General features: G+C 53.9%; 47 protein-coding genes and 2 pseudogenes (1 of these 49 cut by a window edge). 35 read left to right on the plus strand and 14 right to left on the minus strand.

Features of this window, described 5'->3' with window-relative positions; genetic code table 11:
• From HQN87_RS26055 to HQN87_RS26065, 3 genes are all read right to left on the minus strand, one after another.
• On the minus strand, window positions 1-395 hold the 5' portion of the coding sequence (locus HQN87_RS26055) for an FAD-dependent oxidoreductase (protein ID WP_173139257.1). Its footprint begins 172 nt before the window's first position; the window shows 395 of its 567 coding nt (coding positions 1-395); its start codon is at window positions 393-395; its stop codon lies beyond the left edge, outside the window.
• 61 nt (window positions 396-456) lie between these two features.
• Window positions 457-1,944 (minus strand): sensor histidine kinase, encoded by a 1,488-nt coding sequence (locus HQN87_RS26060; RefSeq protein WP_173139259.1) that lies wholly within the window; start codon window positions 1,942-1,944, stop codon window positions 457-459.
• The gene (locus tag HQN87_RS26065; protein WP_173139261.1) at window positions 1,941-2,627 is read right to left on the minus strand and encodes a response regulator transcription factor; all 687 of its coding nucleotides are present in this window, start codon (window positions 2,625-2,627) and stop codon (window positions 1,941-1,943) included. The genes HQN87_RS26060 and HQN87_RS26065 overlap by 4 nt, the downstream gene beginning before the upstream one ends.
• Before the next feature lie 469 nt (window positions 2,628-3,096).
• Between HQN87_RS26065 and HQN87_RS26070 the strand changes: the two genes are divergently transcribed.
• The 3 genes from HQN87_RS26070 (at window position 3,097) to HQN87_RS26080 (ending at window position 7,927) form a co-directional block, all read left to right on the plus strand.
• Entirely contained in the window at window positions 3,097-4,260 is a 1,164-nt protein-coding gene (locus HQN87_RS26070) for a glucose-1-phosphate adenylyltransferase (RefSeq protein WP_173139263.1), read from the plus strand.
• 23 nt (window positions 4,261-4,283) lie between these two features.
• On the plus strand, window positions 4,284-5,387 hold the full coding sequence (gene glgD / locus HQN87_RS26075; RefSeq protein WP_173139265.1) for a glucose-1-phosphate adenylyltransferase subunit GlgD: 1,104 nt from the start codon (window positions 4,284-4,286) through the stop codon (window positions 5,385-5,387).
• Between the two features lie 107 nt (window positions 5,388-5,494).
• The gene (locus HQN87_RS26080) at window positions 5,495-7,927 is read left to right on the plus strand and encodes a glycogen/starch/alpha-glucan phosphorylase (protein ID WP_173139267.1); all 2,433 of its coding nucleotides are present in this window, start codon (window positions 5,495-5,497) and stop codon (window positions 7,925-7,927) included.
• Window positions 7,928-8,078: 151 nt separating this feature from the next.
• On the opposite strand, the gene HQN87_RS26085 is transcribed toward HQN87_RS26080, so the two are convergent.
• Entirely contained in the window at window positions 8,079-8,558 is a 480-nt protein-coding gene (locus tag HQN87_RS26085) for a GAF domain-containing protein (protein WP_246553257.1), read from the minus strand.
• 232 nt (window positions 8,559-8,790) lie between these two features.
• On the opposite strand from HQN87_RS26085, the gene HQN87_RS26090 reads away from it, so the two are divergent.
• The 3 genes from HQN87_RS26090 to HQN87_RS26100 all read left to right on the plus strand — a co-directional run bounded on the left by HQN87_RS26090 (window position 8,791) and on the right by HQN87_RS26100 (window position 11,321).
• Window positions 8,791-9,090, plus strand: coding sequence for a hypothetical protein (locus HQN87_RS26090; protein ID WP_036700151.1), 300 nt, complete (start codon window positions 8,791-8,793; stop codon window positions 9,088-9,090).
• A gap of 137 nt (window positions 9,091-9,227) precedes the next feature.
• On the plus strand, window positions 9,228-9,797 hold the full coding sequence (locus HQN87_RS26095; RefSeq protein WP_173139269.1) for a GNAT family N-acetyltransferase: 570 nt from the start codon (window positions 9,228-9,230) through the stop codon (window positions 9,795-9,797).
• A 36-nt stretch (window positions 9,798-9,833) separates the two neighbouring features.
• Complete coding sequence (locus HQN87_RS26100) at window positions 9,834-11,321, plus strand: MDR family MFS transporter (protein WP_173139271.1); 1,488 nt, start codon at window positions 9,834-9,836, stop codon at window positions 11,319-11,321.
• Window positions 11,322-11,445: 124 nt separating this feature from the next.
• Here HQN87_RS26100 and HQN87_RS26105 read toward each other — a convergent pair whose 3' ends face one another.
• Window positions 11,446-11,913 carry a MarR family winged helix-turn-helix transcriptional regulator gene (locus HQN87_RS26105; protein WP_173139273.1) on the minus strand — a complete coding sequence of 156 codons (468 nt, stop codon included), beginning with the start codon at window positions 11,911-11,913 and terminating at the stop codon, window positions 11,446-11,448.
• Window positions 11,914-12,166: 253 nt separating this feature from the next.
• Here HQN87_RS26105 and HQN87_RS26110 point away from each other — a divergent pair, with 253 nt between their 5' ends.
• Window positions 12,167-12,958: an ABC transporter ATP-binding protein gene (locus tag HQN87_RS26110; protein WP_173139275.1), complete on the plus strand. Its 792-nt coding sequence runs from the start codon at window positions 12,167-12,169 to the stop codon at window positions 12,956-12,958.
• On the plus strand, window positions 12,955-14,205 hold the full coding sequence (locus HQN87_RS26115) for an ABC transporter permease (RefSeq protein WP_173139277.1): 1,251 nt from the start codon (window positions 12,955-12,957) through the stop codon (window positions 14,203-14,205). Before HQN87_RS26110 ends, HQN87_RS26115 begins: the two co-directional genes overlap by 4 nt.
• 448 nt (window positions 14,206-14,653) lie before the next feature.
• Here the strand turns inward: HQN87_RS26115 and HQN87_RS26120 are convergent, their stop codons facing one another.
• Window positions 14,654-15,922 (minus strand): BaiN/RdsA family NAD(P)/FAD-dependent oxidoreductase, encoded by a 1,269-nt coding sequence (locus HQN87_RS26120; protein WP_173139279.1) that lies wholly within the window; start codon window positions 15,920-15,922, stop codon window positions 14,654-14,656.
• Window positions 15,923-16,085: 163 nt separating this feature from the next.
• Between HQN87_RS26120 and HQN87_RS26125 the strand changes: the two genes are divergently transcribed.
• The 3 genes from HQN87_RS26125 to nadE all read left to right on the plus strand — a co-directional run bounded on the left by HQN87_RS26125 (window position 16,086) and on the right by nadE (window position 19,350).
• A complete protein-coding gene (locus tag HQN87_RS26125; protein WP_367272807.1) occupies window positions 16,086-17,807 on the plus strand; it encodes an ATP-binding protein in 1,722 nt (573 codons plus the stop codon).
• A 181-nt stretch (window positions 17,808-17,988) separates the two neighbouring features.
• A complete protein-coding gene (locus HQN87_RS26130) occupies window positions 17,989-18,423 on the plus strand; it encodes a BrxA/BrxB family bacilliredoxin (protein WP_173139281.1) in 435 nt (144 codons plus the stop codon).
• 117 nt (window positions 18,424-18,540) lie between these two features.
• Entirely contained in the window at window positions 18,541-19,350 is an 810-nt protein-coding gene (nadE, locus tag HQN87_RS26135) for an NAD(+) synthase (RefSeq protein ID WP_173139290.1), read from the plus strand.
• A gap of 97 nt (window positions 19,351-19,447) precedes the next feature.
• On the opposite strand, the gene HQN87_RS26140 is transcribed toward nadE, so the two are convergent.
• Window positions 19,448-20,266 (minus strand): alpha/beta hydrolase family protein, encoded by an 819-nt coding sequence (locus tag HQN87_RS26140; protein ID WP_173139292.1) that lies wholly within the window; start codon window positions 20,264-20,266, stop codon window positions 19,448-19,450.
• Between the two features lie 239 nt (window positions 20,267-20,505).
• Between HQN87_RS26140 and acpS the strand changes: the two genes are divergently transcribed.
• Window positions 20,506-20,898, plus strand: a complete 393-nt coding sequence (acpS, locus tag HQN87_RS26145; protein ID WP_173139294.1) for a holo-ACP synthase — start codon at window positions 20,506-20,508, stop codon at window positions 20,896-20,898.
• A 280-nt stretch (window positions 20,899-21,178) separates the two neighbouring features.
• Complete coding sequence (gene mutY, locus HQN87_RS26150; RefSeq protein WP_173139296.1) at window positions 21,179-22,489, plus strand: A/G-specific adenine glycosylase; 1,311 nt, start codon at window positions 21,179-21,181, stop codon at window positions 22,487-22,489.
• A 119-nt stretch (window positions 22,490-22,608) separates the two neighbouring features.
• Here mutY and HQN87_RS26155 read toward each other — a convergent pair whose 3' ends face one another.
• Window positions 22,609-23,217, minus strand: a complete 609-nt coding sequence (locus tag HQN87_RS26155; protein WP_173139298.1) for a superoxide dismutase — start codon at window positions 23,215-23,217, stop codon at window positions 22,609-22,611.
• A 418-nt stretch (window positions 23,218-23,635) separates the two neighbouring features.
• Here HQN87_RS26155 and HQN87_RS26160 point away from each other — a divergent pair, with 418 nt between their 5' ends.
• The 5 genes and pseudogenes from HQN87_RS26160 to folE all read left to right on the plus strand — a co-directional run bounded on the left by HQN87_RS26160 (window position 23,636) and on the right by folE (window position 27,122).
• Window positions 23,636-24,055: a GNAT family N-acetyltransferase gene (locus tag HQN87_RS26160; RefSeq protein ID WP_173139300.1), complete on the plus strand. Its 420-nt coding sequence runs from the start codon at window positions 23,636-23,638 to the stop codon at window positions 24,053-24,055.
• A gap of 209 nt (window positions 24,056-24,264) precedes the next feature.
• Window positions 24,265-24,879 carry a signal peptidase I gene (lepB, locus tag HQN87_RS26165; protein ID WP_173139302.1) on the plus strand — a complete coding sequence of 205 codons (615 nt, stop codon included), beginning with the start codon at window positions 24,265-24,267 and terminating at the stop codon, window positions 24,877-24,879.
• 36 nt (window positions 24,880-24,915) lie between these two features.
• Window positions 24,916-26,097 (plus strand): annotated as a pseudogene (gene queG, locus HQN87_RS26170) (tRNA epoxyqueuosine(34) reductase QueG); the annotation flags it as partial.
• 124 nt (window positions 26,098-26,221) lie between these two features.
• Entirely contained in the window at window positions 26,222-26,470 is a 249-nt protein-coding gene (locus HQN87_RS26175; protein ID WP_173139306.1) for a YneF family protein, read from the plus strand.
• Window positions 26,471-26,528: 58 nt separating this feature from the next.
• Complete coding sequence (gene folE / locus HQN87_RS26180; protein ID WP_173139308.1) at window positions 26,529-27,122, plus strand: GTP cyclohydrolase I FolE; 594 nt, start codon at window positions 26,529-26,531, stop codon at window positions 27,120-27,122.
• 100 nt (window positions 27,123-27,222) lie between these two features.
• Here the strand turns inward: folE and HQN87_RS26185 are convergent, their stop codons facing one another.
• Window positions 27,223-28,410, minus strand: coding sequence for a Fe-Mn family superoxide dismutase (locus tag HQN87_RS26185; RefSeq protein WP_173139310.1), 1,188 nt, complete (start codon window positions 28,408-28,410; stop codon window positions 27,223-27,225).
• 186 nt (window positions 28,411-28,596) lie between these two features.
• Window positions 28,597-29,640 (minus strand): alpha/beta hydrolase, encoded by a 1,044-nt coding sequence (locus tag HQN87_RS26190; RefSeq protein ID WP_173139312.1) that lies wholly within the window; start codon window positions 29,638-29,640, stop codon window positions 28,597-28,599.
• 244 nt (window positions 29,641-29,884) lie between these two features.
• Between HQN87_RS26190 and HQN87_RS26195 the strand changes: the two genes are divergently transcribed.
• The 3 genes from HQN87_RS26195 to HQN87_RS26205 all read left to right on the plus strand — a co-directional run bounded on the left by HQN87_RS26195 (window position 29,885) and on the right by HQN87_RS26205 (window position 34,665).
• Window positions 29,885-30,634 (plus strand): IclR family transcriptional regulator, encoded by a 750-nt coding sequence (locus tag HQN87_RS26195; RefSeq protein ID WP_173139314.1) that lies wholly within the window; start codon window positions 29,885-29,887, stop codon window positions 30,632-30,634.
• Window positions 30,635-30,810: 176 nt separating this feature from the next.
• Entirely contained in the window at window positions 30,811-33,030 is a 2,220-nt protein-coding gene (locus HQN87_RS32855) for a helix-turn-helix transcriptional regulator (RefSeq protein WP_301953229.1), read from the plus strand.
• Window positions 33,031-33,648: 618 nt separating this feature from the next.
• Window positions 33,649-34,665, plus strand: a complete 1,017-nt coding sequence (locus HQN87_RS26205; protein WP_254075679.1) for an ABC transporter substrate-binding protein — start codon at window positions 33,649-33,651, stop codon at window positions 34,663-34,665.
• A 259-nt stretch (window positions 34,666-34,924) separates the two neighbouring features.
• Here HQN87_RS26205 and acnA read toward each other — a convergent pair whose 3' ends face one another.
• Window positions 34,925-37,669 carry an aconitate hydratase AcnA gene (gene acnA, locus HQN87_RS26210; RefSeq protein ID WP_173139316.1) on the minus strand — a complete coding sequence of 915 codons (2,745 nt, stop codon included), beginning with the start codon at window positions 37,667-37,669 and terminating at the stop codon, window positions 34,925-34,927.
• A 689-nt stretch (window positions 37,670-38,358) separates the two neighbouring features.
• Here acnA and HQN87_RS26215 point away from each other — a divergent pair.
• The 10 genes and pseudogenes from HQN87_RS26215 to HQN87_RS26260 all read left to right on the plus strand — a co-directional run bounded on the left by HQN87_RS26215 (window position 38,359) and on the right by HQN87_RS26260 (window position 46,557).
• Window positions 38,359-39,387, plus strand: a complete 1,029-nt coding sequence (locus tag HQN87_RS26215; protein ID WP_173139318.1) for an amidase domain-containing protein — start codon at window positions 38,359-38,361, stop codon at window positions 39,385-39,387.
• Between the two features lie 19 nt (window positions 39,388-39,406).
• Window positions 39,407-40,498, plus strand: coding sequence for a D-alanine--D-alanine ligase (locus HQN87_RS26220; protein WP_173139320.1), 1,092 nt, complete (start codon window positions 39,407-39,409; stop codon window positions 40,496-40,498).
• Window positions 40,499-40,545: 47 nt separating this feature from the next.
• Window positions 40,546-40,863 carry a hypothetical protein gene (locus tag HQN87_RS26225; protein WP_036700056.1) on the plus strand — a complete coding sequence of 106 codons (318 nt, stop codon included), beginning with the start codon at window positions 40,546-40,548 and terminating at the stop codon, window positions 40,861-40,863.
• The gene (gene uvsE, locus HQN87_RS26230) at window positions 40,860-41,867 is read left to right on the plus strand and encodes a UV DNA damage repair endonuclease UvsE (protein ID WP_173139322.1); all 1,008 of its coding nucleotides are present in this window, start codon (window positions 40,860-40,862) and stop codon (window positions 41,865-41,867) included. Before HQN87_RS26225 ends, uvsE begins: the two co-directional genes overlap by 4 nt.
• Before the next feature lie 183 nt (window positions 41,868-42,050).
• Entirely contained in the window at window positions 42,051-42,938 is an 888-nt protein-coding gene (locus HQN87_RS26235; protein WP_173139324.1) for an inositol monophosphatase family protein, read from the plus strand.
• A 16-nt stretch (window positions 42,939-42,954) separates the two neighbouring features.
• Window positions 42,955-43,245, plus strand: coding sequence for a hypothetical protein (locus tag HQN87_RS26240; protein ID WP_173139326.1), 291 nt, complete (start codon window positions 42,955-42,957; stop codon window positions 43,243-43,245).
• Window positions 43,246-43,406: 161 nt separating this feature from the next.
• On the plus strand, window positions 43,407-44,699 hold the full coding sequence (locus HQN87_RS26245) for a stalk domain-containing protein (RefSeq protein WP_173139328.1): 1,293 nt from the start codon (window positions 43,407-43,409) through the stop codon (window positions 44,697-44,699).
• 105 nt (window positions 44,700-44,804) lie between these two features.
• Window positions 44,805-45,368: a peptide deformylase gene (gene def / locus HQN87_RS26250; RefSeq protein WP_173139414.1), complete on the plus strand. Its 564-nt coding sequence runs from the start codon at window positions 44,805-44,807 to the stop codon at window positions 45,366-45,368.
• A 328-nt stretch (window positions 45,369-45,696) separates the two neighbouring features.
• A pseudogene (locus HQN87_RS33260) lies at window positions 45,697-45,969 on the plus strand (transposase); the annotation flags it as partial.
• Between the two features lie 114 nt (window positions 45,970-46,083).
• Window positions 46,084-46,557 (plus strand): hypothetical protein, encoded by a 474-nt coding sequence (locus tag HQN87_RS26260; protein WP_173139330.1) that lies wholly within the window; start codon window positions 46,084-46,086, stop codon window positions 46,555-46,557.
• A gap of 74 nt (window positions 46,558-46,631) precedes the next feature.
• On the opposite strand, the gene HQN87_RS26265 is transcribed toward HQN87_RS26260, so the two are convergent.
• Window positions 46,632-47,951, minus strand: coding sequence for a glutamate-1-semialdehyde 2,1-aminomutase (locus HQN87_RS26265; RefSeq protein WP_173139332.1), 1,320 nt, complete (start codon window positions 47,949-47,951; stop codon window positions 46,632-46,634).
• A 104-nt stretch (window positions 47,952-48,055) separates the two neighbouring features.
• Window positions 48,056-49,120: an LCP family protein gene (locus HQN87_RS26270; RefSeq protein WP_173139334.1), complete on the minus strand. Its 1,065-nt coding sequence runs from the start codon at window positions 49,118-49,120 to the stop codon at window positions 48,056-48,058.
• Window positions 49,121-49,222: 102 nt separating this feature from the next.
• On the opposite strand from HQN87_RS26270, the gene bcp reads away from it, so the two are divergent.
• From bcp to HQN87_RS26290, 4 genes are all read left to right on the plus strand, one after another.
• Window positions 49,223-49,684 (plus strand): thioredoxin-dependent thiol peroxidase, encoded by a 462-nt coding sequence (bcp, locus tag HQN87_RS26275; protein ID WP_173139336.1) that lies wholly within the window; start codon window positions 49,223-49,225, stop codon window positions 49,682-49,684.
• Between the two features lie 125 nt (window positions 49,685-49,809).
• On the plus strand, window positions 49,810-54,090 hold the full coding sequence (locus HQN87_RS26280; RefSeq protein WP_367272812.1) for an acyl-CoA dehydratase activase-related protein: 4,281 nt from the start codon (window positions 49,810-49,812) through the stop codon (window positions 54,088-54,090).
• Between the two features lie 462 nt (window positions 54,091-54,552).
• Window positions 54,553-55,005, plus strand: coding sequence for a MarR family winged helix-turn-helix transcriptional regulator (locus tag HQN87_RS26285; protein ID WP_173139340.1), 453 nt, complete (start codon window positions 54,553-54,555; stop codon window positions 55,003-55,005).
• Window positions 55,002-56,528: a DHA2 family efflux MFS transporter permease subunit gene (locus HQN87_RS26290; RefSeq protein ID WP_173139342.1), complete on the plus strand. Its 1,527-nt coding sequence runs from the start codon at window positions 55,002-55,004 to the stop codon at window positions 56,526-56,528. The genes HQN87_RS26285 and HQN87_RS26290 overlap by 4 nt, the downstream gene beginning before the upstream one ends.
• 68 nt (window positions 56,529-56,596) lie before the next feature.
• Here HQN87_RS26290 and HQN87_RS26295 read toward each other — a convergent pair whose 3' ends face one another.
• Window positions 56,597-57,559: a helix-turn-helix transcriptional regulator gene (locus HQN87_RS26295; protein WP_173139344.1), complete on the minus strand. Its 963-nt coding sequence runs from the start codon at window positions 57,557-57,559 to the stop codon at window positions 56,597-56,599.
• Window positions 57,560-57,671: the final 112 nt, after the last annotated feature.

The following is a 57,671-nucleotide window of genomic DNA, read 5'->3' on the forward strand; positions in this document are numbered from 1 at the left end:
GCGATTACCGTCTTGATTCTTGGCTCCGTGCCATCCTTGGTCGTTACTCCGGCTGCGGCAGCCAGATCCGTCAGGACACCTGTAGCCAGCACGACATGCTTGGCCTCATAGGAAGCACCGCTCTCTGTCCCAATGACGAAGCCATCACCGCTTGCTACAAGTGATGTTGCCTGTTCGGCAACCAGCTCCGCCCCGAATTTCACGGCCTGCTTATGTCCGGTCTCGACGAGGTCCGGTCCGCCGATCTCGCTGATTCCATAATAGTTCTCATACCAGCCTCGGCGGGTCATGCCTTTGTCGTTGTCGATCAGCAGAGTTTTTTTGCCGGCCTTGGCAGCGAACAGGGCAGCGCTTGCACCGGCAGGACCGGCACCGATAATGGCGATTTCGTACATAATAATTACCTCCTAAATATTAGTCGGGCTAAGTCTTAATTATATCGTTAACTGCGGCTCATTAGCTAATCCGGCAGACGGGGAGCGAGACCTTGAAGCAGGCCCCCTCACCCGGGGGACTGGATACAGTAATTTCCCCCTGATGCGCTTCGGCAATCGCTTGGGTAATAGATAATCCGAGTCCTGAACCTCCGTATTTGCGTGTGCGGGATGAATCGCTGCGGTAGAACCGGTCGAAGACATGGGGGAGATGCTCCGCAGAGATGCCGGAGCCGTTATCCTTCACCGTCAATTCTGCTGCTTCACCATGGACATGAAGTGAAATGTGGATACTCCCGTGCTCTGCATCCGTATGTTGCACCGCATTGTGGAATAGATTAAGAAGGACCTGCTTAATCTGGTCAGGATCAACAAGGCAGCGGATGCCGCCGGAAAGGTCGAAGAGGACGTTACGCTCTCCGGCCAATACCAGCAGCTGTGGCCGCATCTCTTCAATTAGCTCATCCAGCAGTACATGCTTGACCCTGAGCTGCGGAGCACCGTCCATCCGGGCGAGCAGCAGCAGGTCCTCTACCAGCTTGTTGATCCGCCTGGCTTCCCCATGCATACTGTTCAGCGCGCTGTACAATTGTTCCCGGTTATCGGCAGCTCCGCGGAGCAGCACTTCCAGGAAGCCGTAGATTGAGGTCAGCGGCGTCCTCAGTTCATGAGAGGCATCGGCTGCGAACCGGCGCATCTGCTCTTTCGCCTCACGCTCATTCTGGAAGGAAATCTCCAGCCGCTCCAGCATTCCGTTGAAGGACTGGGAGAGCTGGTCGATCTCAAGCTGGCCCTGCTCGACAGGGAACCGCACATTAAGGTTGCCGGCATCTATGATCTGGGCGGACTTCCCCATATTGGACAGGGGAATCAGTGTCTTGCGCAGCGCCGGCAGATACAGGAGCAAGCCGGCCAGCAGAGCCGCTACTGACAATGCGCCGTAGATAAGCAGCTGCCGAAGAATGACATCCTTAAGCGGCCCGGTCTCGACACTCATCTGCAGAAGCATTCTGGCCGCTCCAGGCCTGCCCAGCTTCATGAAGACTGCCAGATGCTCGCGGCCATCCCCGGCGGTGATCAGCCGGTAGTCACCTGTAGACTTGTCCGGGGTGAGCTTCAGCAGGCGGATATATTCCGCGCTGCTCATTCTTGGTGCCGGTGAAGCCGACAGGGTCTCTTCCTGCAAGTCCCTGAAGCTGCCGTCCGGGCTGTAGATTGCTATCGTGGTATGGGCGTCCAGCAATAGGGGGCGGCGGTCGCCCGGGTGTCTGTTGCCTGTTCCGTTTACTTCACCTGGCAGATTGAAGAAGTCATAGGGAACCGAGCGGATCTGGGTTTCCATGGCCTCTGCCCGGTTGCTGTATATGAAATTCCGCATGAGCACATATTGGAGTACGCCGATCAGTATAAGCAACCCGGAGAGAATCAGCAGAGAGACGGCAAGCAGCTGTTTGCGCAGGGAGCGCGGTGCCCGGAAGTTGCCCGGGAGTCCCCGGGTCCGGGCAATCATACCAGATCCACCCGGTACCCCGCGCCGCGCAGGGTGCGGATAATCCGGTGCTCCTTGTCACCGAGCTTCTCCCGGAGGGAGCGGATATAGACCTCCACAATATTCTCCTCTCCGCCAAAATCATATCCCCAGACCCTGTCGAGGATCATCGGCTTGCTTAGCACCAGACCATGATTGATCACCAGGTATTGCAGCAGCTCATATTCCGTCGGAGACAGCTCCAGCACCTCGTCCCTATGGCGGATTTCCTTGCGGCGGCCGTCAATCCGGAAGGGGCCGCAGCGAACCTCGCCAAGCAGGCCCGGGAACTGGTTGCGCAGCCGCGCCTGAATGCGGGCCAGCAGCTCCTCGAAGCTGAACGGCTTGACCATATAGTCATCCGCGCCGGTAGACAGGCCTTTGACCCGGTCATCCACTTCATCCTTGGCGGTCAGCATAATCACAGCCACCTCCGCCTCCTCTGAACGGAGACAGCGGACGACCTCGAAGCCGTCCATGCCGGGCATCATGACGTCGAGAATGACCACATGCGGCTTGAACGCTGCGGCCGCAGCGATGGCACCCGCCCCATCCGGGGCAGTCTGTACTTCAAAGCCTTCATGGGTCAGGCCCAGCTCCAGGAACTGAAGGATATGCGGCTCATCATCCACCAACAGCAGACGGACACCTTGTGCTGCTCTCATTTTGGAAATTCCTCCATATTCAGTATTCTGTGATTACAGTATGTCCATAGTATGACAATGCCGGTTGAACGTTTGCTGAAAATAGGACTTTGGAGCCAAGGATTGGATTCAGAAATGTCGTTCAGGGTTAATCATAATGGTTAATCTAATTATACGGAAATAGGAAGCTGTGAAATAAGAAATATAGCTGGAATTTAAAAGTTATCAGGCAGGCAATAAAGGGTTTTGACGGTGGAGATCGAACACTTTACAATAAGGATACCAACCGGGTTTTGCGTGCTCCAATGGAAATCCGGCAGCTTGTCCCGTTAGTCTCTCTCCTCCCCGTTTCAATCCCGTATTCATTCCTGTCATGGGCATTTCTTATGGTCTGCTTCTTGTTACTGCACAACACTAATTACTGCACAGCATTAATCATTCATCCTATTTATTACATGCTTCATCACCCATAAGTCAAGGAGGCTCTTCCATGAAGAAAAAAGAGATGGTAGCCATGCTATTGGCGGGAGGCCAAGGGAAAAGATTAAAAAGTTTGACTAAGTCGATTGCCAAACCCGCTGTTTATTTCGGAGGAACCTACCGCATCATCGACTTCCCTTTGAGTAATTGCTCGAATTCGGGGATTGACACAGTGGGTGTACTGACACAGTATGAACCGCTGGTGCTGCATTCGTATATCGGAGTTGGCAGTGACTGGGATCTGAACCGCAAGGATGGCGGCGTATTTGTATTGCCTCCGCATGAACGGGAGAATGGAAGCAGCTGGTACCGGGGAACGGCGGATGCGATTTACCGTAATCTCAAGTTTGTGGATCAGTTCGATCCGGAGCATGTGTTAATTCTGTCGGGAGACCATATTTACAAGATGGATTATCATGCCATGCTGCAATATCACAAATCCAAGAACGCCGACTGCACCATCTCGGTCATTGACGTTCCACTGGAGGAAGCGAGCCGGTTCGGCATACTGAATACGGAAGATGATCTCAAAATTTACGAGTTCGATGAGAAACCAGCCCATCCTAAGAGCACACTTGCTTCTATGGGGGTATATATTTTCAAATGGGATGTGCTCCGCAAGCATCTGCTTGAGGACGGGGAGAACGCCGGCTCGTCCCATGACTTCGGCAAGGACATTATTCCAATGATGCTGGATGAGGGACAGTCCCTCTATGCTTATCCTTTTGAAGGCTACTGGAGAGATGTGGGTACGGTAGACAGCCTGTGGGAAGCGAATATGGATCTCCTAAGCGACACGCCTCCACTGAATCTGAATGATACCGGCTGGAGAATCTTCACCCGCAATCCGAATCAGCCCGCACAATATGTTGCCCCGGGAGCGAAGGTCTCCAGCTGCATCATTAATGAAGGCTGCATCGTGCACGGCGAGGTGAAGCATTCGGTACTCTTCTACGGAGTGGAAGTGGGCGAAGGCAGTGTAATCACCGATTCTGTTATTATGCCCAAGGTGAAGATCGGCAAGAACGTGAGAATTCACAAAGCGATCATCAGTGAGAACACGGTCATTGAGGATAATATGGAAATCGGCATCGACCGGGAGAATGAGGACGAAATTCTGCTGATCGACAAACGAAGTAAGAAGCTCAAAGCTGTAGCAGCCAAAACCATATAACCACAAGAGGGCGGGGGATTCCGATGAAAGAGCTTATGGGCGTAATTAATCTTGATCATGAACTGGATAATCTAAATGAATTGACCTATTTCCGCTGCGGGGCAGCGGTCCCCTTCGCCAGCCGTTACCGGCTGATTGATTTCGTCTTGTCCAACATGATGCGCGCGGAGCTGGAGAGCGTAGGGCTATTCGTCCGCCGCAAATACCGTTCGCTGATGGATCATCTCGGCGACGGCAAATCGTGGGATATGAACCGGAAGCATGGCGGGCTGTTCATTCTGCCGCCGGACTGGAATGATCCTACAGACACCTCCCTGGGAGACCTGCAGCATTATCATAACAATCTGGATTTCTTCAAGCGGGCTGCGGCCAAATATATTGTCTTCTCCGGCAGCCAGCATATTAATACGGTGGATCTGCAGGATCTGTATCAGTACCATCTGGAGCAGGGCGCAGATGTAACTATGGTCTATAAGCAGATCGACGAGCTTCAGCCGGAGCATGATCCGTGCCTGCGCGTGGAACTGAATGATGATAACGAGGTAACCAATATCCACCATGAGAAGCATCATCCCAATGTGTATCTGGATATTTTTATCATGGAGAAGAAGCTGTTCCTGGAGCAGGTAGAGCATTGCATCGCCCATGGCGAGAGTTATTTCTTCCGCGATGCCATTCAGAAGAACCGCCACAAGTTCAAAATCTCCGCCTATGAATATACGGGTTATCATTCTGTAATCAACTCGCTGGAGAGTTACTACAAGAATAGCCTGGAGCTGCTGAAGCAGGAGAATTATTTCGGCCTGTTCAAGGAGAGTCCGGTGCAGACCAAGATTAAATATGAAGCTCCTACCCGTTATCTGGACAGCGCGTCGGTCAGTAATTCGCTGGTTGCCAACGGCTGTGTGATCGCCGGAACGGTGGAGAATAGTGTAATCTTCCGCGGTGTGCAGGTCCGTAAGGGTGCCAAGATTATCAACTCTGTCATTATGCAGAAATGCGTCATTGAAGAGAATGCCGTCATTGAGAATGTCATCATGGACAAAGATGTGCATCTTAGTAAAGACCGGATACTCGTGGGTGACAGCAGGCGTCCATTTGTCATAGCCAAGAGCAGCAAGATATAATATCTGGATCAGGGGAAATGTTCCGCTTCGGGGCATTTCTTCTGATCCAGTGTTGTAATAGGCCCTATTTTCTACAAATACAAGTATCTGTTAGGAGGAACCTGCCGTTGTTCAACGATAAAGAGACTTTCAAGCAAGTGTTCCGTGAGAAACTCATCGGGAAATTAGGCAAGCCGCTTGAGGAAGCTTCCAATGCTGATATTTATAATATTCTCGGCAACATGATCCGTGAGAGTGCGGGGAAGGACTGGGCAGCCACCAATCAGAAGTTCAAGATCGACAAGGATAAGCAGGTGTATTATTTCTCCATGGAGTTCCTGATCGGCAGGCTGCTCGGAAATAACCTGCTGAATATGGGTGTGCTGGAAGTAGTTCGGGAGGGCCTCTCGGAGCTGGGCTTCTGTCTGCAGGACATCGAAGAGGTAGAAGCGGATGCCGGACTTGGCAACGGGGGGCTGGGCCGCCTGGCCGCCTGCTTCCTGGACTCGCTTGCTTCTCTGCAATATGCAGGTCACGGCTGCGGCATCCGTTATAAATACGGCTTGTTCGAGCAGAAGATTGTAGACGGCTATCAGGTCGAGCTGCCGGATTACTGGCTGCAGAATGATAATGTGTGGGAAGTGCGCCGCGAAGACAAGCAGGTAGAAGTGCGGTTCTGGGGACAGGTGGATACCCGCTGGGAGAACGATGAGCTTGTGTTTGAACACAAGGACTATGAAGCCGTACGGGCGGTCCCTTATGATATTCCGGTCATTGGTGCGGACCGCAGACATGTGAATACGCTGCGGAACTGGAGTGCGGAGTCGATCACCCAGCCTTCGAGAGTCTTCGGTTCTCTGGGCGGAACGGATTATCACAAGTTCCTGGAATACAAGCGGTCCGTGGAATCCATCTCGGAATTCTTGTATCCCGATGATTCCCAGTACGAGGGCAAGCTGCTTCGGCTGAAGCAGCAATATTTCCTGTGCAGTGCCGGTCTGCAGAGTATTATACGGACCTTTGCCAAGACGGGCGTGCCGATTGAGAGCCTGGCGGACAAGGTGGCCCTGCATATCAATGATACTCACCCTACCCTCGTCATCCCAGAGCTGATGCGCATTCTGATGGATGTCTATCAGCTGGGCTGGGATCAGGCCTGGAGCATGACCACCCGGATGGTATCGTATACCAACCATACCATTCTGAGCGAGGCACTGGAGAAGTGGCCTATCGGCATGGTCAGAGAGCTGCTTCCGCGCATCTTCCTGATTATTGAGGAGATCAATGCCCGCTTCTGCGGCGAACTGATGAGCAAATATCCCGGCGATCAGGACCGGATCAATCAGATGGCGATCATCCATGATGATCAGGTGCGGATGGCGCATCTGGCGATTGTCGCCAGCCATAGTGTGAACGGCGTAGCGGCGCTGCATACGGAAATCCTGCAGAAGCGTGAAATGCGCCTGTTCAATGAGATGTATCCGCACCGCTTCAATAACAAGACCAACGGCATCACGCACCGCCGCTGGCTGCAGCATGCCAATCCTGAGCTGGCCGGACTGATCAGCGAATCCATTGGCACCCGCTGGATGCATCAGCCCCAGGAGATGATCGGGCTGATCAAGTACAGCGAGGATGCCTCCTTCCAGGAGCAGGTAGCCGCCATCAAACGCCGCAACAAGCTGCATCTGGCGGAGTATATCACCAGTAAGCACGGCATCCAGGTAGACCCGGATTCGATCTTCGACGTTCAGGTGAAGCGCCTGCATGCCTACAAGCGCCAGCTGCTGAACGTGCTTCATATTATGCATCTGTATAATCAGATCAAAGATAATCCTTCGATTAATATAGTCCCGCGTACCTTCATCTTCGGTGCCAAGGCAGCGCCGAGCTATCATCTGGCCAAACGGGTCATTAAGCTGATTAACACAGTGGCCGATGTGGTAAACAAAGACCCTGATATTAACGGGAAGATCCGCATCTTCTTCCTGGAGAATTATTCGGTATCTCTGGCGGAGAAGATTATTCCGGCAGCCGATGTAAGTGAGCAGATCTCTACAGCGAGCAAGGAAGCCTCCGGTACCGGGAATATGAAGTTTATGATGAACGGTGCGCTGACCATCGGAACCATGGACGGGGCTAACGTGGAGATGCATGAAATGGTGGGGGATAATAATATGTTCCTGTTCGGCCTCCGGGCAGAGCAGGTGCTCGATTACTACCAATACGGCGGCTACCACGCCCGCGATATTTATAATGGCGATGGCCGTGTTAAGGAAGTCCTGGATCAGTTAATCACACCCGGGCCGTTCTGCTCTCATGCCCAGGAGTTCGATACGCTCTTCCAGTCGCTGATTGACAACAATGATGAATTCTTCGTGCTGAAGGATTTCGCCAGCTATGTGGAGACCCATGTCAAGATTGATCTGGCTTACCGGAATCAGAAGGAATGGCTCAAGAAGTCCGTGATCAATATCGGCCATTCCGGCAAATTCTCCAGCGATAATACGATTAGCCGTTACGCCTCCGAGATCTGGCATATCAATCCGGTACGGCTGTAACGCAGGCGCAGCCAGAGGCTGCAGCTTCACAGCTGCAGCTCCGGCCTGAGTAATTACACGTGAAGAAGCCGCTCCAGCCCGCAGGAATGATTCCTGCGGCGGGGCGGCTTTTTTTCAGCTTCAGCGCTTCCTTCTGATTATAGAGCAAGAATTACAGTACCTCAGAGACCATGGCTGCGAACCGTTCAAGGAACCGGCGCTCCTCGTCGTCGAAGCGGTGCTTAAGCGGACTGTCGATATCCAGTACGCCATAGAGGGTGTCTCCTTTGACCAGCGGAACGACAATTTCGCTATTCGAGGCCGCATCACAGGCAATATGTCCGGGGAAGGCATGAACATCGCCTACGACAAGCGTGCGCCGCTCTGAGGCTGCGGTTCCGCATACGCCGCGGCCAAGCGGAATGCGGATACAGGCCGGAAGTCCCTGGAAGGGGCCAAGCACCAGCTCTTTGCCGTCATACAAGTAGAAACCGGTCCAATTGGTGTCCGGTAGAGATAGCTTTAAGAGCGCCGAAGCGTTGGCCAAGTTGGCAATGGCGTTCGGCTCGCCTTCCATAAGTGCCCCGAGCTGGCTTAGAACGGCCTCGAACCGTTCACTGCGAGTGCCGTCATAAGGCATAGCTTGAAACATGAAGCATCACCTTCCTGTACCTTGAGTCAGTATGAATCCCATAACTGTTAACTATCAAGATAGTACAGGGAAGCGTTATACGTCAAGCATTTAACGAAGGATTAACAGCTTTTACCGCATAGTGGAATAACAGGAAGAGGTGTGAATTCCTGCAGCGCTTATGTTTCCGGGAACGCAGGGCAGGGTAATGTTTTTATAAATACAGCAGGCTAGTAGCCAGAAGGAGTGGAACATGCGCGCCGACGTACAGAACTTGTTTATTGGAATCCATATGCTTTATTGTGCACATGAGAAGGATCTGACACTGACAGAAATGTTGCCGGAGCTGGAGAATCTGGGATACCGGGTGGCGGAGCGCGAAGTGAAACAGGAGCTGGAACGGCTGACTCAGGAGAATTTCCTCACGGCCCATGGCGACGCCTATAGTGTTACGGGAACGGGCATTGAAGAATTCAAGGCGATTCAGGCCAAGCTTGGAGTGCTGTGTACTGAAGTGCTTAAGCCGGTTAAGGCAGCGGGTGCTTCGGGCTAAGTCTGTACCTGGTATCGGGTGAAAACTTGTATTTCGCATAAAGCGGAGCGTCTGACCCTGTGGCAGTAAGCCATACGGTGCAGACGCTATTTTTGCGGAGTTCGTGTATACTTATAAAGGTGAAAGGGGTCGGAAACATGTATGTATGCGGCGGTGTGATCCCGGAATTAAGCGGACGAAATGTACGGCTGCGGGCAATGGCTGCCGCAGATGCGCCGGCCCTGCTGGGGATCTGGAGTCATTCTGAGGTGGCTCCCTGGCTGGATGGGCCGCCTCTGTCTTCAGTTGAGGATGCGGAAGCGCTGATTGCTCTGCTGACAGAGTGGGCCGCGGAGGAAGAAAGCCTGCGCTGGAGCATCCTCGGACCGGATGGCGTTGTCATCGGGAGCTGCGGGTATAACCACTGGCAGCTGGAGGGCGCCTACCGGGGGGAGATCGGATTTGAGCTGTCACCGGCGGTCATGCGGCGGGGATATATGCGGGAAGCGCTGGAGCTGATGCTGGAATTCGGCTTCCGGAGCATGGGGCTGAACCGGATTGAAGCCATCTGCATCCCGGATAATCTCCGGGCGCAGAGACTGCTCGCGGGGCTTGGCTTCCGGCAGGAGGGGCTGCTGCGGCAGTACCGGCATACGGCTTCCGGCTACCAGGATGTACAGATGTATTCCCTGCTGCAGGGAGAGGCTGGCGCAGGACGGAGAACATAGAGAGAGGGTATGGGTTCATTGAAGTCACCGGGGGAAATGGAACGGAAGTTAATATTGACGGGCGTATTGCTGGCTACTTTTCTGGCAGCGATTGAAGGGACAGTGACCGGGCCTGCGGGGCCGGCTATTGTAGGGGATTTCCAGGGGATGCAGTGGTTAAGCTGGATCTTCACAGCCTATCTGCTGGCGATGGCGGTTACCACGCCTATTTTTGGCAAGCTTAGTGATTTGATCGGGCGTAAGCCCGTGTTCATTGGCGGGGCAGTGGTGTTTTTGGCCGGCTCGCTGTTATGCGGTGTGTCGCAGAGTATGGAGCAGCTGATTATTTTCCGGGGGATACAGGGGATCGGTGCCGGGGCGCTGATTCCGATGACCTTTACCATTATTGGGGACATCTACAGCATCAAGGAACGGGCGAAGACCCAGGGGCTGCTTAGCTCGGTATGGGGGATTTCTTCCCTGGTCGGGCCGCTGCTTGGCGGTTATGTAGTCGATTATTTAAGCTGGCGCTGGGTGTTCGTATTCAATTTGCCGTTTGGCCTGCTGTCGATTATATTCATCTCGCGGTATCTGAAGGAAGAGAAGGTCCGCCGCAAGACGAAGATTGATGTTGCCGGAGTGCTGCTGTTCGCTGCGGGGATGGGTGCGCTGCTCTTCGGTCTTACGACTGGAGGACAGAGTCTCGCCTGGACGTCTCCGCTGCTGCTGGCGATTCTCCTGGCAGCGGTCCTGCTGCTGGTGGTGTTCCTGTTCGTGGAGCGCCGGGCTCCTGAGCCGATGCTGCCGCTGGAGTTGTTCTCTATCCGTAATATTGCAGTCTCTACGGGAGCGAATCTGCTGGTCAGCACCTTGATTATCGGCCTGTCTACTTATGTTCCGCTGTGGGTGCAGGGCGTATTCGGCAAAAGCGCGGCCCTCTCCGGCCTGCTCCTGGCACCGATGTCGGTCGGCTGGATGCTGGGCTCCATCGCTGGCGGACGGATGATTCTGCGGGCGGGCTCCCGCCGGACGGGAATGCTGGGGCTGTCACTGATCGTTGTCGCAGCAGTGGGGCTTACGCTGATGAATGCAGAGTCCTCCCAGCTGCTGCTGCTGATCCTGATGCTGTTCTGCGGGGTGGGCTTCGGCTATGCTTCAACCGTCTTCACGATTATCGCCCAGTCCTCCGTGCAGCACGAGCAGCGCGGGGCCTCCACGGCACTGAATACCTTCACCCGCTCACTCGGGCAGACGGTGGGGGTGGCTATCTTCGGTTCCTGGCTGAACTTCAATATTGACCGGAGGCTGGCCGAAGAGCCTGGAGCTGCTGCCTCCGGGGCGGATATTAATCAGCTGCTTAACCCGCATAGCGGGAGCGCCTTGTCCGGGGAAGCCTGGAGTAGTCTGCAAGGTGCTCTGGAAGGCGGTCTGCATTCCCTCTTCATTGTCATGGCGGCGTTTGCTGTGATATCTCTGGTCATCTCGGCGGGCCTGGATAAAGGGGTGCCCTCGATTCAAGAGGTACGCACCCCCTCCAAGCAATAGCCCTTAACATTCTGTTGTATGCCAAAAACGGCTGCGCGATCCCGGGGGATGCGCAGCCGTTTCTACTTGATGTCTATCGGGCACTATAGTGAATAGATTCACAACCGCTCATGCCTTAATTAGCTTATTTGCGTGGAAGCGGGGAGAGCTTCTCGGCCTGTAGGCCCATCTTCTTCAGGAGAACAATCATCTGTTCCTTCTCTTCATCGCTCAGTCCGCTGAAGGCAAGGTGCAGACGTTCCGAATATTTCGGATACATCTGATTCATCAGACGTTCGCCCTCTGTAGTCAGCTCGGCAAAAATAACACGGCGGTCACTCGGGCAAGGCTTACGCTGCAGGTAGCCGCGTTCTTCCAGCTTGTCGATGACATAAGTGACGTTGCCGCTCTGCAGCAGCAGCTTGGCACCGATCTGCTGGATCGGCTGTGGTCCCTTGTAATAGAGAACCTCCATTACGGCGAAGGCCGTAGGGTTGAAGCCCTCAATCTTGCTTCCGGTGACGGCATGCTCGTTAATGCTCTTGAAAGACTTGGCAAAAACCCGGTACAAATGCAGTGTCAACTGAGTATCGCGTTCATAGGATTGTATCATGCTTCTCCACCTCTATTGTTAATCGTACGGGCTTAACCGCACGGTTTGGAATACTTTCCTTCCATATCTAGCTTTACAATACGTCAAACAAAGAATGAAGAACATGTCATTTGTCACAATAAGCACACTTTTAATTATAAAAAATTGAACAATCTTTTGAAGGTGCGGGTGAAGGTGAATTTTTTTGCAGCAAAGGCCGGTGTGGTGTTATGATCGCATTACTATGAAGGTTATTTAGGAGATGGAGATTGATATGGAACAGACAGAGGGCTCAGAGGGACTGCGGACCGGGAAGCGGAAAGAGGACCTGATCAGCAAGTATTACGAAGAGGATGAGGACGACGAGGGTATCGTGCTTGATGTGGTGATTGAGGAAGCGGGCTATGAGGCAGGCGATATCCGGATATCGGGAATTTCCTTCCAGGTGCGGAAGGGCGAGCTGCTTGGACTGATCGGACCGAACGGAGCCGGCAAAAGCACAACAATCAAGACGCTGCTCGGTCTCCTGAAGCATGCCAAGGCCCGGGTGAAGCTTGGCGGCGAGAACCAGTCCTATGCCTACGTGCCGGAGCAGCCGGTATTCTACGAGGACCTTACGCTGTGGGAGCATCTGGATCTGGCTGCCGCTGCCTATGGCCTCAGCTATGAAACCTTCGAGTCCACAGCGGAGAAGCTGCTGGTACAGTTCGGTATGACTAATGTGCGTAATGATCTGCCGGCGGGCTTCTCCAAAGGGATGAAGCAGAAGATGATGCTGATGTTAGGCTTCCTGGTGCAGCCTGATGTATATATCGTGGATGAGCCGTTCATCGGGCTTGATCCCAGAGCGACCAAGGACTTCCTGCGTTTGCTTGAAGCGGAACGGGAACGCGGAGCCGGTGTGCTGATGTCCACGCATGTTCTGGATACAGCAGAGCGGATCTGCGATAACTTTGTACTGATCTCCGGAGGCCGGATTGCTGCCGAAGGCACACTGGAGGCTATACGCGTGGAGGCAGGGCTGCCGGAGGGGTCGTTGTTTGATTGCTTCGACGAATTAACATGAGCCGGAATTCATTTGCGTTCCCTACGGCAGGCAGCCTCTTCCGGCGCAGGCTGGCCTCCCATTTCCGCGAGCAGACCAATATTATCCGTACGGCGGTAGACTGGACCGTGCTGCTGTATATCATCATCCCGGGGGGCTTGCTTGGCGGACGCTTCTACTATGGCTTCTGGAAGGGGGAGCTTCCCGCCTGGTTCAGCCATATACCGTATATTCTTGTGCCTTCACTGCTGGCTGTTCTGCTGGCTACCGGAGGGATTGTGCTGCTGCTGCAGGAGGGGGATCTGCTGTTCCTGCGGCAGCGGCAGAGCTGGATACGCACGATCATCAGGCGGGGCATGCTCTATAGCCTGACCGTAACGGCGCTGAAGGTAGTGGTAATCTTCGGTGTTCTGCTTCCGTTCCTGATTCGCGGCTATGGTCTAAGCGCGGCAGGGGTCTACGGTCTGCTGGCGCTGACCATAACCTGCGGCTCTGCCGTTAAGTTGCTGGGCCATCTCGTCAAGGTGCAGCGGCAGGGCTTCCGGCGGCGGCTGTGGCTGATACCGGCAGTAGCCCTGCCGTGCGGGATCTACCTGCGCCTGGCCCTCTTCTGGAAGGACAGCCCGGCGCTGCTGTTCATTGCTGCCGCCGTATACGCGGCAGTGACAGTCTGGGCATTCAGCGTCCGTCTGCGTCTGCGCGGCACCTTCATGAATGATGTGCGCGAAGACTACCGGCAGCGGATGAAGATTGCAGCGATTCTGCTGCGCAGGGTGCTGGACAAGCCGCGGCCAACGCGGTATAAGCCGTGGATCTTCCGCAAATCGCAGCCGCTGCTGGCCTCGAAGGAATCGGAGGGCCGCTTCGCGGCGGCAGCGATTAAGGCAATGCTGCGTAATCCGGCGCACTTCAAGCTCTATCTGTCGTTCACCGGGGTGGCGCTAGTGGCCATCTTTATTGTACCGGTCGTGCTGAAGTGGCTGTTATACGTTGTACTGACGAGCCTGATGGCCTATTGGCTGTCTTCCTTCTGGCTGCTTTTCTCCGGCGATGAGTATATCGGCATTCTGCCATTCACCAAAGTGCAGAAGGCGGATGCGGGCACCAAGGTGATGCCGATTCTGTTAATGCCCTTTGCGGTCCTGTGTTCTGCGCTTGTCTGCATTCCGGCTTATGGCTGGTGGGGAGTGCTGATCTTCATCCCCGTAGGTGCTGCGGCAGGAATCTGGATCGGCCGCATCTTCAGTGCGTTTAAATTTGCAAGATAACGGAAACAAGGGGCTGTCCCATAAGCCATGAAGTGGCTACTTGGGACAGCCCTCTATTTTGGAGTAAGGTCGACGGGGGCGCTTGGGTGGACGCTGCGTGAACGGACCGATGTTCCAATCGCTGTGGTCTCCAGATTTTTTGGATTCACCTTTGAGGTGAAAATCCGGAGACCAAGGCGACCGCTGCCGCTTTTCCACATTCGTTCCGTCCTCTCCGCTGTGTGAGCGGGATACGAAACCCCTTTTTCAAACACAAAAGAAATCGCCTTTTTGGTTAAATGGAGGTACTACCCAACCATTTCAAAAGGAGCGATTTCTTTGTGCATTATATAGTTCATGGACCCACTTTGCTTGCCAAAGGACCTCGAAGAAGGGATTTCTTCCACTTCCTCGTTCGAGTCGTGAATGCCGCGGTCAACTGTAATCCTTTCAGCTAAATCGCTATAGCTTACCCGCCCTGCTGCCCAGCAGCATGCTTACCTGCTGTATAGCCGGTGGAGAAGGCCGCCGTAATATTATAGCCGCCGGTGTAGCCGTGAATATCCAGAATTTCACCGCAGAAATACAGCCCCGAGGTCAGCTTGGATTCCATCGTCTTAGGATCAACCTCTTTGAGTGTTACTCCCCCGCCAGTCACGAAGGCCTCCGCCAGGGAACGTGTCCCATGGACCTGAACCGGCATCCGCTTCAGCAGGGCAGCCAGCGCCCCAAGGCCTGCCTTTGGCAGATGATGGCCGGTAATCTCCCCGTCCAGCCCGCTTTTCGCCAGCAGCAACGGAATCATGCGCTCGGGCAGCAGCCCCTTAAGCGAGTTGCGGATAGCCTTCTTCGGCTCCTGGTCAAGCTTGTTCTGCAGCAGGGCCTCGGCCTCCTGCGGATGCAGATCCGGGAACAGATCGATGGACATTTCCACCGTATCGCTTCCCGACTTCTGCTGAACCTGGCGCAGGAACTGGCTGCAGCGCAGCGCGATGGGACCGGATAAGCCGAAATGGGTGAAGATCATATCTCCCCGGTGGGAGATGACCTTCTTGCCCTTGGGGTTCCAGACGGTAAGGCTTACATCACGGAGCGATAAGCCCTGCAGCTCCCCGGACTTGATCCATTCCTCCCGCGAGAGGATGGGAACCTCTGTCGGGAACAGCTCCGTGATCGTATGTCCGGCAGCGGCAGCCCAAGGGTAGCCGTCGCCGGTAGAGCCGGTCTGCGGTACGGACTTGCCCCCGGTGGCGATGATTACAGCCTTCGCACTGAAGGCCTGGCCGGACTCCAGGCGGACACCCCGGACCGCCCCTTCCTCATACAGCACCTCCCGCACCGGGCTGTCTGTCAGGATCTGGACGCCAAGACTCCGCACTTTGCCAACCAGGGCGGAGACTACGCTGGCGGCTTTGTCCGTTACAGGGAACATCCGCCCGTTATCCTCTTCCTTCAGGGCGATCCCGAGACCCTCGAAGAACTCGATAATATCCCGGTTGTTGAAGTGGTCAAATGAGCTGTATAAAAAACGGCCGTTGCCCGGAATATGGGCGATCAGCTCCTGGGTCTCCTTAATGTTGGTGACATTGCAGCGTCCGCCGCCCGATATCCCCAGCTTGCGGCCAAGCTTGGCTCCCTTGTCTACCAGAAGTACGGAAGCGCCGTGTTCGGCTGCGGCGACGCTGGCCATCAGGCCGGAAGATCCGCCTCCGATGACGATTACATCATAGCTATTCATCTATCTGCTCCTTTGCTTATTGCGGCACTCTGTTAACGGAATCATACCACTTCCGGACAGAATGTATCCAGGCCCGGATCAAGTATAAAGTGATTATCGTTGTCAGGACTGCGCGGTTATGCTTTAATCTAAGTGGGAAAAGGCATCTTGTCCAATTTGAGGAGTGATTGCAATTATTTATGCGGTTAAGGATATTTTATTGCAAATATCGGCTGCTTGCATCTTCCTGCTTCTTTTTCAATGGAGGCTGGACCGGGGCCATCCTACACGCAGGAACAATAAGTTTCCGGACGACCAGACCTTTCTGATGTTCTGCTGTGCGCTGGGCATTACACTATGCATGGCATTATCCACTACCATGTTCGGAGTGGTCTATCTCAATCTGGCCATTCTTCCTGCATATATTGGAATCTTATATGGTAATCTGCGTTCCAGTGTGTACCTGGCGCTGTACTTCTTCTTCTGTACCGCACTGTTCTCGGTGCCCTCAGGCTTGGATCATCTCCTGCTGAATTCGGGAGTGCTGCTGTATCCGCTATTGTTCGGCATGGCGGGGCCGTTCAAGCAATCTGCACTATCCGTCAAAATTGGTATCCTGTGGGGCGCCTTGTTTCCCAGTATACTATTCATTGTCATTGTACCGAATATGCATGGCCGGAGCATCTTGAATACACCCCCCGCAGATGCCATTATGTTTGGGTTATATTTAATAACGGCCTTAATTCTCGGCGCTCTGTTTATTCTCTATATTGACAGGGCGTGGGACAGGCTGCAGGTGAAGATCCGAATGCAGGGAATCTCCGACAAATTCCAGTGGGAATCCGAGAAGCTGCAGCAGATTACGAACGTGGTTCCGCTGAATATTATAGAGTTTGATGATAACGGATATGTGACGGCGCTGAATGAATATATGCTGAATCTGATTCAGCGGCACTTCCCCCAGTTGACCCGGGAGATCCTCTTGTCTCAGCCGGCGCTTCCTATCTTTCGTGAGTGTATGGACCAGACGACCTTAGACCAATTAGAGGGAATTCGAGGGAACAGGCAGCGTTCCAATGCCAAGATCAGGGTTAATTCGATGACCTATCATATTTTCACTGCACCGCTTGAGCATGAATCGGGGGTGCCGGGCGGAGTAATCATGATTATTCAGGATTTGACGGAAGAGGAGAAAATGCGCAGTGAGCTTGATAACGTCGAGCGTCTGTCGCTGGTCGGACAAATGGCTGCCGGAATTACGCATGAGATCCGTAACCCGATGGCGGTGGTACGCGGATTCCTGCAGCTGATGCGGGAGAAGAGCCCGGAGGATCTGCATTCCTATTATCATATAGTCCTGGTGGAGCTGGACCGGGCCAACAGCATTATCAATGACTTTCTGTCGCTGGCCCAGACCCGCGTGTCGGAGAAGGAGCTGGCCCTGCTGCAAGGCATTATGGAAGAGCTTACACCGCTAATCTGGGCGGATGCCAATCTGCGCGGCCAGAGCGTTGAGCTGAAGCTTAGCCCCTCCATGCCGCCGCTGCAGCTGAACGTCAGAGAGATCAAGCAGCTGATTCTGAATCTCGCCCGCAACGGAATGGAAGCGATGGATGCCAAGGGAGTGCTGACGCTTGCGGCCTGCGAACATGAGGATACCGTGCTGCTGATTGTCACAGATACCGGAAGCGGTATCCCAGAGAGCCAGCTCAGCCAGCTGTTCACCCCGTTCTTCACCACCAAAAGCCAGGGGACAGGTCTTGGCCTGCCGCTCTGCCTAAGTATTGCCGAACGGCATAACGGATCGATCCGCGTTGAATCGGAAGAGGGGGCCGGGACGTCGATCATCGTCACTTTTCCGGTTGAATCGAGAGCAGGGGCCGTTCGGAAGCCTGTTTACATGTAGAGGATTCCGGCGGGGCGGGGTATAATTTAGGGCGGCGTAGTACCTTGCCGGAACAGGCCGCTTCTCTTGCTTTCGCAGAGTATGTATGTATAATAAAGTTAGCAAGTAGTGCAGTAACGCGGCAGTGTTATCCGGGTTCTGACGATTATCCAATCCAAGTGGTGAAGGAGAGTGCAGAGAAATGTCCATGTCTTTTAATCAATATATGAGAGATTCTATTCAACCTATGCGCGACGATCTGACAAGCATCGGATTCCAGGAGCTGTTGACTCCGGAGGAAGTTGAAGCGGCTCTTCCGGCCGCCAAGGGAACTTCACTTGTGGTCGTTAACTCCGTATGCGGCTGTGCCGCCGGACAGTGCCGTCCAGGGGTGGCCCAGGCGCTGCAGAATGAGATTCTGCCCGATCACCTGTTCACCGTATTTGCCGGCCAGGAGAAGGAAGCTACCGCCAAAGCGCGTGAATTTTTCGCTCCATATCCGCCATCTTCCCCTTCCATCGCACTGATGAAGGACGGCGAGCTGGTTCATTTCATCGAACGTCACGGCGTAGAAGACCGTTCGGCCGCTGAGATTGCTGCGGAGCTGAAGGAAGTCTTCAATCGTGTGTGCCAGTAATAACATGCTCAACCAGTAACAGCATCTTCAATAAGTAATGATCCCGCATCAGCCATCCTTCAGCCGGAGGCTTGCTCATGCGGGATTTTTTCTAATATAAGAAACGGGGTGTGACCTGTGAGTCTACAAAAAGAGATTATTGCAGCATTGGGGGTCAAGCCGGTAATTGATACCGGTGCGGAGGTACGCAAGCGCGTGGATTTCCTGAAAGCATATGCGCTGCAGGCGGGTGCCAGAGGTCTGCTGATTGCGATTAGCGGGGGCATAGACAGCGCAGTGGCTGCGGGTCTGTGCAAGCAGGCAACGGACGAGCTGACTGCTGAGGAAGGCAAGGAGTATATTACACTCGGTGTATTCCAGCCTTACGGCGAGCAGGAGGATATCGAGCACAGTTATGCGGTAGCCAAGGCGTTCGGGCTGACCCATACGGTGGAGACGAATATCGAGGAAGCGGTGAACGAGATCGCCCTTGAGGTCGAGCATAGCCTGAAGGCTCTGGACCAGCACAAGCATATTACCCATCAGAACAAAGGGAATGTGAAAGCGAGAACGCGGATGGTTATGCAGTATGCGCTCGCCTTTGAGAACAATCTGCTGGTCGTCGGTACAGATCATGCCTCTGAAGCCATCACGGGATTCTATACCAAGTGGGGCGATGGGGCGGTCGATATTACCCCGCTGTCTTCCCTGAACAAACGTCAGGTGCGGCAGCTGGCTGCGGCGCTTGGTGTTCCGGCGGACATCGTGACCAAAGCGCCAACGGCCGGCCTCTGGCCGGGCCAGACGGATGAGACGGAGCTTGGAATCACCTATGAGGAGAACAGCGATTATCTTGAGGGGAAGACGGTCCGCCCTGAAGCGGCTGCGAAGCTGGAGAGCTATTATCGCAGAACGGCGCATAAGCGGGGGAGTATTCCAGGGATCTAAGAGGGTTATGCCCAGCCGCCGGGGAGCTGCTTCTTATGCAGACGCTCCGGCGGTTTTTTGAGAATATAATGTATATGGCTCAAAATACAAGGCTACGCTACTCCGCCAGCACCCGGGTGATGAACTGCGCACTGGCGGCAATCGCCTGTTCCAATTGCGGAGTCGTTCCGGCAAAAGGATGGACGGTGCCGAAGGTGTGATTGCCGCCCGGGATTTGTATCCATTCGATGTCCGGCCGCAGCCGGGTTAATTGGTCGGAGCCGCGCCGCAGATGCTCGCCGTCCGCACTGCCTTGAATCAGGACTACAGGGAAGCTGGCTTGTTTCATCCGTTCGATAATATTGTAACGTTCCGCCTGCTGCTCCAGATCTTCAATAATGATGGCATTCAGCGGCATTTGCTGGCCGGTCCGTCCATTGAGCACGTGGGTCTGGCCCTTGTCTCTCATCTCACGCTTCTGTTCCTCGGTGAACAGATCCAGATTGGTGGTCCCGTTCCAGGAGATGACACCGGTGATCTCTGCAGGATGATCCAATGCATAGAGCAGAGAGACCCCGCCGCCGCGGCTATGGCCTAACAGGAAGACAGGCAGGCTTCCGAACCTGTGATGCTGGCTCAGATAAGAGAGCAGGATCTCCATATCCTTGATCTCACGCTGGTAGGTATTGCGGGCGAACTTATCAAGCTCGGTGAAATTCTGCAGATCCTCGCCGATTCCGGCGTGGGAGAAGTTGAAGCTGATCACTTCATGCTCATGGCTGAGCGCTTCTGCTGCATAGGGGAACATACCCCAATCCTTGAAGCCTTTGTAGCCGTGAGCGATGATCACAAGACTCTTGGCTTCGCCTTGAGCGGGGAAATGCGAGCAGCGAAGGACCGCATCCTCTCCTGCGGGTAATTCAAAATTACGGGGCATAAAGTATTCTTCCTTTCTTTATGGGGAGTTACCCATAATAGACTTTAGCTTGTTTTTCTTTTAAGATAGCAGAAAGCTGGCGCTAAGACTATTATTAATATTTGGTCAAGAGCAGACAGGCTTCACTGTTACAGGAGATCTGTTGCTGATATAGGAAGATCATATCATTAGACGCAGGGTATGGATAGAAGGTAATGTGAGAGGGTCAATGAATGCAGAGCCAGGGAAGGTGTGGGAGCTTGATTTATGGAATCGGGCATGATGTGCTGGAAATTGAAAGGATTACCGAGATTGCTGATGGCAGCTTAGGCAGCCGGTTCACGCGGAGAATTCTGACCGGGCAGGAGCTGGTACTGGCCGCAGGCAAGGGCGCTAAGACAGCGGAATTCATAGCCGGACGCTTCTCGGCCAAGGAAGCGGTCGTCAAGGCGCTCGGATGCGGAATCGGCCATCTCGTGGGCTTTCAGGATATTGAGATTCTGCCGGATGCCTTGGGTAAGCCCGTAGCCACACTGTCGGCAGAGGCCTGGTCCCGGTTGCGGCTGCCGGAGCAGGAATATACGATTCATCTCACGATTACCCACACCCGCGCACTGGCCTCGGCATTCGCGGTGGTGGAGAGAACAGTGTAGATAAGAAGTACTAAAGAAATAAACAAAAAGCAAAAGAAGCGGAGGGGAAATTTGGAACTGTAGGAGCGGTAGCGTCCGCCTGAAAGCTTTCCGTAGGAAAGCTAGCTTCGGAAGCATCAGCAGTCACCGGAGTTCTACCGCTTAATGCGGTTCAAATCAAGAAATCTGGTGATGGGCAGCGGCCGGAAGTCCAAATGTTCACCGCAGTGACGATGAAGATTCAAGTTCAAAACTTAGGTGCTTTTATATAGATTATTATAGGAACGGCAAGGAGATAACGATGACAACAGATGAGAAGCATGTAGAGACCCGGCAGGAAGCCAAGTTATTCTTCAGCCGGTTCCTGCTGGAATGGTATCACATCCAGAAGCGGGATTTGCCGTGGCGTCGCCACCGTAACCCGTATTACATCTGGATCTCGGAGATTATGCTGCAGCAGACCCGTGTAGATACGGTGATTCCTTATTTCAACCGGTTCATTGAGCGGTTCCCAACGGTGGAGGCACTCGCGGATGCACCGGAGGAAGAGGTGCTGAAATGCTGGGAGGGGCTTGGCTACTACTCGCGTGCCCGGAACCTTCAGCATGCGGCGAAGCAGGTGAAGGAGAACTACGGAGGTCAGGTGCCGGATGACCGCGATGCTGTATTTGGCCTCAAAGGCGTAGGCCCGTATACGGCGGGGGCGATCCTGAGCATCGCGTTCAACCGGCCGGAGCCAGCGGTGGATGGCAATGTGATGCGGGTATTATCCCGGTATTTCCTGATCGAGGATGACATTGCCAAGGGACCGACACGGGTGAAGATGGAGAAGCTTGCCGCCGAGCTGATTCCCGAGGGGGAGGCGGGCAGCTTCAATCAGGCGCTGATGGAGCTTGGCGCGCTGATCTGCACGCCGAAATCACCGCGCTGCCTTCCGTGCCCGGTGATGGAGCACTGCGCCGCGCGGCTGGCGGGCTGCGAGGCTTCGCTGCCCGTCAAGACCAAGGCGAAGCCGCCGCGCCCGGAGGAGCGGCTGGCTGCCCTGGTGGAGGGCCGCGGCGAGCACGCGGGCCGGGTGCTCATCCGGCAGCGACCGGCCAGCGGGCTTCTGGCCCGCATGTGGGAGCTGCCGCATTGGCCTGCGCCGCCTGCTGAGCCAGGCGGCGGGAGCGGTGCGCTGCTGCCGGAAGCGGCAGCGCTGGACCGGCTGCGCCGGTCCATGAGCCAGGCCGGGATTCACGCCCGGCCTGAAGAACACTGGATGGCTGCGGAGCATACATTCAGCCATATTGTGTGGACCCTGCAGGTGTACCGCTGCAGGGAAGAGGCGGTGCTGCCGCTCGCAGCAGAGAGCCGCGCGGTGTACCTGGCGGCTCCTGCCGGGCGCGGCGACAGCGCAATGGCGGTGGACGCCGACGCTGCGCAAGCAGCGGCACAGCCGCAGGCAGCCGCCCTGCAGGCGGACGAGCAGCCGGCGCTGTTCGACAGCGGGGATGCCGCAGCCGATGCGGCAGACAGCGGAGCGCTGCGCTGGATCAACCGTGAGGACATGGCGAATTACGCCTTTCCGAACGTTTTTCTCAAGCTGCTGAACAGCTATTTTGAACAATAAGGAGACAGGGGGGGCCCTCCCCCGGTTACCAGATGCGGAAACCAAAAACAGGTTCACCCCATGCCCTTACGGCAGAGGTGAACCTGTTTGCTTAGATCATCCCTTATGGATGAACTGGCTTATTTCGCGCTTTCGTAACGTTTGCCGACTTCTTCCCAGTTCACTACGTTCCAGAACGCCTTGATGTAGTCAGGACGTTTGTTCTGGTAGTTCAGGTAGTAGGCATGCTCCCATACATCGAGGCCGAGGATTGGAGTTGCGCCTTCACTGACCGGGTTATCCTGGTTAGGTGTGCTGGTAACGGCAAGCTTGCCGTCCTTCACCACTAGCCAAGCCCAGCCGCTGCCGAAGCGTGTAGTAGCTGCAGTAGCGAAGTCTTCCTTGAATTTGTCGAAGCCGCCCAGCTCGCTGTCAATAGCAGCAGCCAGTGCGCCGGTTGGTGCGCCGCCGCCGTTCGGTCCGATAACTTCCCAGAACAAGGTGTGGTTGGCATGTCCGCCGCCATTGTTGCGGACAGCAGTGCGGATAGCTTCCGGTACAGCGTTCAGGTCAGTCAGAAGCTCGTCGATGCTTTTGTTTTGCAATTCAGGTGCCTTTTCCAGTGCGGCGTTCAGGTTCGTCACATAAGTGTTATGGTGCCTGTCGTGGTGAATCTCCATCGTCAGAGCGTCGATGTGTGGTTCAAGAGCGTTGTTCGGATACGGAAGTGCCGGTAATTGAAATGCCATGGAAAAATCCCTCCTGATTATATGTTGGTTTTGGTTATATATCCTTGAGATACTCCTATTAAAACGTATCTGGAACAATAATGCAACACTAAATAAACATTATTGTTTAAAAAGTATTTTCTCAAACCCAAACTCACGGAAAGTGTTAAGCCTGTGTTAAAATGATAGGGTCCCCTAATTAGGGACGTTTATCCTATTGAAATCTCCTAATACATGTTAAAAATGAAACTATATTGAATGAAAACGCTTCATATCAAGCGCTTTCAAAAGAAAAATGGTGAAAACACGAGAAAAGTGTGCTTTAATAGATTTAAAAGCAGGTATTCCTCGGTTTTTGATGCTTTTTCCACTTTATACTGTTATGGAAACTCCTTCTTTTTGTAAAATCATAAGCCATAGAAAAGGGAGACTTGAAAGTATGCACGTTCGTTCCTTTCAATTAAGCGACGTTACTCCAGTGACTGAATTGCTGCAGACCGCATTATCGGAAGAATGTTTCGAGAGCACGATCGAGCCTTTCTCCAGGCAGCTTTCATGGGATTCGGATCTCATTGTAGTTGCAGAGGAAGAAGGAGAAATCATCGGTGCGCTGATTGGTACGATTGAGAAGAATCACGGCTGTTATTTCCGCATTGCCGTCCATCCTGATTATCGCCGCAGAGGAGTCGGCAAGAGTCTTGTAACGGCTATGGAGAACAGATTTCAGGCGCGGAAGGTCAGCGGTATCTATGTTGCCGTGGATGAACACAATTCTTTTGCAATGCCGCTCTATGAAGCCATGGGTTATGATGAGAACCAGATCTTCAAATCCGTACGCAAGCTGAGCATTGTCGGGTAACTTGTCCTTTGAGCCGGTGCTGTAAGCGGAAACAAATGTCAGAGTAGAGAACTATTGCAGGGCGGATACCTCCGGTTATATGGTTAATCCTGCATAGTCTGTTTCATTATACTAAAGCATATCTTCCCTATGTCCATTGCAAATGGGCGGGAGATATGCTTTTCTATTGTTAAGGACCTGATAACCCAATCGAAGCAAGTAGGTGGACTATGAACCGGGAGCTTGAAGAAGAACTCATGCGAAGCCGCAGACAAAGATACAGATCGGTTACGCATAACAAGTCCAGACAATCCAAAAGAACGTGGATCAGGGATATCCGGGAGTGGATCATCACTGCGGGAATTGTATTCGCGGTCATGTCACTGCTTAATATTTATGTGTTCAATGTGTCTACGGTGATAGGCCAGTCCATGCAGCCTACCCTGTATCAGGGAGAGAAGCTGATTATCAACAAAATCGCCCTGAGCTTCGGGAACCCGGGCCGCGGGGAGATCGTTGTTCTGCATGATCCCAGTACCGGACCGGACCGCAAGGAATATCTGGTCAAGCGGGTGATTGGCATTCCCGGCGATATTGTCGAGGTGCGGGACCAACAGCTCTACGTCAACGGCAAGCGGGTGGAGGAGCCTTATATAGATACCTCTATTGAAGATCCCGATTTCAGCGGGCTGACCGTACAGGAGGGAACCTACTTCGTGATGGGGGATAACCGTCATGCCGGAGCCAGTAAGGACAGCCGTTATTTCGGCCCTGTTGCCAAGGACAGTATCGTGGGCAAGGTCTCCCTGATCTGGTGGCCTATCTCTAAGATGAAAGCCCTGTAGACTGAATCAGATTCCAACTATAAAGGAGAGGCGGACATGAATTTCAACATCCAGACATCCTACGCTCCGCCTCCTTCCAGGTGGGAGGAGCTTAAGGCTGAGATTAAGGCGGCTGCGCCGGCGCTCGGTATTGATGATATCGGGTTCACTACGGCGGAGCCGTTCCTATATTTGAAAAACATTCTTCAAGAGCACAGAGACAAAGGGTACGAATCCGGCTTCGAGGAGCCTGATCTGGATAAACGGACCGTTCCTGCCCTCCATTCGGGAGAGCAGCCCCTCTCCATCATTGCCATTGCGGTGGCCTATCCGTCCAAAATGGAGAACCCGCCCAAATCCGAACCGGGTGCGCGCAGAGGCATATTGGCCCGGGCCTCCTGGGGCCAGGATTATCATCATGTCCTCCGTGAAGCGCTGGCGAAGCTGGAGAGCTTCATCCGGGAGCGTGTCCCGGATGCCGTGCTTGAGAGTATGGTAGATACGGGAGCGCTTGTAGACCGGGCTGTAGCGGAGCGGGCAGGCATCGGCTTCAGCGCCAAGAACTGTGCCATTATCTCGCCCAAGTGGGGATCGTGGATCTATCTGGGGGAGATGGTGACGAATATCCCGCTTCCTCCGGATCAGCCTGTGCAGGAGGGCTGCGGAGACTGCACCAAATGCATCGACGCTTGTCCTACAGGCGCATTGGTCGGTCCGGGACAGCTCAACGCCCAGGCTTGTATCTCCTTCCTGACCCAGACCAAGGGCTTCCTGAGCGATCACTATATGACCAAGATCGGTAACCGGCTGTACGGCTGTGACACCTGCCAGATTGTCTGTCCGCATAACCGGGGCAAGAATTGGGACCACCGTCCGCAGCTCCTGCCTGATCCGGAGGTGGTCAAGCCGCTGCTGATGCCGATTCTGGATCTCAGCAACCGCGAATTCAAGGAGAAGTTCGGCAGCAGTTCGGCTGCATGGCGCGGCAAAAAGCCGATCCAGCGCAACGCAATCATCGCGCTCGGCAACTTCAAGGAGGCTTCTGCCGTGCCGAAGCTGACCGAAATTCTGCTCCGGGAGCCGCGGCCGGAGATGCGCGGGACGTCTGCCTGGGCGCTCAGCCGTATCGGCGGCAGCGAAGCGCTTGCGGCTGTGGAGCAGGCGCTCCAGAGTGAAGAGGATGCTACCGTGCGCGGGATGCTGGAGCAGGCCCGGGACAAGCTTCTGGAGCAGGAGGCGGCAGGCGGGAGATGACCCGGATCACGGGATTTGCCAATTGCTGTCCAGTTGTTGAAATGCTATGATAGATTCGCGTGCCTGAACAGGGTATTGCCAGACAATCGAGTACAAAGGTGGATTACAGATGAATATTGCATTGCCTATTATTACACTTGTTGTAGGTCTGATCGGCGGATTCTTTATCGGCGTGTATTATCTGCGCAGACAGATGACAACGATGCAGAATGATCCTGAAATGCTGCAGAAGGTTGCCAAGCAAATGGGGTATAACTTGAACGGGAAGCAAATGCAGCGTGCCCAGCAGATGATGAAGAACGGCAATCAGCCGGGGCGTGCTCCTGCAGCGGGCAGAGGACAGTCCCGCAAGAAGTAATAATTGTGATGGTATGAAATAGATAAGAGTCAACTGCGGGTGCGGAAGGGGGAGCTTCATGGGGGGCATCAAGGAGTACAAGAACGGGAAGGTTTCTGTAAACCGGGAGCAGATTGAGTATCATGTGGAGAAAATTCTGGAATTAATCGGTGAAGATACCAGCCGCGAAGGCCTGCTGGAAACACCGGCCAGAGTGACCCGGATGTATGAAGAGATATTTGGCGGGTATTCCATTGATCCGCGCGAAGCGCTGGGTGTAACCTTTGACGAGTCTCATGAAGAGCTGGTCATAGTGAAGGATATTGTCTATTACAGCCAATGCGAGCATCACATGGCTCCGTTCTTCGGCAAAGTGCATATCGGCTATGTCCCCAGCGGACGTATTGCCGGACTCAGCAAGCTGGCCCGGCTCGTAGAAGCGGTCAGCCGCCGGCTGCAGGTGCAGGAGCGTATCACGGCCCAGATTGCCGACATTATGACGGAGGTGCTGAATCCGCACGGTGTCATGGTCGTAGTTGAAGGGGAGCATCTGTGCATGTGTGCCCGTGGCGTGAAGAAACCGGGCAGCAAGACCGTCACGATGGCAACCCGGGGCAGCTTCCGGGAGGATGCCGCTGCCCGGGCCGAGTTCCTGGCCCTGATCAAAGAATAAGGCCAGGCAACCCTGCCTGACCCAGAACTGTAATGATCTAAGCCCGCTTGCCACTTCGACAGTGGCGGCGGGCTTTTTTTCGATGTCGGCTCAGGCTGAATCAAAAGGGCTGCCAGACCAGCTTGCGGGCGGCGCCATACCGCTCGGCAACATAAGGCCAGTTCACGACCTTCCACCAGTCCTGGATATAATCGGCGCGGTTGTTCTGATGCTTGAGGTAATAGGCATGCTCCCACACATCCAGCGCCAGCAGCGGAACCACATCCCACTGGGACAGGTTCTGATGTTTCTCGGCTGTCAGAATTTCCAGCCTGCGGCTGCGCGGGCTCCAGACCAGAATGGCCCATCCGCCGCCCTCTACTTTATTGACAGCTTCAGTGAACTGAGCCTTGAAGGCATCATAGCTGCCGAAGCTGCGTTCTATGGCATCCAGCAGTGCTCCAGTAGGGCGGCCGCCGCCCTGCGGGGACATCACGTTCCAGAAGATAGTGTGCAGATAATGGCCGGCCCCGTTGAAGGCAAGCTCCCGCTCCCAATGCTTAACCAGATCGTAATCGCTCTTCATCCGCGCTTCCGCCAGCTTATTCTCCGCCTTATTCAAGCCGTCTACATAACTCTGATGATGCTTGTCGTGATGAATGATCATCGTCTTCTCATCAATATACGGTTCCAGCGCGTTATAAGCATAAGGCAGCGGAGGAAGAGTATGCCCGCCGATAGGAACGGGACCTGCTTCACGGGATTCCCATAACGGAACCGCAAAGCTGCCTGTCCCCTGAAGATTCTCCCCGCCAACAGCCGAGTCAGCTGAAGGAACGGGTTCATTCTGCCCGGGCGGATTCATCCGCATCATCCCGGCCCCGTAGTCCGAAGGCGTCAGAGCCGCAAGCACGGCCAGGAAATATTCAGATTCCCGGATGAAGTGCAGCAGTGTCGTTCCTGCCAGGGGAAAGGCATTGACTGCGGCGCTGGCTTCCTTCATGGCTTTCAGGTGCCTGATGAATTCAGCAGACTGGTCGCAGGCCGTCTGCAGCAGCAGCCCGGTTTCGGCGGTTTGGCTTCCCTGGCCCCCGGCGTCCGGGGCTTGCTGAGCAGCCAGCAGGTGCTGCGCCGCCTGCTCTGTAGCCAGGAATACAATAGCCCACTCCTGAAGCAGCTTCACATAAGGCTCCTCCAGGCGCGGGATAATCTGGATTAATACCTCGGCATGTTCTTTCTCCTGTTTTTTCCAGAAGGCGATTTCCCCTAGAATCTGCACTGGCGGCGGTGCAACGAATACATATGGCATGATTTGCAGTCCTCCCGTCCTAAAGTTTCAACGCTCCATTATATGCCGGGGAGGGGCTGTTTATGAGACTGGCTGTGCTGAGAATTGCGGCCGCCTGCCGGGCTTACTGCTCAGCACAACAAATAAGCATGCACAGGACGTATCGCAAGATACATCTGAGCATGCTTAGGGTTAACGATAAAGTGCTTATTTGCTCGCGGTGGGGTTTCCGTGGTTGTTCCCGCTGATACTGGCCAATTGCACATTCCCCAGAAAAGCAGATACCCGGCGCAGATACTCACGCGGATGCTCACGGAACAGCAGTTCATGGTGGCTGTCTTCAACAATCCATGAATCCGAGTACGGATTGCTCTGGTTAGCGGCCAGCTCTTCGGCAATCGGATAAGGCGCCTTATCATCCTTGGTGCCATGCATGAAGAGTACCGGGAACGGGTAATCCTCAGATTTGACCTTGGAATAAGGAATCTGGTTGAGTCCTGTGCCGTTCAGCACCGGGAAGAGCATCTCCATAATCTCCAGCGAAGGCTGGCGGGGAAGATTAATATTCTGCTTGATATTATGGTACAGCGTGTCCGGCTCCAGCAGGAAGGTGCTGTCCAGAATCATCGCATCTACATCATCGGTTACGAGACCTGCCTGCAGTGCGGTTCCTGCGCCCATGGAGAAGCCCCAGACCACAATTTCGTCGGCTCCTTTGTCCTTGACGAATTCAATCGCTCCGAGCAGCTGCTGGGATTCCTTTTTGCCGCCGGTTGCGATGTCCCTGTCGGTCTTGGAGGCGAAGCCGTAGTCGAACATGACAACATTGAATCTCAGGCTGTGTGCATAATGGGCCAGATCATACATGGGAACCCAGCTCTCTTCGCGGTTCGCGCCGTAGCCGTGGCTGAAGATAATGGTTTTGGTTGCGCCTTTGGATGGAATATACCATCCCTGCATCATGCGGCTACCGTCTTTGGCCGGGAAAGTAATGTCCTCGTACGCTAGCCCCTTAGCCTGATAAGGATTGGAGTAGAGGGGGGCTACGGTAGGATTCGAGAGCACCCAGGCGATATAGGCATGCAGGGCGATGAAGCAGAACACGAAGAAGAAGAATACAGATAACAGCAGAGACACGACGATGTGCTTAATGCGTATCATCCGCAGTGAAATTAAACGTGATGAAGCGGGCTTACCCTCGTTAGGTATACGGGAGACCGGCGCACCGGGATGACTTGTTGCCAGATTCATAAGGTCCCCTCCTAAAAGTTTCTTCTTATTCAAAGCATAAATAGTTCATATATTTAATCGTAAATTTATGCCCTTACAAAGTCAATGGAATTAGGACTTTTGTAATGTAACTGTAAACTGCGGACGGCTTTTCCTGTGTGCTGAATATACTGGACTTTTTTTAGGCATTTGCACTAAGATAGGGTTATCATATTAAATATGTAACCGGGTTTCAATAGGTGAAACATGTGAAGGGGAGATCGGGGTGGAAGACCGGAAACTGACTGTACGCGCCGTAGAACGTGCGCTGGATATATTGTTGTGCTTCACTCAGGATAATGATTATGACCTGAGCCTGACTGAAATCTCCGCGAAGATCGGTCTGCATAAAAGCACGGTGCACCGCCTGCTGACTACGCTGGAGGAGAAGGGCTTCCTGCAGCGGGACGAAGGGACTGACAAATACAGGCTGGGCATCCGCATCTGGGAGCTGTCCACACATCTCCCGACGCTGAATGAACCGGCGGTGCTGCTGCTGCCGGCCATGGAACGGCTGCGAGACCGTCTGGGCGAGACCGTCAGCCTGTACCTGCGCGACAATCTGGAGCGCGTGCGCATCCAGGCTGTTCAGAGCCGGCAGGCCATCCGCCGTGTGGCGCAGATTGGCGCAAGGCTGCCGCTGTCTGTAGGCGCATCGAGCAAGGTGCTGGCCGCCTACGCGCCGCCGGAAGTGCAGGTCCGGCTGCTGGCCGACCCGGCATGGCCAGAGACCGTAGACCGTAGCCAATATCTTGAGCAATTGAAGGAGATTACGCGCTGCGGATATGCGACCAGCTTCGAGGAACGGGAACCAGGCGCGGCAGCGGTAGCCGTGCCTATTGCCGGCCGGGCAGGGGGAGTGGTGGCGGCTCTGTCGCTATCCGGACCGGTCAGCCGTCTGTCGCGGGAGACGCTGGAGGAATACGCCGTAATTCTGGCAGAGGCTGCAGCTGAAATGGGTCTGATGATGGGCTGAATAAGAGATTGTTGTGACCCTGGCAGGCTTAGACAAGCTTAGAGATAGCATGGGAAATAAAGGCTATTTCTACTTGCGCAGTTTCATTGAATATCTAGTCAAAATGAACTATCATTAAAAATGATTAATTAAAATTATTGTAGAAATATAAGGAATCCAGAGCATGAGGTGATGGGATGAAAGTCGTTATACCCGATTCACTGATGGGAGAAATTCAAGAGCTCCAGGATACGTTCGGCTCTGTTACGGGTCAGGCTATTGTGCTTACGGATCAGGCGGGAAATGTAGTTACCCGTCCGACGCTTTTCGGAATATTCTATCAGAAGATGTTTAATTCATTGCAGGGGATGGACAGGCCTTTTGAGCCTGCACTACTCAGAATAGGCCCCTTATCACACCCTGCCGTACTTGAAGAATGGGTTCCCGGACTGAAGTATGTGGTCAGTCCTCTGGTCCCTGACTATGGCCAGACGTATTATCTATGGTCCGGTCTATATATGGAGGAAGGTACCCAGGAGCTTGTGCTCCAGGCGTTCGAGGCCAAAATGCGGAATCATCCTTATTATGAGATGCTGCGGGCTGAAGTGACTGCTATGCCAGAGCTAAGCCGCGAAGGTATCGGTAAGATCAGGTGCAAGCTGAGTGCGCTTGGGAACATATTGTCTAAATTGCTGGCGGGCTGTGTGCTTAAGCCTCTGGAACAACGAAGAGATCTGGTTATTTCACAGCTATTATCCAATCTGGAGAAAGAGTTCCTGAAGATTGAGGTTGTGCTGCAGCAAATGGCAGGTGCGTTCTCTGATGCGGAGCTGTATGCTTTTGCCCAAGAGGAAGAGGCCGGGCAGTTCACGGTGAAATATTGCGCAGGCAAAGAAGCCAATCTCCTCATGGATGCCGGGTTCCAGCAGGGAGACGGATTCCTGGGGCAAGCGGTTCTCGGCAGGGAGCCCCGGCACTGGCAGGGCATTGCCAAAGATCCGAGATCGATATTCTTCTCCCAGCGCGGAATGACGCAGCCGGAGTGTTTGTCCTGTTATCCGGTGCAGATCCACAGCGGTAAGAAGGCGCTGCTGCTTGCTATTGCTTTTGGCGCGACCCGCCAGATCCAGGACTTTGCCCAGCATGAGCAGAATGTAGCCGCGCTTCTGGGTGTCTCCGGGCGGGGAGAGCGGCTGATGCAGCGCGAAGCCTTGCGCAATGAAGCCACACAGCGATTGAAGGAGGCTGCCAGGCTGCTGCCGCAGGCCGTTTCTACACAGGAGCTGGGTAACGGGGTATTGGATATGATTATGGGCATGCCCTTTTCCCCGTCCTCGGTACTCGTATTTTTCGAGGAGCTTACGGGGGGCACCCATTATGCCAAGGGATGGAGGCAGGAAGAGATAGCGCCTTATATCCGGGATCTTCAGACCCGGTATTCATCGCAGGCGTTCCTCTCTTCCGCGATCATCCATGGCGAGACTGGAGGGCAGGCCTTGCTCGAATGCCCGCTCATTACCGACCAGGTCTTCAAAGGCATTCTATCGGTGGGCTTCCGGCGCCGCAGTGAAGCCGAGGAATGGCTCTCCTTCACTGACTGTCTCGCCAGCCTGGCAAGCACCTCCATCCGCCTGATCGAGAAGGACAGCAGGCACACGAAGCAGGCGGAGGTACTCCTGGACCATACCCTTCAATATCTGCATACCCGTAATCCAGAGCTGCACCGTCTATGTTCAGAGGCTGCTTCGATGGCGTATGAGCTTGCCCGCTATACAGGCCTGCCGGAGCGTGAGGCAGAGCAGATGAGAACTGCCGGCCTTCTGGCTCCGTTCAAGCTCGATGTCCTGCTTAGATACGGATTCTACCCTGAAGAGATTTCTCTGCTGAAGCAGGTGGATCAATTCGCTTCGTTTTATTTCACGATGAATAAGCCTTCCGTCTCTGTCTCTGCGCAGCTGCTGGCGCTGGTGCTCCATCATATAGGCCAAAGTGCGGATAAAGAGCTGCTGGCTGACACAGACCCGCAGTGGCTGGACCCTTCCCGTTTCAGTCTGGACGAGTATGTGGCCCGGGAGCTGCACAGTGAGCCGCGCACCTCGTTCCAGTCCTTTTTACGCAGCCGCTCGGAGGCTCAGCCGGAGAGAAGAGGCATTTCGGCAGCGAAGCTGCTGAACAGTACAGCGCTGAAGACGCCCAAGGAAGAATGGGGGATCTCACCGCGTGAGGAAGAAGTGCTGGAGCTGATTATTCTGGGCAAGACGAACAGGGAGATTGCCAGCACGTTGTTTATCAGCGAGCATACTGTCAAGAATCACCTAAGCCGTATCTTTCATAAAATGGACGTAACTGACCGCTCGCAGATCATTGCACTGGTCTACAAAAGAATGTTCGACTCCGAGCGTATCGAAACTTCCTGAACGCCCCTCTGGGGCCACGATCACTTATCCGCATACCAGGAGAAAAGCAATCCCCTTTCTATGTAAAGGGGATTTTTTTGGCTTGAATGTATATGTTTCATTCCATAACCTATTGGGCCGGATGTCTGCGAAAAACAAACATGTCATTAAAGGCACAACTCCAGCATGAAAATGAGCAGCGTGGCTAAAAACAGAACATCGCCTTTTCATTTATTTAATATATTTTAACGGAAAACCGAACACAATTGGAGCGGGTGGGTAGCGTAAGCCGAATTTAATTGGAAAACCGAACACAATTGGACCGGGTGGGTAGCGTAAGTCGAATGTAATCGAAACCGAACACAATTGGACTGTGGGGGTAGCGTAAGCCGAATGTAATCGAAAAACCGAATATAATGTGTTGGAGCAAAGGTGCGTATGACAGATGAAGCCCAAAGAGAGCAATTAGGGGCTATAATGCCCCTAATCGACCTTATGCCCCTGAGCGGGCGAATGGGGAGGGGAGGGAGTTATTCTTACGAAAATTCAAGAAGTGTTGTCAGCCGGTAAACTCTGTGTTATATTACCAGTGATAATGATTATCAATATCATAATTATATAATACATAGGGGGATTATTTTGCGACATTCTAAACCAAGTCTTGTGTTGATCGTCTTCAGTCTGGTCATGGCTCTGCTGCTTGCTGCCTGTGGCCAGTCCAATAATTCCGGTTCGGGTTCCGGTGCGGCAGCGAATGCACCTGCACCTGCTGCTGCAACACCAACTGCAACACCAGCCGCGTCAGATGCTCCAGGTGAAGCGGAAATGGTTACTTTCCAGGATGGTGCAGGTGAAGTTCAAGTGCCGAAGAACCCGCAGAGAATTGTGGATACCACTTCGTTCTACACTGGTTACTTCCTGGCACTGGGTGTTAAGCCAGTAGGTGTAATGGAGGGAGCGAAGGACAGTCCATATCTTACAGATCTGCTCGATGGTGCAGAGTCGCTCAGCACGGATGTAACCCCTGAGATTATCCTTACTCTAGAACCTGACCTGATTATCGTGTATACCGGGACAGAAGGGATCGACAAGCTGAAGGAAATTGCGCCAGTGGTGCAGATTCAATACGGCTCCAAGAATTATAAGGATCAAATGATTGAATTCGGTAAGCTGGTGAACAAGAACGATGAAGCCAAGGCCTGGGTGGAGCAGTGGGAGGCCAAAATCGCTGAGCTGAAGCCACAGGTACAGGCTGCTGTCGGCAATAAAACCGTATCCATCTTGAATCCATATGCCAAGGGGCTGTATGTATTTGGACATAACTATGGACGGGGCGGCGAGATTCTATATGGGGAATTTGGTTTGAAGGCTCCCGCCGAAGCGCAGAAAGAAGCGATTGACAGTGGGATCGGCTATGCGTCTATCTCCCTGGAGAAGTTGCCGGACTTTGCCGGTGATATAATCTTCACCTGTCCGTGGTCGGGTGACACCACTGATCCTAAGATTGTATATGACAATCCGCTGTGGGCAGGCCTTCCGGCCGTCAAAGCCGGAAACGTCTTCCAGCTGAATCCAGCTGCGGACACCTATAATGATCCGATCTCCCTGGAGAAGCAGCTCGATTTCATCACAACAAGCCTGTTGTCGGTTAAATAGTGCCTTCACGAACGCCATAATGGGGTGTCACTCATAAGCCTGAAATGTTACACCATCGGCATCGGCGATTCTCCCTTTATTGGAAAATCGCCGATTTGTGTTCAGGTTATTAGCACGACTGCACCTCATTTGCTCATTTAGGTCGTGTCTGGTGAATTGAGGTGCACTACTGCTCCTCCTTTGCTCATTAAAAAAAGGGCTATCCCAAACAGTCATTAAATGACTCTGGGATAGCCCTTGGTGAAACGGTGGGAGAGGCTTATTCTACCGGCAATGCGGTCTCTGAAGCTGTGGCATCTGCCAGCATCTGGCGGAGTACCGTCTGCAGAATGCCTCCGTTGCGGTAGTAGTCGATGTCCACAGTGCTGTCAAGACGGGCAATGACCGGGAAGTCGAACTGGGTGCCGTCTTCGCGGGTAGCGGTGACCGTCAGCTCCTGTCCGGGAAGGACATGGTTGTCGAGACCGGTAATGTCGAAGGTCTCGCGTCCGGTCAGGCCCATGCTGCTCCAGCCATGGCCTTCCTGGAACTGCAGCGGCAGCACGCCCATGCCGACGAGATTGCTGCGGTGAATCCGCTCGAAGCTCTCGGCGATGACTGCCTTAACGCCTAACAGGAGAGTACCCTTGGCGGCCCAGTCACGGGAGCTGCCTGTGCCGTATTCCTTACCGGCGATAACGATCAGGTTCTGCCCGGCTGACTGGTACAGCATGGAGGCGTCATAGATCGACATGACCTCGTCGCTTGGCAGGAAGGTAGTCACGCCGCCTTCAGTGCCGGGAGCTACTGCATTACGGATACGGATGTTGGCGAAGGTACCGCGCATCATCACCTCATGATTCCCGCGGCGTGAGCCGTAAGAGTTGAAGTCGGCGCGCTCCACGCCATGGTTCCGCAGATATTCTCCGGCAGGACCGGAGGTGGAGATATTCCCGGCCGGTGAGATATGGTCGGTAGTGACGGAATCGGCAAGCAGTGCAAGTACACGTGAATTGTTAATGTCCTTGATGTCACCGACACCGTCTGCCAGATGCTCGAAGAATGGCGGATTCTGAATGTATGTGGAGTTGTTGTCCCATTCATACAATTCGCCTTCCGGTACCGGAATGGAATTCCAGCGTTCATTGGCAGTGAATACATTCTCGTATTTGCGGCGGAACATTTCCGGGCTGAGCGAGAGCAGGGTAGCTTCACGGATCTCGGCTGTCGTCGGCCAGATATCAGCCAGGAAGACAGGCTCACCCTGCGGGTCATAGCCCAGAGGTTCGGTCTTCAGGTCAATATTAACTGTACCTGCAAGGGCGTAAGCGACAACCAGCGGCGGTGAAGCCAGATAGTTGGCTTTGACCTGGGCGTGTACACGGCCCTCGAAGTTCCGGTTCCCGGATATTACTGCGGCAACTGTCATATCATGTTCTGTAATGGCCTGGCTAACTTCATCCGGCAGCGGGCCGGAGTTGCCGATACAGGTGGCGCAGCCGTAGCCGGCCAAATAGAAGCCCAGCGCTTCCAGCGGCTTCAGCAGATCGGCCTTCTGCAGATATTCCGTAACGACCAGCGATCCGGGAGTCAGGCTGCTTTTGACATAACCGGGTTTGGTCAGTCCGCGTTCTACAGCCTTCTTGGCAAGCAGTCCCGCCCCCAGCATAACGCTTGGGTTAGAAGTATTCGTACAGCTGGTGATCGCCGCAATGACAACCGCTCCTGTGGAGAGCTTGCTGGTGCTGCCGTTCTTGTGCTGAACCTCAACCTCTTCAGCGATCTTCTCATCGCTTAGGCCATAACCGCCCATGTCAACAGGTGTGCGGATAATGCCTTCGAAATTCTCTTTCATATGGGTAAGCTCTACCCGGTCCTGAGGACGTTTCGGTCCGGCCAGGCTGGGAACGACAGAAGCCAGATCCAGCTCAATGATATCGCTGAACTGAGGGTCCGGCGTATCTGCGGTGCGGAACATGCCCTGCGCCTTATAATAGTCACCCACCAGTTCAACCAGCTCATCCGGGCGTCCGGTGCTGCGCAGATAGGCGAGTGTCTCGTCATCTACAGGGAAGAAGCCGATGGTTGCCCCGTATTCAGGAGCCATGTTGGCTACAGTGGCACGGTCTGCCAGACTGATGTTAGCCAGGCCCGGGCCGTAGAATTCGACGAATTTGCCGACTACGCCTTTTTTGCGCAGCATCTGGGTAACGGTGAGGGCCAGGTCGGTAGCCGTAGCACCTTCCATCAGGCTGCCGGTCAGCTTGAAGCCGACGACATCCGGGGTAACGAAATAAAGCGGCTGTCCGAGCATGCCTGCCTCAGCCTCTATTCCGCCAACGCCCCAGCCTACTACTCCAAGACCGTTGATCATTGTAGTATGAGAGTCCGTGCCGACCAGAGAATCCGGATAAACTACCGTTTCCCCGTCGATAACTTTAGTGGTGGCTACAGAGGCCAGATACTCCAGGTTAACCTGATGCACAATCCCTGTCGCTGGCGGAACCGCACGGAAGTTATTGAAGGCGGTCTGTGCCCAGCGCAGGAAGCGGTAACGTTCCTCATTACGCTCGAATTCAACATTCATATTATATTCCAGTGCATCGGCCGTTCCGAACGCATCCACCATAACGGAATGGTCAATAACAAGATCTACCGGTACAAGCGGATTAATCTTCTTGGGGTCGCCGCCCGCTTTCTTGACGGTGTCACGCATTGCCGCGAGATCAACAACTACCGGCACGCCGGTGAAATCCTGCAGGACAATCCGGGCAGGAATGAACGGAATTTCCTTATTACGGTCAATGCCGCCCGACCAATTAGCCAGCTGCTTGACATGTTCTTCAGTAATCGCCCGTCCGTCATACTGGCGGACAGCCGCCTCGAGTAATACCTTAATGGAGAAAGGCAGGGAGGAAATATCGCCTGCGCCTTGCTCTTCCAGCGAATTCAAATGATAGTAGCGATAAGTTTTGCCGCCTGATTTCAGGTTCTTGGCCAATGAAAAATGGTCCTTGCTTGGCATATATGCGCCTCCTCGTTTCATCTGGTGAAACTACATTTCATATTTCCTATACTTTAAGTATAACGTTTACAAGTAGGGGAGTAAAGTTTTTTTTGCTTCCTAATGTGAGGTTTATTAAAGGTTGAAACGCCAGCGGGCCGGGCAGAAACCTCGTTCATCCGGCTGCTCCCCGGGGTCATACCGTAAGTTTATCCGCAATATTTCCAGCTATGCTATTGAACAGCTTTCTTCCAGGCTCCTCCCCGAGTTAAATCGCTTCCGCTTCCGTATAGGTGCAACTAATCCTTCATATACATAGGTCAGCAGACAAAATGGCAAGTGGACACGGCTGTGCCTCCCCTTTAGGGAGGGCAAAGCTGCAGTGAGAACTATATAGATTGAACTTGAAAAATATACAGACGGGGAAAAGTGGCGGAGGAGAATTTTGGCACTGTAGGAGCGACAGCGTCCGCCTGAAAGCTTTCCGTAGGAAAGCTCGCATCGGAAGCATCATCTGTCACCGGATTTCTACCGCTAAGAGCGTTTTGAAATCAGGAAATCTGGGGACAACAGCGGCCGGAGGGCCAAACATTCTCTGGAGTCACGGAAATCCCTGAACAGAAAACTTACAAGTTCAATCTATATAGATGGATAGTTTATAGTGCCGGAGCCTATAAATCCTTATATTTGAACGAAGGGGCGGAGTATGAATGGAGCAGCAGTGGAAGAAAAGTCTCTATGTCTATGTAGATCAGCTGAACAAGGGGCGGGTTGCACCAGGGACCGCGCCGCGCAATACTACCATCAGGGACCCGCGGTATCTGGACGAACAGAAGGCCCGTTCCCGCCGGATCGCCCAGTGGTACAGCCGGCGCGGCGTTACGCCGCTGCGCGGAGAGACGGGAGTGCGGACCATCCGTACCGTGCGGCAGACTTCTGTCGAGGTAGTGGCCGATGTGGCGCTGCACAGTGCCTTCTATTATGAGAAGGGCGGTATGACACACCGTGAGGATGTGGTGGAGTCGGAACGCCTGACCTTTGCACGCGTTAAGGGAGGCTGGGAGGTTGTAAGCGTCGAACGCAGTGTGCCTGAGCGCAATGCTGTGCGCACATTCGTGGAGACAGAGCCTGCCGTGCGGATGTCACAGTGGGGCGAGGTGCTTACAGTTCCGCAGCCGTCCCCGCCGCTGCTGAACCGCCGGGTAATGCGCGGAGCCAGTGGCAACAGGGAGGTGCGTTACCGCCGGGAAGAAGCGGCGGCTTATGCTGACCTCTGGTGGAAGGAGGGCAATCCCGAGTTCGAGATTTTTGAGGTGGACTGCACCAATTATGTCTCTCAATGTCTCTTTGCAGGGGGAGCGCCTATCAACTATACTGGTAAAAGAGAAACGGGCTGGTGGTACAAGGGCTATAAAGGAGCCCAGGAATGGTGGAGCTTCAGCTGGGCGGTCTCCGACAGCCTGCATCGTCATCTGAGCGGGAACCACAGCAGCGGTCTCCGGGCGGAGATTGTCGAGCGTCCGGAGCAGCTGATGCTGGGCGACATTATCCAGTATGACTGGGACGGCAACGGGCATTACCAGCACAGCACGATTGTCACCGCTTTTGACGCGGGGGGCATGCCGCTGGTGAACGCGCGGACGGTTAGCAGCCGTCACCGTTTTTGGGATTACAAGGACTCCTACGCCTGGACAGACCAGACGGCGTATCGTTTTTTTCATATTAATGACTACTTATAATTCAGAAAGAGGTTAGGGCATGGGGAACGCAAAATGTACCGTAGGACTGGTGTACGGCGGCAAATCCGGGGAGCATGAGGTATCGCTGCAGACGGCTTATGCGGTTATGAACGCTTTTGACTACGATAAATATGAGATTATTCCGTTCTATATTTCCAAGCAGGGCGTATGGAAGGTGGGTGCTGTACTGGAGGCTCCCTTCACCGCCATTGAGCAGCTTAAGCTATCCGGGGATGCCGGAGACATGGGGATGGCCCTGAATGCATTGTTCAGCGGGCTTAGCGGCGGCGATTCCATTGTGGATGTCATGTTCCCGCTGCTGCATGGCACGAACGGAGAGGACGGTACGATTCAGGGGCTGTTCGAGATGGCGAATATCCCGTACATTGGCGCAGGGGTACTGGCTTCTTCGGCGGGTATGGATAAGGTGGTCATGAAGAAGCTGTTCGGTGAGGCCGGGCTGGAGCAATGTGGATATTGCTATTTCAATGCGGCGAACTGGAGACAGCGCAGCCACGAGCTGATTGTCGGGATCGAGGATAAACTGGGTTATCCGGTCTTCGTCAAGCCGGCTAACCTTGGTTCCAGTGTGGGCATCTCCAAAGCATCCGACAAAGAAAGCCTGATCAAGGCTGTGGATTATGCCTTCCGCTATGACACCAAGGTGATTATTGAGGAATTCGTGGATGCGCGTGAAGTGGAGGTTGCGGTACTCGGCAATGAGGAGCCGGAGGCTTCGGTTCCGGGTGAAATTGTCTCTTCCGGTGAATATTATGATTATGCGGCCAAATACACGGACGGCAAATCACAGATGCTGATCCCGGCACCTGTTGATCCGGAGGTGGCAGACCGCCTGCGGGAGTCGGCCCTACTGGCCTTCAAGGCTATTGAGGGCAGCGGAATTACCCGGGCGGACTTCTTCCTGCGGAAGTCTGACGGCAAGATTCTTATTAATGAAGTGAATACAATGCCGGGCTTCACCCCGTTCAGTATGTATCCCCTGCTGTGGCGTGAGACCGGCGTGTCCTATCAGGCGCTGCTGGACCGTATGATCGGGCTGGCGCTGGAGCGTTACCGGTTCAGACAGGGACTCAAATACGATAATGAATAACACTAGGTGATCGGCGGGAGCATTCCGGCCGGGAAGGAGAGAGAAGCATGGGGTTTCAATCAGAATTCAATTCGGTGTGCAAATTCAAGAATGAGCAGGAGCTGTACGAGCTGCTGGAGTACGGACGTACCAAAATGGTGAAGCAGGGCTTCCGCGTCTATCCGACCGGCCAGAAGGTCATCGCTTACAATCCGCAGAATGTCGCGGTGGCGATTGTCAAAATTTCCGCTTCGATTGCAGAAATAAATTTTCAGGGCAATGAGGTTACGGCTGTGGAAATGGATCTGGTACGTAAGCTGAATGAGGAAGAGTCGCGGGTACAGACGGCCCTTGCCTACGAGATGTTCTTCGGGGAAGAGGGATGATTGTCCGCTTCGGCTATGTTGCCATGTCTACGGTGATCCCGGACTGCTCCCCCTCCAAGACCATGACTATGGCAAGCCTCAGTAAGCTGGATGACCGGGAAGCCGGACTCCGCAGGCTGGAATCCATCGCCCGGGTGAATCTTCACAATACGCTCCGTCTGCTGAAGCATAATGTCGGATCGGACATCAAGGTCTACCGGCTTACCTCCAAGCTGGTCCCGCTGGCAACACATCCTGATCTCGCGGACTGGAATCCGTTGTCTTCACTCGCAGAGGAATTTGCTGAGGTGGGTGCCTATGTGAAAAAGCACGGGTTGCGGGTCAGCTTCCATCCGGATCATTTCACGGTGCTGAGCACTCCGCGGCCGGAGGTCCTGGCCAGCTCGGTCCGCGATCTGCAGCATCATGCGGATATGCTTGAAGCTATGGGTCTGCCGGCGACAGCCAAGAGCAATATTCATATTGGCGGTGCTTACGGGGACAAGCCGCTATCTGCGGCACGCTTCTGTGAGCAGTGCTCGGCGCTGCCGCTGGCACTTAGAGAGCGGATGACGCTGGAGAACGATGACAAGACGTTCAACGCTGTGGAGACACTGGAGGTCTGCCGCAGGCTGGGACTGCCGATGGTGTTGGATATTCATCATCAGTGGGTCAACAATGACGGCGAACTTCCCTGGGAGCTCTGGCCGGAGATCCGCAAGACATGGACAAGCCCTCTGGCCCTGAAGGATGTTCTGCCCGGTGAACACCTGCCGCCGAAGATTCATGTGTCCAGCCCGCGCAGCCCGTCTGATCCCCGCAGTCATGCCGATGGCGTGGAGCCTGCACCGCTGGTAGCCTTCCTGAAGCGGATTGCTGCCGATACTCCGGCTGTCGATGTCATGATAGAGGCGAAGCTCAAGGATGGTGCCTTGTTTGGTCTGATGGAGGAGATGAAGGGACTGGCTGAGGGCAGGAATGGAATTATGGTACTAAATGGAGCCAGCGTGAATATAGAACCATAACTGGCAAAAAACATGCCGGTTAGGCCTTGTAACGGCCTCAGTCATGACTTGATAAGTATGCTGAAATGAGGTACGTTGGAAGAAAGTTGAGCAGTCAATGTTCCAAGGCCAGAGATAGTGGTGTCCTGCTGATACACCGTTCCATGGGAGAACGATCATGCTCAAAGAAAGCGGAGTGAAGAGATGAGTCCTGTAAGTCCTGATAACCGAAATGAACGGGAGCCCTATGTAGTTACAAGCAAGGGACATACGGCGGCAGCGATCAATGCTGCAGCCAAAGCGGGGGAATGGATCAAGAGCAGACAAGGCCAGGTGAAGGAGCTGGGCAGCAAGACCTCTGCCCAGGATCTGGTTACGGAGGTCGATAAAGGTGTGGAGCAAATGATCCGCAGGCTGATCCTGACCCATTATCCCGACCATGCCATCCTTGGCGAGGAGGGAGTTCCTCCCGGAGCGGATGCACTGACTGCCGCCCTGGATGAAGCACGTGAACATGATTATCTGTGGATTGTCGATCCGATTGATGGAACAACCAATTTCGTGCACGGCTTCCCATTCTATTGTGTTTCGATTGCCCTGGTGGTCAAGGGCGAGCTTACGGTTGGCGTTATTTATGATCCTACCCGGGACGAGATGTTCGTGGCCGAGAAGGGCAAGGGCGCGTATATGCACGGGATTCCAACAGCCGTATCGGCTGAGACGCTGCCGGGAAGCAGCCTTATTGCTATGGGCTTCCCGCCGGACCGGGTACTGGCCCAGCCGGCCAATATGGCCGGGCTGCAGCAGATTCTGCCGCAGGTCCGCGGTATCCGCGCCGGCGGTTCGGCCGCACTGCATCTGGCTTATGTTGCTGCCGGGCGTGTGGACGGGTACTTTGAAGTCGGGCTGAGTCCTTGGGACTGTGCAGCAGGGGTGCTGCTGGTGCTGGAATCAGGCGGTAAGGTGACGGATACACAGGGTAATCCCTACGATATCAGTACACGCCATGTAGTGGCGAGCAATGGACGAATCCATGATTATCTGGTATCTTCCCTGCAAGCAGCGGATGCTACAGGCTTCAAGAAGCAGTAGGAGGGCTTGAATGGTCATGAACGAGAATGAAGATCTGGAGCGCAGACTGAGTGACCTTCTGGTGGAAGGCGAGATGGAGCAACAGGACCGGCAGGCCAAGGAGCTCACTCAGATTTCGCCCAAGTATGAGATCCGGATACAGACTACACTCGATCCGATAGTTGAAGAAACACTTCGTTACCGCAAGATAGCCTATGAGCTGGATGACCGGTATGATAAATATTTGAAGCGTTCAGAGAAAACCGGCGGTCCGCCTAACACTGGCGGCCAGAAGAAGTCTACAGATTCCGGCAGCGCAGAGTCATAGGCTGCTGACAGTATTTTCAGGAGCGGTTTCCCGGACGAGCGGGAAACCGCTCTTTTGCGCAAATCGAAGCATGTATAGGTTGCACACGATAACGGCAAAGCCGTTTCCACTTGAGCGGGACGGATGTTAGAATGGAATTATACTATTGTAGGGGGAATACGATGCTGAAGACATGGAGAAGATTCATATCAGCTACTGCTGGCGGACTGCTGTTGTTCACCGTATTAAGCAGTGTGCAGGCGGGTCCGGCAGATGCTGCTGCAGCAGCCGCTGTGCAAGGCCCGGAGGAGGATGTCTTTCGCATCGTGGCGCTTGGAGACTCCATTACTGCCGGGTATGAGCCGGGGATGACCGATCCCGGTGTGAAGCCGTACGGGTATGCCGAGAGGTTACTGGAGCAGGGCTGGTATCATGGCAGAAGTGAACTGAGTAACTACGGCATATTGGGCCTTAAGACAGCGGGCTTGCTTCAGTATACCGGAGCTATCAAAGACGGCACGGCCGTTACAGCAGAAGCCATTCAGCCCGGGCTGCCTGATCCGCGGATTGCCCAGTTCGCTGCGCTGACGCCGCAGATTAGAACGGAGCTTGCGGCGGCGGATCTGATTACGATCACTATTGGCGGCAATGATGTCAGCAGTCTGTTCCTGAACTACAAAACGCTTGCAGATGGCGAATTCGCTTCCCAGCTGGCGGAGCGTCTGGCGGAATACAGCAGCAATGTGACAGCGGTGCTGGGGAATATCCGGGCCGTGAATCCGCTGGCAACGATTATACTGGCCGATCAATATCAGCCTGCTCCGAGAATTGCCCTGGGGGCTTCGTATGACAAGCTGATGGCTGCGGCAGCGCAGTTCACCATAGCAGCCGATAATATTGCGGCTACGCTGAACCAAGCGGGTGCGCCGGTGAAGGTAGCTCATGTGGCTGCAAAGTTCGCTGGTGTAGAGGGATCACTTACCCACATTATCGGGGCAGGAGCGGCTGATTTCCATCCGACACAGCTTGGATATGAACGGATTGCCGCTGTATTCTCTGAACTGCAATGGGGGGCTTACCGCACGCCTGCGGTTACTGCACTGACTTCAGAGGCTGCGCCGATGTCAATCGTCGTGAAGGGAACGGAGCTTAATACTCCGAACAAGCCCATTCTAAAGAACGGGCAGAATTTCCTGGCACTGAAGGACATTCTGAATGCGGTCGGGGCGACCGGTAAATGGGATAACCATACCGCCAGTGCCACCGTTATTTATGGCGGAAGAACGGTAGTCATTACCATCGGCTCGAAGACCATCAAGGTGAACGGTGCGGATGTGGCGATTGATACACCGGCTTTTCTGCAAAAGGTCGGCAAAGAGGATAAAACCTATCTCCCGCTTGCCGCGCTCGCTACCGGACTTGGGTTCGATGTGAATTACAGCAGCAAGCTGCGGACAGCCTTCATTAATCCATAATCCCGCATAGTCTAGTAATAGTGAATAATCAAATCAGGCCCGTATGGAAAAGGTGGATGAACATAGTTGTCTAGTACAAAGTATAATGCTGAATATATCATCACGATGGATGATATCGTGCGTGAAGGCGACCCTGTACTCCGTGCTGTCACGGAACCCGTGCCGGTGCCGCTGCAAGAGGAGGACCGCGGAGCGCTGCAGAGCATGATGCAGTTCCTGAAGAACAGCCAGGATGCAGAGATGTCCGCCAAGTATAAGCTGCGTTCCGGGGTAGGCTTATCCGCGAATCAGATCGGATTGTCGAAGCGGATGTTTGTCATGTATCTGAAGGATGATAATGGTAAAAATGTGGAGTACACCTGGGTGAATCCCAAGATCATCAGCCACTCTATGGCGATGGTCTATCTGCCGGAGAGCGAGGGCTGCCTGTCCGTGGACCGGCCGGTGCATGGGTTTGTACCGCGTTATGAGTCGGTGAAGGTACGGGGCTTCGATCTGAACGGCCAGGTCATTACCCAGAAGTTCAAGGGTTATCAGGCGATCATCATCCAGCATGAGATGGACCATCTGGACGGGATGATGTTCTACGACCGGATCAATCAGCAGAACCCGTTCAAGCTTCCGCAGGATGTGGAGATCCGCAGCCTGTATGAGCAGAAGGGGCAGTAGCGGCGGGGATGGGTATTCGGAGCTGATCAATTTCTAATGTAAAAGTACAAAGAGGCTGTCCCATAAGCCATGAAATGGCTGCTTGGGACAGCACTTTATTTTTGTAGTAGCATCAACGTGGACACATGGGTGGACGCTCCGCGAACGGACCGTTGTTTGGGTCGCTGTTGTCCCCAAATTTTATTGATTCCCTTTAGCGGTGAAAATCCGGGGACAAAGGCGACCGCATTCGCTTTTCCGCGGGTCGTTCCGTTCTCTCCGCTGTTTAAGCGGGAACAGCTTCTTCACATCTTTCTAAAATCACAAAAAGAAACCGTCCTTTGGTAAAATGGAGTTACCACCCAACCATTTCAAAGGAGAGGTTTCTTTTGTACATTCAATAGTCCATGGACCCACAATTGACTTGGAAGACTCCATCTTTGACGCTGCCTATCCCGGCGGCGGCGTGACAGCTACCACCCCAAAAATGCTCACCAAAGTCATTATCTACGCTTACATTCAGCGAATCTATTCGTCTCGCCAAATCGCCAAAGCGGTGCGGGAGAAAATTCCCTTTATGTGGCTAACCGGACAGCAGCGACCCGACTTTCGCCCGCTTAATCCATAAGAAACTTGAAGGAATCTGTAACTATAGTATTACAAAATGAGTAAAAATTGGTATAATACCGAGGTGAGATCAACTTAGAAAATATAACCTTAAAAGGAGCTTTAATTCGTGAAGAGGAAAAAGATAGTATCGCTTTTACTGGCTGGAGTTGTTGCTGGTTCCATTGTAGCGGCATCCACTACAATGGCAGAAAAGGGTGTTGCTCAAACTCCAATGGATGCCGCAACTAGCTATTTTGATGCTTACATCGCTAAGGATGCAGAGGGAATGATGTTTTATTCAAAAGATACAAACTATCTGGATGAGAAAAGTCGTGAAGAAGGGTATATAAAAGATTTTAAAACAAATCCTACTACAGGATATGAAATTGTGGAAAGCCAGCAGATCAGCAGTAGTGAAGTTCAACTTTATGTAGTTCAAAAGTATGCAGGACAAAGCTATGAACAGTCACCACCACTCCCATTTAAAGTTTTTAAAAGCGAAAATGGATGGAAGGTTAAGGTAGAACCATTAGAAATCAACACAGCGACAGGTGAAGTCACCAAAGGTATGCCGATACACGCTATGCAATTTATGGATTAAAATCAGAAATGACCCCCTTCCGCTTAGAAGGGGGTCATTATATGTTTACTTGATGCGTTGCTATTACTTCCTGCTTATTGCTGCTCCGCAGCCATTGCCGCAAATGAAGCTTCAGCCGCCTCCAGTGTAATGTCGATGTCAGCGTCCGTGTGGGCGGTGGTCAGGAACCAGGCCTCATATTTGGAAGGCGCCAGGTTAATGCCGCGGTTCAGCATATGCCGGAAGAAGCTGGCGAACAGCTCACCATCGGTATCCTGGGCCTCCTCATAGTTGGTAATCTGATGGCTGCAGAAATGCGTAGAGAATGCGCCGCGAATCCGGTTGATGGTGAGCGGAATGCCGTGACGGCCAGCGGATGCCTTCAGCCCTTCGGTCAGGCGGATCGCCAGCCGCTCCATCTCGTCATAGACGCCGTCTGCGCTCAGTACCTCAAGACAGGCAATCCCTGCCGAGATGGAGGCAGGGTTACCGGCCATGGTACCGGCCTGATAAGCCGGACCGAGCGGAGCAACCTGCTCCATGACATGCTTACGTCCGCCATAGGCGCCGATCGGCAGCCCGCCGCCGATGATTTTGCCCAGGGCCGTCAGATCGGGAATGATATCCTCGTGGCCCGCAAGACCTGCATAGGTCTGGGTGGAGCCGTAATGGAAACGGAAGGCGGTAATGACCTCATCATAAATGACAAGGGAGCCGTTCTCATGCGTCAGCCTGCACAGGCCTTCCAGGAAGCCCGGATGCGGCATGACCATGCCGAAGTTGCCGACAATCGGTTCGACCATAACGGCGGCCACATCCTTGCCCCATGTCTCCAGCGCTTCACGCAAGGCATCCAGATCATTGAAGGGAACAGTGATGACTTCCTGGGCGATGCTCGCCGGAACGCCTGCGCTGTCCGGGATACCCAGCGTCGATGGTCCTGAACCTGCGGCTACAAGCACAAGGTCAGAATGGCCGTGGTAGCAGCCGGCGAACTTGATGATCTTGCTGCGCTTCGTGTAGGCGCGGGCCACACGGATTGTAGTCATTACGGCTTCTGTACCGGAGTTGACGAAGCGCACCTTGTCCATTGAGGGAATAGCTTCCTTCAGCATTCTGGCCAGCTTGATTTCAAGCTGTGTCGGTGTTCCATAGAGCAGTCCGTTCTGTGCAGCCTCGGTAATAGCGGCGGTGATATGCGGGTGGGCATGTCCGGTAATGATCGGGCCATAGGCGGCCAGATAATCTATATATTCATTGCCGTCCTCGTCCCAGAAGCGTGAGCCTCCGGCGCGCTTCATGAAGACGGGGGCGCCTCCGCCCACGGCTTTGAAGGAACGGGAGGGGCTATTGACACCTCCGACGATATGCTGCAGAGCTTCCTCGTATAAATGTTCTGATGTACTGCGGTTCATAGTTAATGTTCCTTTCCTCTGCTTCCGCGCAAGGGAAAGGGCGAACAGGCGGCTAATTCCCGCTGTCCGCCCGCCCCGTGTGCCAAGCATGGTTATATGGTATTCTATTTACTTCCTGGTGTAGCGGAAGGACTGCTGCCCGGCGAAGCCTCTGCATCAGGAGCTGGAGTCGGAGTCGGGTCCGGTGCAGTGAGGGTATCCTGCACGAACGCCTTCAGATCTCTCTCACTGCTGAAGCCGATGACCTGGGAGCCATCCTTGGTCGTCTTTTCTCTGATCAGGTGCATTGGCGGGATTTGCGCACTGCCGCCCATAGAGCTGTCGTAGCCTAAGGCTCCCAGCTTCAACATATCGCTTACGACAATATTGGTATCAATATAAGGCGTAACCTCGGAGAGGATAGTCGGCAGCTTAACAATGGAAGTGGTGCTGATTACCTTATCCGCCACAGCCTTGAGGAACCCGCGCTGGCGTTCCGTCCGGGTGAAGTCGGAGGTGGCATCATGGCGGAAGCGCACATACTGCAGCGCCATTTTGCCGTCCAGGTGCTGGAAGCCTTTTTTGAGATTAATATCGAACTCAGGCCCGTCAGCCTTGGTGGTATAACGCATGTCCTTCTCGACCTCATAGTCAACACCGCCCACGGCATCCACCAGCTTCATGAAGCCCTGGAAATCGGTATAGACGTAATATTGAATCGGGATGCCGAGCAGGTCGCTGACCGTCTGCATCGCCGTATTGGGTCCATAGGTAATGGCGGCATTGATCCGCTGTGAACCGTGGTCAGGTATAGGAACAAAAGTATCGCGGAGAATGGAGAATACATAGAATTTCTTCTTCACCGGATCAAGTGAGGCTACCAGCATCGTATCCGAGCGCGGAACCTCGCCCTTCTTCACGCCGCGTGCATCCACACCCATCAGCAGGATATTCACAGGCTCTGTGCCTTCCCATTGGGGAGGTGGAACCGCTTCTGCCGAGGCTGTCGGTACATTTGCCCACGGAGAATCTTCACCCGTCTTATGCATGTTGTCGAGCTGATTGTAGATGGAGGTGAAATAATAGACCAGACCTCCGATAATTAGAAGGAGGATGATTGCCAGCGTCCAGAGCAGCGGTTTTTTCTTTGACTTGCCGGCTTTTGCGTGCCGGTTCTTTCTTGGCGGCATTTCGTTCGTCCTTTCCGATTCACATTGTCTACATTATAATTTCTTTTGGGAAGACACGCAATTTCCGAATTATGATCCCTACCTATGAGGAGTGAACAATACATGAATATCACTATTGGTCAAAAGGTTCCAGATTTCACACTTCCGGCTTCCACAGGGGAAGAGATCCGCTTAAGCCAGTACCTTGGCAAGAAAGTGCTGCTCTATTTCTATCCCAAAAACATGACGCCCGCCTGCACGCAGGAAGCCTGCGATTTCCGGGATGCCCATGATACCCTTGCCGCGAGCGGGGCGGTTGTCCTTGGCATCAGCTCCGATAATCTGGCCTCACACGGAAAATTTATTACGAAGCACCAGTTGCCTTTTCCGCTATTGTCCGATGAGGAGCATAAGGTAAGTGAACTGTTCGGAGTATGGCAGCAGAAGAAGCTCTACGGCAAGGAATTTATGGGAATCGTGCGCTCCACTTTTCTGATTGATGAAGAAGGAATTCTGAGAGCGGAGTGGAGAAAGGTCAGGGTGAAGGGCCATGTGGAGACCGCATTGGAACAAATCGTGAAATAATTAGTATGCTGGGAATTAATTGTATTTGTCTATTACTTTTTTAACAGCTTTAGCCAGGCTCTCTCGTGATATAGTTGCCTCATATTACTTCAAATTTGGAGCAAGGTATGGGGGATGGCATGAAGATACTGCGTATTGGGCTTGACGTCGGATCAACTACGGCCAAATTGGTTGTTATGGAACGGAATACAATTATTCATCAGGATTATGTACGTCATTTCAGCGATATCAAAAAAGCGGCGATCGCCCTCCTGTCGGCTGTACAGCAGCGGTTCCCCGATAGTGAAGCCTCACTCACAGTAAGCGGTTCCTCCGGGTTGTCCTTATCCAAGCTCGGGGGGATTCCGTTTGTCCAGGAGGTTATTGCCTGTACCCGGGCGATCAGCGAACGGATTCCGCAGTGTGATACTGCCATTGAGCTGGGCGGGGAAGATGCCAAAATAATCTATCTTAGCGGCGGTATTGAGCAGCGGATGAACACCGCCTGCGCTGGCGGCACCGGAGCCTTCATTGATCAGATGGCCTCGCTGCTGCAGACCGATCCCGGCGGGCTCAATGAGCTTGCAGTGAAGCATGAGCGGATCTATCCGATCGCTTCGCGCTGCGGGGTGTTTGCCAAAAGCGATGTGCAGCCGCTGCTGAATGAAGGGGCAAGGCGCGAGGATGTGGCGGCTTCGATCTTCCAGAGCATTGTGAACCAGACGATCAGCGGCCTGGCCTGCGGACGGCCGATTCGCGGCCGGGTGGCTCTGCTGGGCGGACCGCTGACCTTCTTGTCTGCCCTCCGTGACCGGTTCACGGAGACTCTGGGTCTTAAGGAAGACGATGTGCTGTTCCCGGAGCACTCGCAATATTTCGTTGCCATCGGTTCAGCGCTTGCGCAGTCTGAGCCTGTATTCCTGCCGCTGCCTGACTGGATCACACGGATTACAGCCGTGGACTTCTCGCAGGACCGTGCGGAGGATGCCGAGCTGGCGCCGCTGTTCGGAACACCGGAGGATCTGGCCCGGTTCAGACTCCGCCATGGTAACGCCAAGGCACCCCGATCGGAGCTGTCTGCCCACAAGGGACCTGTCTATCTCGGCATTGATGCCGGGTCTACCACGACCAAGCTGGTGGTTACCGGAGCGGCGGATGAGATTCTGCATACCTTCTACGGGAGTAATAAAGGCAACCCGCTGCAATCGGTTACGGAGGCGCTGAAGGAGATTTACCGGCTGCTTCCTTCCGGCTGCTATATCGCGGGAGCTTACGCTACCGGTTATGGTGAGGGGTTAGTCAAGGCCGCACTGCGGATGGACGGCGGAGAAGTGGAGACCGTAGCCCATTACAAGGCGGCGTCCAAATTCATGCCCGAGGTCGACTTTATCCTCGATATCGGCGGCCAGGATATGAAGTGCATCAAGATCCGCGGAGGAGCCATCGACAGCCTGATGCTCAACGAAGCCTGCTCGGCAGGCTGCGGGTCCTTCCTGGAGAGCTTCGCTTCTGCGCTGGAGCTTGGCATCGAGGAGTTCGCCGCAGCGGCACTCGAATCCGCGAAGCCGGTGAATCTCGGTTCACGCTGTACCGTGTTCATGAATTCCAAGGTGAAGCAGGTCCAGAAGGAAGGGGCATCGCTGGCCGATCTCTCGGCCGGACTCGCCTATTCTGTGATTAAGAATGCGCTGCAGAAGGTCATCAAGATCCGTAATCCCGAGGATTTGGGCCGGAATATCATAGTCCAGGGCGGCACCTTCTACAATGAAGCTGTCCTGCGGGCTTTTGAGCTGCTGACCGGAAGAACGGTGGTAAGACCCGATATCGCCGGTGTGATGGGCGCGTATGGCTGTGCCCTGATGGCCAGAGAACAGGCTAAGGCCCAAGGTGTCAGCTCTATTCTGGGACCGGAGGAGCTGGATGCCTTCCAGTATTCGGTTGCCCCCGGCCGCTGCAGCCGCTGCGCCAACAACTGTGCGCTGACGATCAGCCGCTTCCCGGACAAGAGCTTCCATGTGACGGGTAACCGCTGTGAACGCGGGGCGGGCGGCAAAAAAGAGAAGAACACACTGCCGAATTTGATGCAATATAAATATGAAAGATTCTTCGCTTATGAAGGATTGCCTGAAGCGGCGGCAATGCGGGGGACGGTTGGAATTCCGCGGACCATGAATATGTTCGAGAATTACCCGTTCTGGCACACCTTCTTCACCTCACTGCGCTACCGGACGGTGCTGTCTCCGAAGTCCAGCAAGAAGCTGTATGAGAGCGGCATGGATACGATTCCTTCGGAGTCGATCTGCTATCCGGCGAAGATGGCTCACGGGCATGTGCAGAGTCTGATTGGCCAAGGCGTGGACTTCATTTTTTATCCGGCAGTCGTCTATGAGAAGAAGGAAGATGATGCGGCCCAGAATCATTTCAATTGTCCGGTAGTGGCTTCCTATCCAGAGGTGATCCGCAATAACATGGACGGCTTGAAGGAGCAGGGGGTTCCCCTGGTCAGCCCGTTCCTGACCTTCGATGATATCCCGGCGTTGACCCGGGTGCTGGCAAGAACATTTGCGGAGGTGCCCAAGGAAGAGATTGCTGCTGCTGTCCAGGCCGGACTGGCGGAAGCCGATCAGGCGAAGAACGATGTGCGCACTAAGGGCGAAGAGACACTTGTCTTCCTCTCGGAGACAGGGACGAAGGGCATTCTGCTGTGCGGGCATCCCTATCATGCAGACCCGGAGATTAACCACGGCATTGCCGAGATGATCACCGGTATGGGGCTTGCGGTGCTGACCGAGGATTCGATCTGCCATCTGGACCGCAGTGAAGGCGACGTTGGGGTAGTAAACCAGTGGACCTACCATGCACGGATGTACCGTGCCGCCCGGCTGACAGCAGGAAGAGACGACCTGGAGCTGGTCCAGCTCACCTCCTTCGGCTGCGGGATTGATGCGATTACCTGCGATGCCGTCCAGGAGATTATGGAACGCCACAACAAGGTCTATACCTTGATCAAAATAGATGAGATCAGCAATCTGGGAGCCGCGCGGATTCGCCTGCGTTCCTTGCAGGCAGCGATGCGTGAGCGTGAGAAGGGCGAAGTGAAGCCGCAGCTGCTCTACAAGACACAAGTGAACGTGCCGTTCACGAAGGAAATGAAGGATACCTATACCATTCTGGCTCCACAGATGTCGCCTATTCATTTCGAGCTGTTCGAACGGGTCTTCCGCGATGCGGGGTATCGCCTCAAGATTCTGGAATCAACCGGCCCGCAGGAGACGGAGGAGGGCCTCCGGTACGTCAATAATGATGCGTGTTATCCGGCGATTGTAACGATCGGGCAGATGCTGTCGGCACTGAAAAGCGGGGATTATGATCCTGACCGGACCGCTGTAATCATGTCACAGACCGGCGGCGGCTGCCGGGCAACCAATTATATCTCCCTGCTGCGCAAGGCGCTGAAGGATTCGAATCTGGGGCAGATTCCGGTGATTTCCCTGAATGCCTCCGGCATGGAGAACCAGCCCGGTTTCCGCATCAGCCTGAAGCTGGCGAACCGCCTGATCGCTGCCGCCTGTTACGGTGATCTGATGATGCGCCTGCTGCACCGCTTCAGACCGTATGAGGATGTCCCGGGAAGTGCAGAGGCCTTATTCCGCCAGGGGATGGAACGCTGCAAGAACAGCCTGTCGAACTTCTCGTTCCGGGAGTATAAGCGGCTGACCCGTGAGATTGTTGCAGAGTTCTCCCGGCTGGCGGTCCTCCCGGCGGTTAAGCCCAGGGTGGGCATTGTCGGGGAGATTCTGATCAAATTCCACCCGGATGCCAATAACCGTATCATCGACATGATCGAGGCAGAGGGCGGAGAGGCCGTCATGCCTGATTTCCTGGACTTCATATTCTATTGTGTCTACAATCCGATCTACAAGGCCGAGCAATTCGGCAAAAGCAAACGGCTGGGATATATTAATCCCATGCTGATCTCTTATCTGGAGATCTACCGTAAGCCGGTCAAGGTGGCGCTGGAGCAGGCCGGACTGTCCAAAGGCCGGGAGAATATATACGGCCTGGCGGAGAAGGCCAGCCGGCTTGTGTCTGTCGGTAACCAGATGGGCGAAGGCTGGTTCCTGACGGCGGAAATGATGGATCTCCTGGATAACGGCGTGAATAATATTGCCTGCATTCAGCCGTTCGCCTGCCTGCCGAACCATATTACCGGACGCGGGATGATCAAAGGACTGAAGGAGCTGTACCCGGGAGCAAATATAGTCGCCATTGATTATGATGCCGGAGTCAGCGTCGTCAACCAGGCGAACCGCATCAAGCTGATGATGTCGATTGCCAGCGGCATTGCGGGCGGTAAGCAGCCGTCAGCGGACGAGGCTGCGCAGCTGGCGCCCACGTTAGCAGGCACCGTAGGCTGCGGAGTATAAGAACAGGCAGGGTGAAGCCCTGCCTATACATAGAGCGGACCGGATGAATCTCCGGCCCGCTTTTTTTCTTAGGATAGGGACAAGCTCACGCGGGATCGGGAATGATAACAGGTGGATTTTTCCCAACTGCTGGTTCACGTTTGAACACTCCTAGACCAGCAAGTGGATAAACAACACTTAAATTCGGCCCTTTCACCCATAGTAGCGATAATGGACATAAATAGATGCTGTTTCTCCACTTGCTTCAGTTCAGCCCTCGCATATAGACAAATTAGACTACAATTATCCACTTGCTTATAGTAGAAAGCAGTACCTTCGCAGGTTTACCTCGACATTTCCTCTTTCTATAGTCTTGTTTTCAGAAATTTTCTGCAAAACGTCATTGACGAATAAATAGGTAGATAGTAAAATAGTTCGTATGCGAAGTATTATTGTGTAATATACTACTTGGAGGGATGAGGGTTGGAGGAAAAAGAAAAGCAGTTGGATGATATTCTGTCCTCTTTCCGCTGCATCAACCATAATTTCCAGCAGCTGTTGTGGAAGGACGCGGAAGAGCTGAAGATAACGTCCACCCAGCTGATGGTATTGCGCAAGCTGTCGGCACATCCCGATATCGGGATCACGGAGCTTGCAGACCTGCTGCATCTGGGCAACAGCGCGGCAAGCGGAGTGGTCGACCGGATGGTGAAGGCGGGACTGATTACCAGAGAACGCTCGCAGAGCGACAGACGTATATTCAAGCTGGCAATGACAGAGAAGGGCAAGGAAATCCGCGAGTTAAGCAAACAATCGCTGCGCAGATATCTGCAGCCGCTGGCTAATATATCTGCAGAAGATGCCGGGGAACTGCTGCGGCTGCACGGTGAAATTATCCGAATTCTAGAACAAGGGAGAGACAACAAGAAGCTATGAGTACAATTACTGCTGATAATGCAGCGTCCAAGACGTTCCGCAGAGGTCCGATTATCGCTGCGCTCCTGATCGGCGCCTTCGTGGCGTTATTGAATCAGACACTAATGAATGTGGCGCTGCCCAAAATGATGGAGGATCTGAATATCCTCGCCAATACGGCCCAATGGCTGACGACAGGCTTCATGCTGGTTAACGGTGTGCTGGTGCCGATCAGCGCTTATCTGGTGGAGAAATTTACGACCCGCCAGCTGTTTACAACCGCAATGATGTTATTTTCGATAGGTACACTGGTATGTGCCATCGGCACAGGCTTTGAGATGATTATGGTAGGCAGAGTGATTCAGGCTGTAGGTGCCGGGATTCTGATGCCGCTGATGAACATTGTGTTCCTGCGTATCTTCCCGATTGAAGAACGCGGCAAGGCGATGGGACTTATGGCGGTTGCGATGATTTTTGCTCCGGCAGTCGGACCTACCTTGTCCGGTTGGGTCGTGCAGAACTATTCCTGGCGCGTGCTGTTCTACATTGTGCTTCCGCTGGCGATCTTCTCGATGCTTCTTGGCATGAAGACCATGCAGAACGTAGGCAAGCTGACCTCTCCGAAGCTGGATAAGCCGGGTGTAATCTTATCGACCCTGGGCTTCGGCGGCTTGCTCTACGGCTTCAGTGATGCCGGAACGGACGGCTGGGGCAGTACAACCGTGGTTCTCTGTCTGATCCTGGGTATTGTCTCCCTGGGACTGTTCGTATGGCGGGAGCTTACAGCGGATAAGCCGCTGCTTGAATTCCGCATTTTCCGTTACAACATGTATTCACTGACTACTGTCATTAATATTATCGTCACTATGGCTATGTATGCAGGGATGATCCTGCTGCCGATCTATCTGCAGACCATCCGCGGCTTCACACCGATGGAATCCGGGCTGATGCTGCTTCCTGGCGCAATTCTGATGGGAATTATGTCACCGATCACCGGGATTATATTCGATAAAATCGGCGCCAGATGGCTGGCGGTTATCGGGCTTGCCATTACCGCCATTACCACCTGGGAATTCAGCCAGATCAGCAGCACTACAACGTACACCCATCTGATCCTGACCTATACGGCGCGAATGTTCGGGATGTCCATGCTGATGATGCCAATCGTAACGGCTGGTCTGAACCAATTACCGCAGCGTCTGGCTTCCCATGGTACAGCAATGTCCAACACCCTGCGGACCGTCGGCGGCGCACTGGGAATGGCCCTGTTCGTCAGTCTGATGACCAACCGTACAAAGAGCAACATTACCGATGCACTGGTAAGCGGGGCGGTATCGAAGACCGATAAGACAGCGATGATCAAGCTTACACAGGAAGCCACGATTAACGGGATTACACATGCGTTCACCGTAGCTACCTGGGTGACGGTTCTTGCCCTGGTGCTGGCGTTGTTCATCCGCAAGACCTCGCCGCAGCCGGATTTCCTGAAGACGGAAGAGGCCGCAGAACCGCAGCCTAACCTGGTGAAATCGCAAAGAGCTTAACCATATGATTGTTAAAAAAGACGATCCGCATAAACCGTAACGGTTGCCGGATCGTCTTTTTGTTATGTTCAGCGCGGGCTATCTGGCTGCGGGAGACTGAACGCATATTTAGCAGCAACGTCCCTCGCCAGTTCTCCCAGTCTGCGGCGGATATGTTCCGGAGCAAGAACCTCAAGGACGGGCCCGAAGCTTAGCAGGAAGCCCAGCAGCCAGTCATTCTCGGCATAGCGGACCGTAAGAGTGTACCCTCCGTTATCCTCCGGGTGAAGCTCCTCGGAGTCGAAATACTCTTCGGCAAGATGTCTGCCCTCCGGTGCAAAACGCAGCGTAATCGCCTGCAGATTCTGCGGTTCAGTCCAGCCGTCAGTCCAGGGCAGCTCCTTAAGCGGAAGATCCTGACGGGTGTAGTGCTGCTGCTCCTTCACCAGCGCCTTCATCCGCAGCAACTTGAAGAGCCGGAAATCCCGGCGGTCTGTGCAGAAGCCGTATAAGTACCAGGATTGCCCTTTGAGGACCAGCGTATAAGGCTCAATGGTGCGCTGGCTGACCCGTCCTTCAGATGAAATGTATTCAAAGGTAACAACAACTTCCTCCTCCAGCGCTTCTTTTAGCAGGCTAAGACGCTCCTCCAGAGGCCCCATCTGCCCCCATGGGGAGATATCGACGATCATCTGGGTGGTCTTACTGCGGAAGGCCGCTAGCTTGGAAGGGGGGATTACACTGCTGATTTTCTCCAATAACAGGTGGTGGCCCTCGCCGACATAGGAGGAGACACTTTGCAGCGCGCCGAAGATATCGGCCAGCTCACGCTCCGACAGAACATTACGGTCCAGCCGGTAGCCTTCCATGAGGCCGATACCACCCCCGGCCCCCTGATAGGTGACCACGGGAATACCTGCCGTATTAATGCTGTCTACATCGCGGTAGATCGTGCGTACAGACACCTCGAACATATCGGCCAGCTCCTTGGCCTGAATCAGCGGCCGGTTCAGCAGCAGAATGACTATGGAGAGGAGACGGTCTATTTTCACAGACTTGCACCAGCTTTCTTTCAGGTTGATAGTCTAAGCTTAGCAAATTGTTTGAAATAAAGCATTGCTCTCAGTAGTATATTATACTATTATCTAATTAGATATTTATATA

The organism is Paenibacillus tritici (genome assembly GCF_013204885.1).
In the GTDB taxonomy this organism is placed as follows: Bacteria; Bacillota; Bacilli; order Paenibacillales; family Paenibacillaceae; genus Paenibacillus_AQ; species Paenibacillus_AQ tritici.

Bases quoted from the DNA above. Each gene is read 5' to 3' on its own strand.
- HQN87_RS26060 (WP_173139259.1), bottom strand. From the start codon at position 1,944: ATGATTGCCCGGACCCGGGGACTCCCGGGCAACTTCCGGGCACCGCGC.
- HQN87_RS26065 (WP_173139261.1), bottom strand. From the start codon at position 2,627: ATGAGAGCAGCACAAGGTGTCCGTCTGCTGTTGGTGGATGATGAGCCG.
- HQN87_RS26070 (WP_173139263.1), top strand. From the start codon at position 3,097: ATGAAGAAAAAAGAGATGGTAGCCATGCTATTGGCGGGAGGCCAAGGG.
- glgD (WP_173139265.1), top strand. From the start codon at position 4,284: ATGAAAGAGCTTATGGGCGTAATTAATCTTGATCATGAACTGGATAAT.
- HQN87_RS26085 (WP_246553257.1), bottom strand. From the start codon at position 8,558: ATGTTTCAAGCTATGCCTTATGACGGCACTCGCAGTGAACGGTTCGAG.
- HQN87_RS26090 (WP_036700151.1), top strand. From the start codon at position 8,791: ATGCGCGCCGACGTACAGAACTTGTTTATTGGAATCCATATGCTTTAT.
- HQN87_RS26095 (WP_173139269.1), top strand. From the start codon at position 9,228: ATGTATGTATGCGGCGGTGTGATCCCGGAATTAAGCGGACGAAATGTA.
- HQN87_RS26100 (WP_173139271.1), top strand. From the start codon at position 9,834: ATGGAACGGAAGTTAATATTGACGGGCGTATTGCTGGCTACTTTTCTG.
- HQN87_RS26105 (WP_173139273.1), bottom strand. From the start codon at position 11,913: ATGATACAATCCTATGAACGCGATACTCAGTTGACACTGCATTTGTAC.
- HQN87_RS26110 (WP_173139275.1), top strand. From the start codon at position 12,167: ATGGAACAGACAGAGGGCTCAGAGGGACTGCGGACCGGGAAGCGGAAA.
- HQN87_RS26115 (WP_173139277.1), top strand. From the start codon at position 12,955: ATGAGCCGGAATTCATTTGCGTTCCCTACGGCAGGCAGCCTCTTCCGG.
- HQN87_RS26120 (WP_173139279.1), bottom strand. From the start codon at position 15,922: ATGAATAGCTATGATGTAATCGTCATCGGAGGCGGATCTTCCGGCCTG.
- HQN87_RS26130 (WP_173139281.1), top strand. From the start codon at position 17,989: ATGTCCATGTCTTTTAATCAATATATGAGAGATTCTATTCAACCTATG.
- HQN87_RS26140 (WP_173139292.1), bottom strand. From the start codon at position 20,266: ATGCCCCGTAATTTTGAATTACCCGCAGGAGAGGATGCGGTCCTTCGC.
- mutY (WP_173139296.1), top strand. From the start codon at position 21,179: ATGACAACAGATGAGAAGCATGTAGAGACCCGGCAGGAAGCCAAGTTA.
- HQN87_RS26155 (WP_173139298.1), bottom strand. From the start codon at position 23,217: ATGGCATTTCAATTACCGGCACTTCCGTATCCGAACAACGCTCTTGAA.
- HQN87_RS26160 (WP_173139300.1), top strand. From the start codon at position 23,636: ATGCACGTTCGTTCCTTTCAATTAAGCGACGTTACTCCAGTGACTGAA.
- lepB (WP_173139302.1), top strand. From the start codon at position 24,265: ATGAACCGGGAGCTTGAAGAAGAACTCATGCGAAGCCGCAGACAAAGA.
- HQN87_RS26175 (WP_173139306.1), top strand. From the start codon at position 26,222: ATGAATATTGCATTGCCTATTATTACACTTGTTGTAGGTCTGATCGGC.
- folE (WP_173139308.1), top strand. From the start codon at position 26,529: ATGGGGGGCATCAAGGAGTACAAGAACGGGAAGGTTTCTGTAAACCGG.
- HQN87_RS26185 (WP_173139310.1), bottom strand. From the start codon at position 28,410: ATGCCATATGTATTCGTTGCACCGCCGCCAGTGCAGATTCTAGGGGAA.
- HQN87_RS26190 (WP_173139312.1), bottom strand. From the start codon at position 29,640: ATGAATCTGGCAACAAGTCATCCCGGTGCGCCGGTCTCCCGTATACCT.
- HQN87_RS32855 (WP_301953229.1), top strand. From the start codon at position 30,811: ATGAAAGTCGTTATACCCGATTCACTGATGGGAGAAATTCAAGAGCTC.
- acnA (WP_173139316.1), bottom strand. From the start codon at position 37,669: ATGCCAAGCAAGGACCATTTTTCATTGGCCAAGAACCTGAAATCAGGC.
- HQN87_RS26215 (WP_173139318.1), top strand. From the start codon at position 38,359: ATGGAGCAGCAGTGGAAGAAAAGTCTCTATGTCTATGTAGATCAGCTG.
- HQN87_RS26220 (WP_173139320.1), top strand. From the start codon at position 39,407: ATGGGGAACGCAAAATGTACCGTAGGACTGGTGTACGGCGGCAAATCC.
- HQN87_RS26225 (WP_036700056.1), top strand. From the start codon at position 40,546: ATGGGGTTTCAATCAGAATTCAATTCGGTGTGCAAATTCAAGAATGAG.
- uvsE (WP_173139322.1), top strand. From the start codon at position 40,860: ATGATTGTCCGCTTCGGCTATGTTGCCATGTCTACGGTGATCCCGGAC.
- HQN87_RS26235 (WP_173139324.1), top strand. From the start codon at position 42,051: ATGAGTCCTGTAAGTCCTGATAACCGAAATGAACGGGAGCCCTATGTA.
- HQN87_RS26240 (WP_173139326.1), top strand. From the start codon at position 42,955: ATGAACGAGAATGAAGATCTGGAGCGCAGACTGAGTGACCTTCTGGTG.
- HQN87_RS26245 (WP_173139328.1), top strand. From the start codon at position 43,407: ATGCTGAAGACATGGAGAAGATTCATATCAGCTACTGCTGGCGGACTG.
- def (WP_173139414.1), top strand. From the start codon at position 44,805: ATGGATGATATCGTGCGTGAAGGCGACCCTGTACTCCGTGCTGTCACG.
- HQN87_RS26265 (WP_173139332.1), bottom strand. From the start codon at position 47,951: ATGAACCGCAGTACATCAGAACATTTATACGAGGAAGCTCTGCAGCAT.
- HQN87_RS26270 (WP_173139334.1), bottom strand. From the start codon at position 49,120: ATGCCGCCAAGAAAGAACCGGCACGCAAAAGCCGGCAAGTCAAAGAAA.
- bcp (WP_173139336.1), top strand. From the start codon at position 49,223: ATGAATATCACTATTGGTCAAAAGGTTCCAGATTTCACACTTCCGGCT.
- HQN87_RS26290 (WP_173139342.1), top strand. From the start codon at position 55,002: ATGAGTACAATTACTGCTGATAATGCAGCGTCCAAGACGTTCCGCAGA.